This is a genomic window from Kiloniellales bacterium, from assembly GCA_030064845.1.
Taxonomy (GTDB): Bacteria; Pseudomonadota; Alphaproteobacteria; order Kiloniellales; family JAKSDN01; genus JASJEC01.
On sequence record JASJEC010000050.1, the window covers coordinates 1 to 56,202 of the forward strand.

Here is a 56,202-nt window from a genome sequence, read left to right on the forward strand (position 1 = left end):
AGCAGGTCTTCGCCGCGGCCGAGTACTCGATGACGCCGTTCAAGCTGGACGCCGAGGGGATCATCCACATCACCTCGGTGACGTCGGACGACGACGTGACCGCGACGCCGAGGGTCGACTGGCAGCAGAGCGGCGCCGGCGCCGCGTCACACGGGAGCCGGGTAGGCAGTGCCGAGGGCGCGCCGGCCAAGCTTCCCGACGGGTTCGAGCTGGATCCGGATCAGAACATCATCGTCGTCGAGGTCTACTACGACTACACGCCGGTCTTCTTCGACGGCGTCATGCAGCCCAAGACCATCGGGCAGGTCGCTCTCCATCGCCCGCGCCTGGTGCCCCTCAACGATCTGAAGCCCTAGTCGGAGATAGACAGTATTTACAAATAGCTTACTAATAATATCGAGTTAAAAACCAGCTAGGGAAAATATGCGAAAAAACATAGATAGGGTTGTAGCGTTTACCAGATAAATATAATAGTCCTTAAACCTCTCTAGGTAGAATGCCTCCTGGTAATTCCTAGTCCTGGAGAGGTAATCGATGCGCTGGTCAACAGATCTGGCGGTTTGGAGGGGGCGACTGAAGGCGATATACCGCCGTTTGACGTTCTGCGAAAGCGGGGCGTCTTTCCCGCTCTTGGCCGTCCTGACCATCCCGATCGTGGGTATCATCGGCCTTACCATCGACTCCGGGCGCGGCTACCTGGTTAAGGCCCGGATGGGCGACGCCCTCGACGCCGCCATGCTGGCGGCCGCGCACGTCAAGGACGATGAAAAGATCGACGACGAGATCCGCAAGTACTTCGACGCCAACTTTCCGCCGGGCTACATGGGCGCCACCGTGACCCTGAGCACGGCCCAGGTCGACGACGTTGCCGGCACGATCGACGTCGGCGCGTCCGCGACCATGGGCACGACCTTCATGCGCATTTTCGGCAAGGATTCCGTGGAGGTCGGCACGGGCACCCAGGTCACCCGCGAGACCGTCAGCATGGACGTGGTGCTGTCCATGGACATGTCGGGCTCGATGAGCAATTCCGACGGCTCGGGCAGCACGCGCATCATCGCCGCGCGGACCGCTGCGCTGACCCTGGTCGACGTGCTCTACGGCAACAAGACGGCCTCGGACCTCCTGACCATCGGCCTCGTGCCCTGGAACGGCGCGGTCAACGTCTGGGAGGACGGCACGACGTTCAACAGCTCGCTGACCACGACCACCAGCGTGGGGATCTTCGAGAACCCCATCGAGGAGGAAAATCAAACCGTCATCTACAATGTGAACAACACGCCGGTTCCATTTCTGAACAGCCCTTTAAGCTCCTGGAACGGTTGCGTCTATGCCCGCTACAGGAACGCCCTCAACAACCCCGACGGCATCGCCGACCACCTGCTCGGGCCGCTCACCACGGCCGACGGCACCGCCTGGCCGGCGTGGGCCGCGATCTCCGGCCAGGTCTTCGGTGAGGAGGAGGGGGGAGAGTGCGAGGGTGCCTGTGTCTATAGCAATTGCCTCGACCACGGCATCACGCGCCTGACCGACCAGCGGACCGAGATCGAGGACGCGATCAACGCCCTGACCAACCCGGAAGGCGTGACCAACATCGCCCAGGGCCTGGCCTGGGCCTGGCGCGTGGTCTCGCCCGGCGAGCCCTTCGCCGACGCCGATCCTTTCCCCACGGGCCTCCACGAGCGCGCCATCGTCCTGCTTACCGACGGCGAGCAGTACGGCGGCACCCGGGACGGCTACAACAGGTTCTTCGGCAGCGGCACCAGCGCCGGCGCCGGCGGCATGAACGACCGCCTGCTGGCGGTCGCCGAGAGCGTCAAGAACAGCGGGATCAAGATCTACGTGATCCAGTTCTACTTCGACGACGGCCCGCTGCAGACCCTGCTCAGGCAGGTCGCCTCGAAGCCCAAGGCGCCCTACTACCACTTCGCGCCCAACGGCGACGCCTTGAACGCCGCGTTCGAGGAGATCGCCGACGATCTGTCAGCCTTGAGGATCTCGCGATGATGATTGCTGCTCTCCGCCACCGGCTCGCCCGTCTCGGACGCCGCTCGGACGGCCTGGCCGCCGTCGAGTTCGCCTTCGTCGCCCCCGCCATGCTGCTGCTGGCCGTGGGCACCTTGGAGGTGGGCATGATCTTCTTCGGCAACACGCTGCTCGAGGGCGGCCTGCGCGAGGCCGCGCGCTTCGGCCTGACCGGCGCGCCGCCGCCGTCGGGCACGCGGGAGGACTACGTCGTCGACGTGGTCAACTCCAACGGCGCCGGGGTGGTCAAGATCACCGACGAGGACATCAGCACCCTGGTCTACCCGAACTTCACCTCGATCGGCGTGCCCGAGCCCTTCGACGACATTAACGGCAACGAGACCTACGACGGCGGCGAGCCCTTCACCGACATCAACTGCAACGGCCAGTGGGACGAGGACATGGGCCGGGCCGGCGTCGGTTCCGGCGGCGAGGTCGTGGTCTACACCGTGACCTACGAGATGCCCATGATGACCGGCCTGCTCGACTCGATGATGGGCGAGGGCGGCAAGGTCCCCTTGTCCGCCAGCGTGACCGTGCGCAACGAGCCCTTCGACAACGGGTTCCCGGGATGTTGAGCCCGATGCGCATATTGCGGCGCCTGTGCCGCGGCAGCGAGGGCGTCAGCATCATCGAGTTCGCCATGATGGCGCCGGTCCTGACCTTCCTGCTGCTCGCCGGCATCGAGATGGGGCGCTACGTCCTGCTGCAGCAGAAGCTGAGCCGCCTGGCGATCAGCACCAGCGACCTGATGAGCCGCGCCCAGGCGGCCACGGTCGACGACATCGAGCAGGTCTTCGCCGCGGCCGAGTACTCGATGACGCCGTTCAAGCTGGACGCCGAGGGGATCATCCACATCACCTCGGTGACGTCGGACGACAATCCGGGCGCGACGCCGAGGGTCGACTGGCAGCAGAGCGGCGGCGGCACGGCGTCGCACCCGAGCAAGGTGGGCAAGGTGGTGAATGGCAACGGACCGCCGGCCAAGCTTCCCGACGGGTTCGAACTGGAGCCGGATCAGAACATCATCGTCGTCGAGGTCTACTACGATTACACGCCGTTCTTCTTCGACGGCGTCATGCAGCCCAAGACCATCGGACAGATCGCTCTCCATCGCCCGCGCCTGGTGCCGCTCAACGAGCTGAAGACAGATCCGGCGACGTAGAACCGGGACAGGGGATCAGAGAGCCATGCGGCTTTCCAACTCGTCGCTCCGCCTCATCAACTGCCGGGCCCTGGCACGTTTCGGTCTGTGCAGGAGCGATAAGGGCGTCGCGGCGGTCGAACTGGCCTTCGTCTTGCCCGTACTGCTCATGCTGATGATCGGCATCATCGACTTCAGCTCGCTCTTCTTCCTGCGCAACAACATGGTGACCATCGCGCGTGATTCCGCCCGCGCCCTGGCCGTGGGGGCAGTGACGCCTGCCGAGGCCAAGAAGTTGGCCGAGGACAACCTGGTCAACTGGAACGCCACCTTCACGGTCACCGCCGAAGAGCCGGTCAACCCAGGCGACACCGACGTCGTCGTGTCGATCTCGGTCCCCATGGCCGACGCAGCGCCGATCGGGTTGGTGTTCGATATGGTCGGGTTTACCGGGACGATGGATGCGCGGGTGACCATGCGACAGGAATGAAGCCCGGCAACTCCGCCAGGACCCGCGGGAGATGAGGCGGCGGCACCACCTGGGCCGCCGCTTTCGCTTTGACCGCCCGCCTGCGAATTGTCGTCGCCTTCTCGGGCACCCCTGTGATAGAGAGGGAACGATCTTGAGAAGCCGAGTCGGCGGCCGCGCTTTGGCGGAGCCGCCGATCCTGAACCGGGCGGGGCAATCGAAGACCTGGGCATGTACACGGGTTTCTATGCGCTCAAGGCGCTCCCCTTCCAACTGAACCCGGACCACCGGTTCTATTTCGACCAGGGGCCGCACCGGAAGGCCTCGGCCTACCTCCGCTTCGGGTTGAGTCAGGCCGAGGGCTTCGTCGTGATCACGGGCGAGGTCGGGGCGGGCAAGACGACGCTGATCGACCGCGCCCTGGACCAGATCCGGGGCCAGGGCCGGGTAACCGCCAAGGTCGACACCACGCAGCTCGAGGCCGAGGACTTCCTGCGCATGGTGGCCTTCGCCTTCGGGCTCGAGGACGTCGGCACCGACAAGGCGACGGTCCTGCGCCGTATCGAGAGCTTCCTGCGCCAGACCCACCGCTCGGGAAAGCGCGCCCTGCTGTTCGTGGACGAGGTGCAGAACCTGCCCTACGCGTCGCTCGAAGAGCTGCGCATGCTCTCCAACTTCCACGAGAACCAGAACGCGTTGCTGCAGATCTACCTGGTCGGCCAGCCGGAGTTCAAGAAGACCCTTTCGAGCCGCGATCTCGAACAGCTCCGCCAGCGGGTCATCGCCAACTACCATCTGCGGCCGCTGAACGTCGAGGAAACCGCGGACTACATCAGGCACCGCCTGTCCCTGGTGGAGTGGAAGAACGACCCGGCCTTCACCGATCAGGCCATGGCGGCGATCTACGAGGAGACCGGCGGCGTGCCGCGCCGCGTCAACCTTCTGTGCAGCCGCCTCATGCTGTTCGGCTGCCTGGAAGGCCTGCACGAGATCGATGCCGGCGCCGTGCGGGAAGTCGTCGCCGACATGAAGGAGGAGGGCCTGCCCTCCATGCCGGCCGCCGAGAGCGGCGGCAAGTCCGCGACCGACGACCAGGCGCTGACGCTCGCCCTCGGCATGCTGCGCCTGGCGAAGCGGATGAACGCCATGGAAGACCTGGTTGAGGGGCAGGCCGACAAGCTCGACGAGATTCTGTCGATCGTTAAGGACAAGCAGATCGGCCATGTCGGGTGACGCTCGGCCGGCGGGGCAGGGGCGTCCGGTCGAGGATCTGAGGCAGCGCCCGGCGGGCACCGTCGCTTCTCCGCGGGAAGCCCTATAGATGCTGAAATCCCCGGGCAGGATCGCCGTCGTCGGACTGGGCTATGTCGGCTTGCCGCTGGCGGTCGCCTTGGCGAAACGCTTTCCGGTCGTCGGGTTCGACGTCGACGCCCGGAGGATCGCCGAACTGGCGGGCGGCCGGGACCGCACCGGCGAGGTCGCGCCGGAAACGCTCGCCGCGAGCCCTCTGCGCTTCAGCGCCGACGAATCCGACCTGGACGGGGTCGACTGCTTCATCGTCGCGGTCCCGACGCCGGTCGACCGGACCAACAAGCCCGACCTCGGCCTGGTCCGCCAGGCCAGCGCGACGGTGGGCCGTCACCTGTCGCCGGGCGGGCTCGTGGTGTTCGAGAGCACGGTCTACCCCGGCGTCACCGAGGAGATCTGCGGCCCGATCCTGGCGGAGGCCTCCGGCCTGACCTGCGGTCAAGAGTTCTTCCTCGGGTACTCGCCGGAGCGGATCAATCCGGGCGACCGGGAGCATACCATCGACCGCATCACCAAGGTGATCGCGGGCCAGAACCAGGCGGTCACGGAACTGATGGCCGAGATCTACGGGTCGGTCACATCGGGGGGCGTGTTCCGCGCCGCGGACATCAAGACCGCGGAGGCCGCCAAGGTGATCGAGAACGCCCAGCGCGATGTCAACATCGCATTCATCAATGAAATTACCATGATTTTCAATAAGATGGACATTTCCGTTCATGACGTGCTCGAGGCCGCGCGGAGCAAGTGGAACTTCCTGGGCTTCGCCCCCGGCCTGGTCGGCGGCCACTGCATCGGCGTGGACCCCTATTACCTGGCCCACCGGGCCGCGGAACTGGGCCACCGGCCGGAGGTCATTCTGGCCGGCCGGCGGATCAACGACGGGATGGGCAGCTACTTTGCCGAGAGGATCGCCGAGCAGCTCGACGGGTCGTCGCGCATCCTGGTGCTGGGCCTGACCTTCAAGGAGAACGTCCCGGACCTGCGCAACACCAAGGTGGCCGACCTGGTGGCCGCCCTGCGCGGCGCCGGCCATCTGCCGGAGGTGCACGATCCGCTGGCGGACCCCGGCGAGGCCAAGGCGCTCTACGGCATCGATCTGCACCGGGAGCTCGACGGACTCGGCGGCTACGACGCCCTGGTCGGGGCGGTGCCGCATGCGCAGTACCGCGACCTCGACGCCGAGGACTTCCGGCGGCTGATCACGCCGGGCGGCCTGCTCGCCGACCTCAAGGGCATGTGGCGGGACTGGCCGCTGCCGGGCGGCTTGAGGCGCTGGACGGTCTAGAAGGGCGGCGAAAAACTCTTGAGCCCTTGATCACGGTCATCCTTCGACAAGGGGCGCGGCCCGGCGCTTCGCGCGGATGAGGGTCTCTTCCTGATACAATCCGCCCTCACCCGCGCGAAGCGCGAGTGCTACGCACTCTTGTCGAAGGGTGATGGTGCTGGCTAGGCACTGTTTCGGCGGCCATTTTGTTCGAGTGGTACAGCGACAGGATTATCCTCTCGTCAAGAATTAGACTCTACGCTTCGAGCGTCCCGGCATCCGGCCCTCTTCAAACGACTGAAAAAATGGGCAGATGAAGAGTTCGCCTGACGGCTCCAAGCAACCAGCACCGTCCGTGTTCCGGGCCCATGCTTCCGGCCGGCACGCGCCGGTGTCTGGCCCGAACAAGGCGGCCGAGGCGCTCGACCACGGCAACGCCGACTTCATCGACCTGCCGGCGTCCGAGGCGCCGCGCGTGCTGGTCTTCGTCGAAGCCGAAGAGGAATTCGACTGGGGCGCCCCCTTGTCCCGGGACAACGTCGGCGTCTCCAACATCGCGGCCCAGGACCGGGCCCAGGAGATCTTCGCCAAGCACGGCGTGGTGCCGACCTATCTGGTCGACTATCCGGTGGCGAGCGACGAGGCTTCGGTTCGGCTCCTGGGCGGCTATCAGAGCCAGGGCCTCTGTGAGATCGGGGCCCACCTGCATCCCTGGGTCACACCGCCCCTGGAAGAGGCGGTCACGGCGCGCAACTCCTTTGCCGGGAACCTGCCGCCCGAACTGGAGCGCGAGAAGCTCTACCAGCTGACCGCCATGATCGAGCGGAGCTTCGGCCAGCGGCCTAGGGTCTACCGCGCCGGGCGCCACGGCGTCGGACCCTGGACCGGCAGTGTCCTCGAAGACTTCGGCTACGCCGTAGGGACCAGCGTCGTGCCCTACACCAGTTTCGAGGACAAGGGCGGGCCCGATTTCCGGCGCATCGAGCCCCGGCCCTATTGGTTCGGCGAGCGGCGGCCTCTGCTCGAGTTGCCGTTCACTGTCGGGTTCGCGGGCTTGCTGGCCTTCGCGGCGCAGGCCCTGTTCCCGCGGATCTCGAGCGACTGGGGCCGGGAGCTGCAGCTGCCCGAGCTCCTGGCGCGCCTCGGCCTCCTGGAGCGCATCGGCCTGACGCCCGAGGGCGCCGACCACGACGCGCACCGCCGTCTGCTCGACAGCCTTCTGGCCCGCGGGTGCCGGGTCTTCTCTCTGAGCTACCGCTCCTCCTCGCTGGCGCCGGGCCATACCCGCCACGTGCGGAGCGACGAGGACCTGGCGGCCTTCCTTGAGACGATCGACCGCACGCTGGACCACCTGCTGGGCAAACTGGGCGGGCGGGCGACCACGGCCACGGCGCTCTACGACGAGCTCAGCGGGAAGTATCTCGCCCCGGCAATAGTCCGTGGGGGCTGGAAGAACCGCCCGGCGCTGTCCGACCTGGCAGGCTGACGAGGCGCGCTGAGCCTTTCATGACAGCACTCGTCGCAGGTGCCTGCCTGGGCGGAAGATCGCGGACCGAGACAGGCCTCAGCTGGGAGTGGAACAATGCCGAGCTGGCACCATCACCCTTCGACAAGAGTGCGTAGCACTCGCGCTTCGCGCGGGTGAGGGCGGTTTGTATCAAGAAGAGACCCTCATCCGCGCGAAGCGCCGGGCTGCGCCCCTTGTCGAAGGATGACCGTGATCACAGGCTCCAGGCTTCTATAAGTAGATTCTCCGCCATTGGGCCGCCCCGGCCAGTCTACTCCTCGCTCACCCCGACGAGGTGCTGGCGGGCCTTCTCCAGATGGGCTTCGATCGTCGCCTCGGCGCCTTCGGCGTCGCGGCTGCGCAGGGCCTCGTAGAGCTGGCGGTGCTGGCGGTTGTAGGCCTCGATGCGCTTGGCGGTCAGGATCTTCTCCTTCATGCGCCCCCATTGGGCGTGGCTGCGCACGTCGTTGATCTGGCGGTACAGCGACAGCAGCAGGGGATTACGCGTGCATTCCGCGAGCAGGAGGTGGAAATGCTCGTCGGCGTTCGAGAAGGCCTCGCGATCCTCGCCCGCCCGCTCGACGCGCGCGAGCGCCTCGGCCAAGCGATCGAGATCCCGCGCCGTGGCGTTGACCGCCGCCAGGCGGGCGATTCTCGGCTCGAGCGCCAGGCGCACCTCGATCAGCTCCAGGGGGCTGGTCTGCTCCGCCATGGAGCTGCCGTCGGCGGCGGGGCGGAAGCTGACGAAGGTGCCGCTGCCGATCCGGCGGCTCAGAAGGCGCTGCTCCTCGAGGCGCCGCAGCGCCTCGCGCACGGTGCTCCGCGACGCGCCGAAATGGGTCGCGAGGTCGCGCTCGGCCGGCAGCCTGGACCCGTAGGCGTAGGTGCCGTCCATGATCGCCTGGCGCAGGCGCGCCGCGATCGCCGCGGCGCCGCCGGCCACCGTGCGCGGCAGCCTCGGCTTGCTTTCCGGGCCGCGCTGGTCGCTCGCATCGAGCTGAACCATTTTTCGACCTTTCGAAAAAATTGGTTCACAACTGGTTCCAAATATGGTGGAGTTAACCACGTTACGTCAACAGCGTCGTTTTGCTGATTTTCTGGCCTATTCGGCTCAAAGGGCCCCGGCGCACCGACAGGCGCTCGGCCAGAGGCGATAATTGGTATGGAATTGGTTACAACCGCTGGCGCGGCGTGACGGCATAGTCGCAGGTCTTTGGGGGGACCGGGCACGGAGCGGCGGAGCGAACCGGCCGCCCGCGCACAAGAACACCCGGGGACCTTGGATCGAGGACGGGGAGGGCGAACAGATGACGGATATCGAAGCCTTTGTGGAAGCGCCTGGACGGGCGGAGCTCGTCAAGCAGGTGCGGATGAAGATCGACGATCTCGGGATCGACTATCTCTACCTGCAGTTCGTCTCGGTGACGGGGCGGATCTGCGGCAAGGGCATTCCCGCGGATCACTGGGAATCCGTGGCTGAGCGGGGCTTCCAGCTGGTCTACGGCGCCACGGTCAACCTCTTCCTCAACCGGCACGGCGAGTACCTGGGCTACGGGCCGCAGGACAAGGAGCTGGTCGGTATTCCCGAGCCGGAGACCTTCTGCCAGCTGCCCTGGGACAAGCGGGTCGCGCGGGTCTTCTGCACCCTGTTCCGCAACCGCGAGGAGCGCGAGAATCCGGGCGCCTTCCTGACCGCTGACTGCCGCGGCAACCTGCGCCGGATCCACGACCAGTTCCAGCAGGAGCACAAGGGCCTGCATCTCCGGCACGGCACCGAGCCGGAGATGATGTGGCTGAAGAAGGGCGCGGACGGCAAGCCGGACGGCGGCTTCTCGAACCCCTACTGCTATCACATCGATCAGTTCGAGAGCCTGCGGCCGGTCTACATGAAGGTGATCGAGTACAGCAAGGCGATGGGCCTCGACATGATCCAGGGCGATCACGAGGACGCGCCCGGCCAGCTCGAGCTCAACTTCACCTTCGACGACGCGCTCAGGACCGCCGATCGCCTGACCACCTATCGCCAGATCTGCGCCCAGGTGGCGCGCGAGTTCGAGCTGATCGCCTGCTTCATGTCGAAGCCCTTCATGGGGGTCTCGGCATCGGGCTGCCACCACAACATCTCGTTCTGGCACGGCGGCGAGGACCAGGTGAACCCGCTGCACCAGGACCCGATGCCGGCGATGCCGGACGTCTTCACCTACAAGAAGGGTGGCGAGAACACCTTCATGCCGGACACCGACGATCCACAGATGCCCGGCAAGGTCGGCCTGCAGGTGGTCGGCGGCATCGTGAAGCACCTTGGCGCGCTGACCGCGATCGGCTCCTCGACCGTGAACTCCTACCGCCGGCTCTGGGACACGGGCTTCTGGGCGCCGGTCTTCGCCGACTGGGGCTACCAGAACCGGACCACGGGGCTCAGGATCTCGGCGCCCGGCCGTTTCGAGTACCGCTCGGTGGACTCCATGGTGAACCCGCACCTCATGGCCGCGGCGATCATCAAGGCGGCCGACGACGGCATCAGGAACGACATCGATCCCGGCCCGCCGGAAGACCGCAACATCTACCAGGCCATGGAGGCCGGCAAGCAGGTCAGGCGCCTGCCCATGACCCTGGGCGACGCGCTGGACGCCTTGGCCAAGGACGAGGTCATCCAGTCGGCCATGCCGGGCGAGATGTACCGGCTCTACAACGAGTACAAGCGCGACGAGTGGGAGCGCTTCCTCCACACCGTGACCGACTGGGACGTCGAGACCTATCTCGACTGTCTGCCCTGATCTGAAGGAGACGAGAAGACCATGTGCGGCATTGCCGGACTGATTCACAAGGGGTCGAGCGGGGATATCGGTCAGGAGATGACCTCGATGCTTCAAGCCTTGAAGCATCGGGGCCCTGACTCGACCGGCTTCGCCCTCTATGGCCCCGCCATGGGGGACAAGTACGTCGTGCGCTTCAAGGTGGCCGAGCAGGAGGACGCCAAGAAGGGCTTCGACATCCAGCACCAGATGGCCGAGCGCAAGGGCCTGGTCGACGAGCGCCTGCTCGAGATGGGCGCCAAGGTCGAGGCCCGGGACCAGGCGACCGACTACGCCTACCGCTACACCTTCACCTTCGACGGCGACCTGAGGCGCCTGGCCGACTTCATCGAGGACGTCGAGGGTGTCGAGATCCTGTCGCTCGGCCACGCGCTGGAACTGATCAAGGACCTGGGTGACGCCGGCGTGGTCGCGGGGCAGTACAGCCTCGGCGGCTTCAAGGGCACCCACGGGATCGGCCACACCCGCATGGCCACGGAGTCCGACGTGGACATCCGCTCGGCCCATCCCTACTGGGCCTACCCCTTCAACGACGTCTCCGTGGTGCACAACGGCCAGCTGACCAACTACTGGTCCTACCGCCGTGCGCTGGAGCGGCGCGGCCACCGCTTCATGTCGAACTGCGATTCCGAGCTGATCGCGGTCTACATCGCCGACCAGATCGACCGCGGCAACGACCTGGAGGGCGCCATGGTCCGCTCGGTCGACGAGCTCGACGGCGTCTTTACCTACCTGGTGGCGACCTCCGACAGCCTCGGCATGGCCAAGGACGTCATGGCCGCCAAGCCCATGGTGCTCTACGAGGGCGACGACCTGATCGCGCTGGCCTCGGAAGAGGTCGCGATCCGCAGCATTTTCCCGCACGAGATCGACACCTTCGATCCCTACGAAGGGGAGGTACGGGTATGGCAGAACTGAATCAGGAACATGAATCCCACCGCATGGGGATGCATACCGAGCAGCTTGCCGGGCGCACCCAGCAGGTCTTCTTTTCGGCCGAGGAAAGCGAGAACTTCACCTATCCCTATGCCTTCGAGGTCGACTTCAACAAGCGCGCCGAGTTCGACGCGGCCGATCTCGACGCGCCGGCCGTCAATCTAAGGATCCGCGAGCTGATGGCCGAAGGCCACGGCACGATCGTGATCAAGAATCCCGGCGCCAAGCACGGCCTTGGCGTCGGCATCCTGAACCGGCTGCAGCTCTATTTCGAGGGCAGCCTCGGCTACTTCGGGGTCGGTCTGATCGACGGCCCCAACGTCCGGATCAGCGGCCGCGTCGGCTGGTCCTGCGCCGAGAACATGATGGCCGGGACCGTGGTGATCGAGAAGAACGCCGGCTCGACCTTCGGCGCGGCGATCCGCGGCGGCGACCTGGTCTGCAAGGGCGACGTCGGCTCGCGCACCGGGATCGACCAGAAGGGCGGCACGATCATTGTCGGCGGCAAGACCGGCGCCTTCTCCGGCTTCATGATGCAGCGCGGCCGGATGGTCATTTGCGGCGATGCCGGCAAGAACCTGGGCGACTCCATGTACGACGGCACGATCTACGTCGGCGGCGAGATCGAGGATCTGGGCGTCGACGCGGTCGAGGGCGAGATGACCGATCTCGACCTACAGTGGCTGAAGCGCAAGCTGATGGCTTACGACCTCGAGCCGAAGAACGGGTTCGAGAACATGAAGAAGATCGTCGCCGGAAAACAGCTCTGGAACTACGACAATCTGGAGCCCACCGAGAAGAAGCTCGTTCTCTAGGAGTGGAGTAGAGAGATGGCAGCCATCGAACGCGACGCGCCGAAGCCGGCGAAAGCGGAAGCCCCGGCCAAGACCAAGCGCAACACCCACAACCTCGGCCGGAGCTTCATGTTCCCGCCGGAGGTGATCGACGACATCCACATCAAGTCCGAGCTCGGCCGCTACCGCATGCGCGGCTTCTCGCTGTTCAAGAAGATCCCGACCTGGGACGACCTGACCTTCCTGCCGGGCACGCTGACGCGCTTCGTGATCGAAGGCTACCGCGAGAAGTGCCTGACCAAGACGGTCATCGGCCCCAAGGCGAAGCGCCCGCTCGAGCTGGACATCCCGATCTACGTTACCGGCATGAGCTTCGGCGCTCTCTCCTACGAGGCCAAGACCGCCCTGGCGCGCGGCGCCACCATGGCGGGCACCGCGACCTGCTCGGGCGAGGGCGGCATGATCCCCGACGAGCGGCGCTATTCCTCCAAGTGGCTATACCAGTGCATCCAGTCGCGCTACGGCTTCAACCCGCACCACCTGCGCTTGGCCGACGCCTGCGAGTTCTTCATCGGCCAGGGTTGCAAGGTCGGCCTCGGCGGCCACTTGATGGGCCAGAAGGTGACCGACCAGGTCGCCGAGATGCGCTCCCTGCCGGCTGGCATCGATCAGCGCTCGCCGGCGCGCCATCCGGACTGGCTGGGACCCGATGACTTGGCCTTGAAGATCAACGAGATCCGCGAGGCGACCAACTGGGAGATCCCGATCCAGCTCAAGCTGGGCGCGGCGCGGGTCTATGACGACGTGCGCATGGCCGCCAAGACCGAGCCGGACTCGATCTACATCGATGGCATGGAAGGCGGCACGGGCGCGGGGCCGCACCTGGCGACCGAAGAGACTGGCGTGCCCGGCATCGCGGCGATCCGCCAGGCGCGCAAGGCGCTCGACGACGTCGGCAAGACGGGCGAGATCTCCCTGGTCTACGCCGGCGGCATCCGCAATGGCGGCGACGTCGCCAAGGCGCTCGCGCTGGGCGCTGACGCGGTGGCCATCGGCCACTCGGTCATGATGGCGCTCAATTGCAACAAGGACATTCCAGAAGCCGACTTCCAGGAGGAGATGGGCGTCGAGCCGGGCTACTGCTACCACTGCCACACCGGGCGCTGTCCGGTCGGCGTGGCGACGCAGGATCCCAAGCTGCGGGCCCGCCTCGATCCCGACGCGGCGGCCGAGCGGGTCTACAACTTCCTGCACTGCCTCGCCATCGAGTGCCAGATGATGGCGCGGGCCTGCGGCAAGACCAACGTCCACTCGCTCGAGCCCGAGGACCTGGCGGCGCTCACCATGGAGGCCTCGGCGCTCGCCATGGTGCCCCTGGCCGGCTCCCAGCACACGGTCGGGCGTCCCGACATGACCCGCTACTGAGGAGGGGAAGATGACCGAGAAGCAGGACGTCGATCACTTTCTCAAGTCCGACGGTCTCGACACCGAGCGCGAGAAGGTCATCGGCCAGCACATCGGCTACCGCTACGACGTCAACCTCGTGCCCGACTACGAGCGGCTCACGCCCTTCCTCAAGGGTTATATGGAGCATATGGGCTGGGACGACCTCAACTGGCTGGAGGACGTCCACATGGGCTACGAGGAGGGCCGGCCGGCGGTCTTCGACCGCAACATCAACGGGTGGGTGACCGTGCCAAGCGACATGAAGCTGCCGGACAACCAGCAGGACCGGGACATGATCGCACGAGAGCTGCTGATCAAGTTCCAGATGTCCGACCGCCACCCCATGGTGGAGCTGCACAAGGCCTACAAAAAGTTCTAGCGTACGGCGCGGCCGCCGCCCGAGAATGGCCGCCGCGCCCTTTCCGAGACCTCGAAGAACGAGACCCGGCGAAAAACCGGGCGGTTCCCGGAGGAACAGGTTTTGGTTTTCACGAACTGGGAGGTTTCCATGACTGTTGAGAGCACCCTTACCAAGACGGCCACGGCGATCGTCGCCGCCGCGGCGCTCAGCCTCGGCGCGGCGGTCTCCGCGAAGGCCGACTCGTCCGATCCGATCAAGATCCCGATCCACAACTGGTCGAGCCAGATCGTCGGCGCCAACATCGTCGGCAAGATCCTGAACGAGGCCGGCTACGAGGCCGAGTACATCCCGGCCGACAGCCAGGTGGTCTACACCTCCATGTGCGAGGGCGACATCGACCTGGTCCACGAGGTCTGGCAGGGCGCCTTCGGCGTCGCCTTCGAGAAGGTCGTCGACGAGGGCTGCGTGGTCGACGCGGCGACCCACGACGCCAAGACCCGTGAGGAATGGTGGTACCCCAGCTACGTCGAGGAAGTCTGCCCGGGGCTGCCCGACTGGGAGGCGCTGAACAAGTGCGCGGATCTCTTCAAGACGCCTGAGACCGGCGACAAGGGCCGCTTCCTGGCGGGCCCGGTCGACTGGCTGAAGCATGACCACGAGCGGGTCGAAGGCCTGGGCATGAACTTCCAGGTGGTCAATGCCGGATCGGCCGCCGCGCTCTGGGCCGAGCTCGAGTCCGCGTCGAAGCGCAAGGAGCCGATCGTGCTGTTCAACTGGACGCCGAACTTCATCGAGGCGATCTACGAGGGCAAGTTCGTCGAGTTCCCGGCCTACGACCCGGCCTGCAAGGACGATCCCGCCTGGGGCATGAACGCCGAGAAGACCTACGACTGCGGCAACCCCAAGGACGGCTATCTCAAGATCGGCGTCTGGCAGGGCATGCCGGAGAAGTGGCCGGGCGCCTACAAGATCATGCAGCGGATGAACTTCTCCAACCTCGACATCGCCGTGATGTCGAAGCTGGCGGACATCGACGGCATGGAGCCCGAGGAAGCGGCCGACAAGTGGCTCGCGGACAACGAGGCGAAGTGGCGCGGCTGGATCGAAGGCATCGGCAGCTGACCGTGCCCTGACGCATTGGACGTAGGCACCGCCCTCCCGGCGCGCTAAGCTGGGAGGGCGGTATGCTTTTTGCCGTCCGGCCAGGAACCCGTCGAAAGGTTCTCGGCCGGCGCGACGACAAGAACAAGCGATAACCAACGGGGAACCTGGCGAGATGAGCGAGGCCGAAGCGCTCCTGTCCTGCCGCCATGTCTGGAAGCTTTACGGCGACAGCCCGAAGGATTTCCTGGCGCAGCACGGCGGCAGCCCGGACCTCGAGACCATAAGGCAGGCCGGGTTCATTCCCGCGGTCCGGGACACCAGCATCGACGTCTTTCCCGGCGAGATCGTCATCATCATGGGGCTCTCGGGCTCGGGCAAATCGACCCTGGTGCGTTGCCTGTCGCGGCTGATCGAGCCGACCGCCGGCGCTGTGGTGTTCGAGGGCCAAGACCTGCTGCAGGCCACGCCGGAAGAGCTGATCGAGATCCGACGCCACAAGATGGGCATGGTGTTCCAGCATTTCGCCCTGCTGCCCCACCGCACCGTCCTGCAGAACGTGGCCTTCCCCTTGGAGGTTCAGGGCGTGGACCGGGCCAAGCGCGAGGCGCGGGCGCGCGAGATGATCGAGCTGGTCGGTCTGGAAGGTCGCGAGAAGTACTATCCGCGCGAGCTCTCCGGCGGCCAGCAGCAGCGCGTCGGCATCGCCCGCTCGCTGGCGGTGGCCCCCGACCTCTGGTTCCTCGATGAGCCCTTCTCTGCGCTCGACCCGCTGATCCGGCGCGAGATGCAGGACGAGTTCCTGCGGCTCCAGGCCATGCTCAGGAAGACCATCGTCTTCATCACCCACGATTTCGACGAGGCGATCCGCCTGGCCGATCGCATCGCGATCATGAAGGACGGCGCGATCGACCAGTTCGGCACGGCCGAGGAGATCGTCACCAACCCGGCGACCGATTACGTCCGCGAGTTCACCAAGGAGGTCTCGCGCGACAAGCTGCTCACCGTACGCAGCGTCATGCAGCCGGCCGGGTCGGCCAACGGCGCGGATCTCAGCGTCGAGGCGGGGGACAAGCTCGCCACCGCGGCGGAGAAGATCCTGCGCCACGACAGCCCGGTCGCGGTCCTTGAGGAGGGCCGCCCGGTCGGCGTCATCACGCGGGAAGACGTAATCCGGGCCCTGCACGGCCAGGCCAGCTGACATGGCCTCGACGCCGGCCGACTCTGCGCTCGCGGCGGAAGAGCCCGAGGGCCTGCGCACCGCCCTCTGGACCAGGCTGGCTATCATCTTCGGGCCCTTCGTCGTCCTCATAGCCCTCGGCCCGGTCCTGCCCGAGTGGGCGCTGATCTGGCCGGAAGCCTGGGCCTTGCCCTTCGTGGACTGGATCAACGCCGTCGTCGCCTTCCTTAAGAGCGAGAAGATCTTCATCTGGTTCACCTTCCGCGACCTGACCCGGGCCGTCGCCGAGGTCGTCGAGTGGCCGCTCGACTTCCTCAACGCGCTCCTGATCAGGGGCTTCCGCTCCTTGGGACTGCCGCCGCTGCCCTGGGTCATGATCGTCGGGCTGGCCGCGGTGCTCGGCTGGTGGATCAAGGGCTGGCGCTACGCGCTGCTGGCCGGCGGCTGCATCTTCTACGTCGCCGTGTTCGGCAAGTGGAAGCTCTCGATCACCACGCTGTCTGTGGTCCTGGTGGCCGCGCCGCTCGCCGCCGCCCTCGGCCTCCTGCTCGGTGTCGCGGCGGTCAAGTGGCGCAGGTTCGAGCGCGTCCTGGTGCCGATCCTCAACGTCATGCAGTCGCTGCCGCACTTCTCCTACCTGATCCCGATCGCGGTCTTCATCGGCGTCTCTCACAAGGCCGGCGCGATCGCGACCCTGCTGTTCGCCATGCCACCCATGGCGCGCCTGACCATCCTCGGCCTGCGCGGCGTTTCGCCGGAGGTGATCGAGGCCGGGATCATGGCCGGCTGCAAGCCCATGCAGATGCTCTGGAAGGTGCGCATCCCGGCGGCCCGGGACGCCCTCATGGTCGGCGTCAACCAGGTCATCATGCAGTGCCTGGCGATGGTCGTGATCGCCTCCTTCGTCGGCGCCAAGGGCCTGGGGCAGGACCTGCTGTTCCGGCTCCAGAGCCTAAGGATCGGCCAGGCCCTGGAGAACGGCGTGGCCATCGTCTTCATCGCGGTGATGCTCGATCGCCTGAGCTTCGCGCTGACCGAAAAGGAGCCGGAGCACCAGCCGGAGGGGCCGTTCTGGAAGGTCCATCCCTTCCTGACCGCCGCCGCCGCGGTGATCCTCGGCTCGCTCGCCGCCGCCTTCATCACGCCCTACGCCCAGGTCCTGCCCAAGTCGGCGACGATCTCGACAGCGCCGTTCTGGGACGCGATCGTCGACTTCATCACCCTCTATCTCTACGACCCGCTCACCGTCTTCCGCGACGCGCTGCTGCTGCACGTACTGATCCCCCTGCGCGGCCTGTTCCAGGCCGTGCCCTGGGTCGCCGTCGTCGCCCTGGTCGCGGTGATCGGCTGGCGGCTCGCCGGCTGGCGCCTGGCGCTGTTGGCATCGAGCTTCATTCTCTTCATCGCCCTGACGGGCTTCTGGGCGCGCGCCTCGATCACCGCCTACATGGTCTTCTCGGCCCTCGTGGTCTGCATCGCGATCGGCCTGCCGCTCGGGATCTGGGCGTCGCAGACCGAAAGGCGGACCCGGGCGATGACCTTCCTGTGCGACTTCTTCCAGACCTTCCCGTCGTTCATCTACCTCATCCCGGTGATCATGCTGTTCAAGGTGAGCGATGTCGCGGCGATCACCGCGATCGTGATCTACGCCATGATCCCGACCATTCGCTACACCATCTTCGGGCTGCGCGGCGTCCCGCAGGAGACCATCGAGGCGGCGATCACCTCGGGCTGCACGCCGCGCCAGGTGCTGTGGAAGGTGCGCATGCCGCTCGCCGTCCCCGAGATCATGCTGGGCGCGAACCAGACCATCATGTTCGCCCTCTTCATGGTGATCATCGCGGCCTTCATCGGGACCACGGATCTTGGCCAGGAGATCTTCCGGGCGCTGACCTTCAACGACGCCGGCAAGGGCCTGGTCGTGGGGCTCTGCGTGGCCTTCATCGGGCTGGCCGCCGACCGCCTGATCACGGAGTGGGCGGACCAGCGCAAGAAACAGCTCGGCCTTGCGTGATCCGCCACGCTCCTATTCCTGGGCTGCGCCCCAAAGATCGGAAGACGTCGACACCATGCTGGAAGTTCACCGGATCGATCTCAGCCACGAGGAGACGCCGGTTCCCGGCCATGCCCTCGGCGGCGGCGGGCGCGCCTGGACCGCGCGGGAGATCGATCCTGCCGCCTGCATCCACGCCCTCGACAGGACCTGCAGGGCCGAGCTGACCGCCGTGGTGCGCGCTATGCGCGCCAATCCGCTGCCGCTGCTGCTCCGTGCGCCGGCGGATTTCGAGCTGGCGGCGCTCCGAGCCTTCATGGCCGACGTCAAGGCCCGCCTCGACGGGCGGCCCGGCGTCGCCGTGGTCGACGCCCTGCCGCTCGACGAGCTTGACCTCGAGGACGCCAAGGCCCTGTTCTGGATCCTGGGCCAGTACCTGGGCCGGCCGGTCGCACAGAAGTGGGACGGCACCATGCTCTACGACGTGCGCGACACCGGGCAGGCCTACGGCTACGGCGTCAGGGGCTCCTACACCAACGTCGAGCTGGTGTTCCACACCGACAACGCCTTCGGCTGCGCGCCGCCGGACTACGTCGGCCTACTGTGCCTCAGGCCGGCGGTCTCCGGTGGGGTCAGCCGTTTCTGCAGCCTCTACGCGGTCCACGACCGTCTCCTGGCCGAGCACCCGGCGCTGCTCGGCCGGCTCTACCGCTCCATGCTCTGGGACCGCCAGGCCGAGCACGCCGAGAGCGCTCCGAAGGTCGCCTGGGCGCCCATGTTCCGCTGGGACGGCGCGGCCATAAAGGTGCGGGCCAACGTCAGCCTGGTGCGCAAGGGCTACGCGGTTGCCGGGGTCGAGATCGACGCCGGGCTCGCCGAGGCGCTGGAGGCCCTGGAGGCGATCGCCGACGACCAGAGCCTCTGGTTCGAGCTGCCGATCGAAAGGGGCCAGCTGCAGTATCTGAACAACAGCCAGGTGGCCCACTACCGCAGCCACTTCGACGACCACGAGGACCCGGCGCTCAAGCGGCACCTGATCAGGACCTGGCACAGGGACGCCGGCCGGCCCAGCTACGATGGCTGACCAGGACAACCGCTTGGCGCTCGACGGCAAGGTCGCGGTGGTTACCGGCGGCGGTCAGGGGATCGGCCGGGCTGTCGCCGAACGGTTCCAGCGCTCGGGCGCGACGGCCGTGATCTGGGACCGCGACGTCGCGTCATGCGACGGTTTCCCCACCCGGGAGGTCGATGTCGCCGACCTCGCTTCGGTCGAGGCCGCGGCCGCCGCGACCGAGGAGGCCCACGGCCGGATCGACGTTCTGGTGAACAACGCCGGGATCAGCGGACCCACGCTGCCCCTGGTCGACTACGATCCGGCCGCGTGGCGGCGCATCGTCGACATCAACCTGCACGGCGTCTTTCACTGCTGCCGGGCGGTGGTGCCCGGGATGACCCGGCGCGGCTACGGCCGCGTGGTCAACCTGGCGTCCCTGGCCGGCAAGGAGGGCACGCCCAACGCGGCGGCCTACAGCGCCTCCAAGGCGGCGGTGATCGCGCTGACCAAGTCGCTCGGCAAGGAGCTGGCGGGCAGCGGCGTGCTGGTCAACAGCGTCGCGCCGGCCGCGGTCGATACGGCGATCCTCGACCAGATGACCGAGGACCACGTGGCCACCATGATCGCCAAGAGCCCGCTGGGGCGCCTCGGGACGGTGGACGAGGTGGCCGAGCTGGTGGCCTGGCTCTCGTCGGAGGCCTGCAGCTTCAACACCGGCGCGGTCTTCGATCTCTCCGGCGGCCGGGCGACCTACTGAAAGAACCTCGCGGCGAAGAAATGGAAATGGAAGAGTTCTGGAAGGATCTGCGGGAGAAGGTCAGGCGCTTCGAGCAACAGGACGATGCCGATGTCGTTTTCGGTGCGCGGACGCGTGGGGTTGGGCACAAGTACCGGCTGCTGCCCCCCGTCACCGACCGGGAGGTCCTGACGTTCGAGGGCAACAACGGCTTCGCGCTTCCGCCCGATTATCGGTGCTACCTGCAGAGCTTCGGCGCCGGCGGGGCCGGGCCGAACTACGGGATTCTCGATTTCCGCGCCTTCGTCCTGCCCAACACCTACGAGGTGCCGTTCCCCTATGACGAAGAGGTCTGGTACGACGAAGTGACCGACGACGACCCGGTCTGGGACTGCCCGGGCCTGGCCTACATCTCCGACGCCGGCTGCGGCACCGAGTTCTTCGTCGAGCTGAACGGGCCGCAGCCGGGGCGCATCTGGTGCAGCTGGAACGAGGCCTGCAGCCCCTACTACGCGTCGATCCGGGACTATTACCGGGAGTGGCTGGAAAAGGTCGAACCGGGTTTGGAGCGCTATCAGCTCCTCAAGTCTTTCATCGATGAAACAAATCCGGTCGACGAGACGAGCTTCCGTCTCAGGCCCGCGGGCCTGAAGCTGCAGGATGTCGCCGACAAGCTTCAGTGCAGCTTCAAGCGCCACGGCCGGGAATGGAGCAGCAGCGTGGCCGAGGGCGAGACCTGGGTCCACTTCGACCGAACGCCAGGACGGGTGGTCGTCAACGAGCGCGACGAGGTGCTCAGGATCGACGTCTTCAGGTCCTGCGCGATTTCCTGACGCCGCTCAGAACCCGACCTGGTCGCCGCCCTTGAGGTCCAGGATCTCCCGCGCGTCGTCGGGCTCGGCGACCTCCAGGGAGAGCCCCTCCAGGACCTGGCGCATCTTCCTGACCTGCTGGGCGTTGGATTCGGCGAGCGTGCCGGGACCGCACCACAGCGAGTCCTCCATGCCGACGCGCACGTTGGCGCCCATGGCGGCGCCGATCGTGGCGAGCGGGATCTGGTTCCGGCCGGCGCCGAGAATCGACCAGCGATAATCCTCGCCGAACAGGCGGTCGGCCGTGCGCTTCATGTGCATCAGGTCCTCGGCGTGGCCGCCGATGCCACCCAGGATCCCGAAGACGCTCTGGACGAAAAGCGGCGTGCGGACCAGGCCGCGGTCGAGGAAGTGCGCCAGATTGTAGAGGTGCGCGATGTCGTAGCACTCGAATTCGAAGCGGGTGCCGTTGTCGGCGCAGGACGTCAGGATGAATTCGATGTCCTTGAAGGTGTTCTTGAAGACCAGATCGCGGCTGTTCTCCAGGTGCTGGCGCTCCCAGTCGTGCCGGAACTCCTTGAAGCGGCCGAGCATGGGGAAGAGCCCGAAGTTCATCGAGCCCATGTTGAGCGACGCGACCTCGGGGCTGTACTTCAGGGCCGGCTGCAGGCGCTCCTCGACGCTCATGTAGGGGCCGCCGCCGGTCGTGATGTTCACCACCGCCTTGGTGTTCTGCTTAATGCGCGGCAGGAAGCGGTGATAGATCTCCGGGTCCTGGGTCGGCCGGCCGTCCTCGGGATCGCGGGCGTGGAGATGCAGCACCGTCGCGCCCGCCTCGGCGGCGGCGATCGCGGCCTCGGCGATCTCGTCCGGGGTCACCGGCAGGTGGGGCGACATCGAGGGCGTGTGGATCGAGCCCGTTATGGCGCAGGTGATGATGACTTTTCGCTTGGTCGCCACGGTCGGCCCCCCTGATGTCGCGGCCTGCTTCGGTAGGGCAGGTCCTTACCGTGTGATCATGCGCAGACGGAGGGGAGGGCGCAAGGCGCGTTGCCGCCGCGCGGGAAACGCCCGCCGCTGCTTTGGCCCGGCCGTGGCCTGCGAAAAAAAACCGAGCGCCCGATTCGGTCAACGCCGCCGGAGGGGGGTGGTTCCGGCCGCGCTCCGCGCTGTTACGCGATGGTGTCCTCCCAGACAACTCGATCGACCGCACGCTCGGCCTGAAAATCTGACATTGAATGATGTGTCAAGTCAACGGCTTGTGTGGTTAACAAGAAGAATTTTAATTCTAAGGAGGGCGTGGGGTTCAGAGCGGCGGGTCCGCCTCGGCTTCCGACCAGTCGGGTTGGAACCCGATGACCTGGACCCCGGCGGGCAGGCTGGTGTTGTAGAGGCTGTTGTGCCAGTAGGTCGCCTCGAATAGGGGAGCGCCCGGATTGTGTTCCCGCACCCGGCAGGGCAGCAGATAGCTCTGGGCGTACTGCTCGAACCGCAGGCGGCACCGGCCGGCGCTCAAGAGACGTAATACGGTCTCCGATCCGGGGCCGAAGAGGGCGGTGAGCTCGTCCGAAAAGTCCGCGGCGCCCTGATAGTAGGCGGCCGCCAGGAACTTCTGGGCGGCCTTGTAGCGCTCCGCCGGATCGTGGGTCCGCCTGGCCATATGCCGGAACTGGTCCGTAGCCTCTTCGGGATCCGCCTTGACGATCAGCACGGTGATCGGCCCGGGCGCCCGGCCGCCGTCGTCGAGCAGAAGGTCTGGCCGCATGCCCGAGGTGGGCCGGCCGCCGGCCTGGCGCACCGCCATCTGCCTAAGGCGGCACTGCCAGCCCAGGAATCCGATGCGCAGCGCCGCCTGCGCCGCCTCGAGTTTCACCACTGCCGTCGCCATGGCCGTCCTTCTTTATTCCGCGTTGACGAGGGAGCATGCTGCGAAGGACGCCGGGACTCAACACCTGATCCCCGGTCCTGCACGACGGAGAGGAGAGCCATGAACCCCGCGCTCTGGGGGCTCCTGACCGCGCTCGGCTGGGGCAGCGCCGATTTCATCGCCCGCTTCACCGGCCGCCGCATGGGCCACGAGCGGGCCTTGCTCGGCATGCTCCTGGTCAGCGCCTTGGCGCTCTCCGCCGTGCTCTGGCTGAGCGGCCAGACGCTGGTCGTTCAACTGGCCGATGCCTGGTTGCTGGCGGCCACCGGCCTGGGAGTCCTGCTGGCTACCTTTCTGCTCTATTGGGGCCTGGCGCGGGGACCGGTCACCGTGGTGTCGCCGATCGTCGCCAGCTATCCCGCCTTCAATCTGGTCCTCGCGGTCGCGCTCGGTTCACGCCCCGCCTGGGGTCAGTGGCTCTGCATCGCGCTCGTCATGCTGGGCGTGATCGTCGTGGCTCGGGCCAGCCGAAGCTTCGAGCTCCATGGCAATTACGACGCCGCGACCTTGCGGCGGACGGTCTGGATCTCCGTCGCCTCGTCCGCGAGTTTCGGAGCGGCGATCGCCGCCGGCCAGGAAGCCGCCACGGTTTACGGCGAACTCCAGACCACGGTGGCCGCGCGGTGGATCGGGCTGGTCGCCCTGGCGCTGGTGCTCCTGCTGCGGCCCGGCGAGGGCGGCGGAATCCCGCGGTCGTGGTGGCCGGTTCTCGCGGTGCAGGGTCTGCTGGACGGGGGCGCCTACCTCGCCATCTTCGCCGCCAGCGGCGAGCCGAACGCGGAGATCGCGGCCGTCGTCGGCTCCGCCTTTAGCGCGATCACGGTGGTCCTGGCCCGCGTTTTCCTCCGCGAGGCCATGACGGCGATCCAGTGGGCCGGGACGGCCATCGTCGTCGGCGGGGTCGCGGCATTGGCGGCGCAGGGATAGATCGGGCCGCCGGGGCGTATCGTTGTCTGGGGAGTATGCCGCTCGTTAAACCGCCGGAATGGGCGTTCGGCTACTCATGGTAGAGCGAACACGAAGCTTGCTATTCGCTTGCCGGTCGGAGTTTCAGGATGAAACCCATGGCACAGAGGTCGACACGCAGTCGCGCCGGCAGGACAGCGAGAGTCTCGGCGTCGCTGCTCTCCTGCCTGTTCCTGATCGCCTGCTCATCGTCGACCCCGAAGTTCTACAAGGGCGACGATCCGCCATCCGGCAGCGCCGTCCGCATCGAGACCGATGAAGGCTACAGCATACTGGCCGTCAACGGCTTGGACTACGGATCCGGTGTTCGAGAGGGTGTCGCCTACGCGGGCCGGCACCGGATCGTGGTCTATCACAAGCAAGGTCAGGAATGCGGCAGCGGCGTCGGCTCATGCGGCGGGAACGGCGTCGTCTGCGTGCCGCTGGCGTTGGTGGCCCTTTCGGCGAACGGAATCTGTCATGTGACTTCGGACGACAATCACTGCGCGGCTCTCGAGTTCACCGCCGAGCCTGGGGAGGACTACAGGGTCACCTCGGGCAGCAACGATAGCGTTGTCCTGAAGCAGGGCTGGCGGGTGGTTTCCGAGGCCGAGCGGGTCTACGACGGCGTGTCCTGCCGCTGATCGGGGCTATTTGCAGATTTCCGGCTGCTCTTCGGTGACCATCCAGTTCGCCGCGGCGTCCCACACCGGCTCGGGCGAGACCGCGGGGCGGTCCGCGTCCCGGCCCAGCTTCTCGTGGAACAGCAGGTGTCCCGAATAGGGGCGAAAGCAGTCGACGGTGAAGTCCTCGGGCATTTCGCTCAGCGCCTGGCGCATCGATGAGACCGGCAGCAGCTTGTCCTCGCCGCCGTAGAACACGAGCACCGGCCGGTCTAGTTGCGGCGCGGCCTCGACCGCCTTGTCCATCAGGTCGACCAGACCGTAGACCGAGTCGATGCGGATCGTCTTGCGGTAGCCGGGATCGTTCAGGATGCTCTTGGTCAGGGTCTCGTCAGTGGAGAGGTCGGCGGTCTCGGCCTCGGTCGAGGGCTCGTAGGCGGGCATCAGGTGGGCCATCAGCCAGAGGCCGCCGGTCAGGACCGGGCCGAGCGCCCGGCGGCCCCTGACCGCCGGCGCTACCAGGACGGCGCGCTCGACCTGGGGCGGCAGGTCGTCGCCGCCCATGGCCGAGAGCACGATGGCGCCGCCCATACTCTCGCCCAGGAGCACGATCGGCAGGTCGGGGTGGCGCTCGGCCACCAGCTCGGAGAAATCGACCAGGTCGTTGATCAAGGCCTCTGAACCGGGCCACAGAGTCTCCTCTGCGCCTTCGCCGAAGCCGCGCTGGTCGTAGGCGTAGACCGTGAGGCCGCGCAGGGACCAGGTCTTGGCCGGCTGGCTGAAGCGCCCGGCGTGGTCGTTGACGCCGTGGAGCGCGATCACGACCGCGGTCGGCTCGCGACCCTCGGGAACCGGCCAGTGGCGGACCGGCAGGAGGCGTCCGTCGCGGGTCACGAAGGCCTGTTCGCCGGCCCAGCGCGGGCCGTCAGGCGTGCTGTCGGGCGCGTAGTCCTGGCGCATGGGCGCGCAGGCGGCGAGCTGGAGGAGGACAGCGAGGCAGAGCAACCGCGGCAGGCGCGCGGCGGCGAGCCATACAAGAACTTGCTTCCCAAACAATACCATCGCTGCTTACTGCGCCCGACCAAGAAACCCTTAAGAAAGTACTAATAAAAATAAAGGAATTCAAGCAAGTGTGGGTGATTTCTCGTAAAATGGATCGAATCCTGACAAGGGTTTAGGTTAGGTGATGCACCTGCTCTCAGGCCCGTCTGCGAACCCTTTTTGCCCGTAGGTGCTCCAGCCGCTCCGGTAAAGGTCCGTCGGGCTGTCGGCGGCGTAGGGCCTCCGGCATTTGAAGGCTCAAAACTCGATCGAAAGATTGGCTCCGCGGGCAGGACTCGAACCTGCGACCCGGTGGTTAACAGCCACCTGCTCTACCAACTGAGCTACCGCGGAACGGAGCAAGCGAGCCTCGCAAATTCAAAGCTCGGGTCCCCTGCGGGAGGGCGGCGTTATAACAAAGTGAATGGTGGCCTGCAATTCTTTACTGGCGCGGCCGGACCTGTCTGCCGGTGGCCCGGTAGCGCCGCAAAATTGTCCCACTGACGCTTAACCTTGTCTTGATTTTTCAGGCGTAAGGCTGGCGTTGCAGCCTCCCCCTTCGTAACGCTCTCGGGCGCTTCCGGCCAGTGGAGGCCACGACAGGTTTACCCAGGACTCCAAGAAGGGAGAACTCGAATGCGAACGGCTTTCTCCAAGATCGGCGTGGTCTGCCTGACGGCGGGCTTCCTGGTCGGATGCGAAACCATGGGCGAGTGGGCCGATGCGACGGGCGATACGGTCAGTGGCTGGGCAGACGCCACGGGCGACGCCGTCAGCAGCCTCTACGCGGGCTCGGACGGCTATATCGCGCGCAACATCAGCGGCGTCGATGATAAGGACGCCGCTTCGCTCGACAAGCGGGCGGCGGGCGCTCTGGAAAGCGGCAAGACCGGCCGCGCGGTCACGTGGAGCAATCCCAAGACCGGCGTGAAGGCGACCATCGTGCCGGGCAGGACCGAGGTGGAGCGCAGCAAGATCGAGAACGCGCGCAAGCGCGACGTCGCGGCCGCCAGCAGCATGATCCTGGTCGCCAAGACCTACCAGGCCAAGAAGAACGTCAATCTGCGCGCCGGCCCCTCGACCAAGACGCCGGTCGTCGGCGGCCTGGTCTCCGGCGAGCGCTTCACCGCGATCGGCAAGGTCGGCGGCGACAAGTGGATCATGGTCGGGATCAACGGCAAGGCGGTCGGCTACGTGTTCGCCAGCCTGGTCAAGCCGGCCAAGCAGGCCAAGGTCGAGCTGCGCGAGGAGCTCGATCTCGACGAGCAGCATCCCCAGGGCTTCGGCCGGGACGTGGTCATCGATCGGGTTACCGTCTCGCGAACCTGCCGGGAGTTGACCTACACGGTGGTCAACCGGGAAGGCGACAAGGACCGCGACTCCCTGCGGGCCTGCAAGGCTCGCGACGGGGCCTGGGAGGTCAACTGACCCTACGCTGCGGGGGTCCCGAAGGGGCCTCGCGGCCAGGACGCGGCAACGGGCTCGGGGCCTCTTGGCTCCGGGCCCGTTTCGTTCTTCCGGCGGCGGTGTTCGCTGGAGGTCCGGGCCGGAATCGAACCGACGTACGCGGATTTGCAGTCCGCTGCATAACCACTCTGCCACCGGACCGGGCGGAGAGCGCTACTCAATAGCCCTTGCGGCGCGGGAGTCAATCTTCTTGCCGAGAGCGGGCTTGTCGTCCGGCGCCGCACTATTGCGCGCGATAACGCGGCCGGGCTCTTTTCTCAGGACTCCTCCGGATATAGAGTGGTTTGCCAAGTATCGACGTTCGCAACCGACGCATCGTCTTACTCGGGGGACCCTTCCGTGGACTTCGCTACCCAGCGCAGCGCAATGGTCGACTGCCAGCTGCGCACCAACAAGGTGACAGATCCGCGCGTCATAGAGGCGTTCTCGGCCGTGCCGCGCGAGCTCTTCGTTCCCGAGGCGCGGCGATCCATCGCCTATGTCGACGAAGACCTGGAACTGGGCGAGGGGCGGTATCTCATGGAGCCCATGGTGCTGGCGCGCCTGATCCAGGCCGCGGAGATCCAGCCCGGCGACATCGTGCTCGACATCGGCTGTGGCACAGGCTACGCGAGCGCGGTCCTCGCCCGGCTCGCCGACACCGTCGTCGCTCTCGAGGAGAGCCCGGCCCTGGCGGAACGGGCGGGCGCGATCCTGAGCGAGTTGGGCGTCGACAACGCCGTTGTGGTCGAAGGTCCGCTCGTGGCCGGCTATCCCAAGCAGGCGCCCTACAACGCCATCCTGATGGGCGGGAGCGTGTCGCGCGTCCCCGAGGCCATCTCCGAGCAGCTCGGAGAGGGCGGCCGCCTCGTGGCGGTTGCGAAGAAGGGCCCCGGGATCGGCGTCGCCCGCCTGATGCAGCGCAGCGGCCGCAACACCTCGAGCCGGCGGCTGTTCGATGCGGCGGTTCCCTTTTTGCCCGGCTTCGCCGAAGAGCCGGGTTTCGTTTTCTAGGAGGCTCGGGAATTCGGTTTTGTTAGGAGTTTCCTTACCTCCTTGCGGACTACTGAAGCCGGCATTTGAGACGAATCGTCTAGAATTGCCGTGCGAATCCGGTGCCGGACGGAAGCTTCGATCGTCGCCGGAATTTGCTTGAGAGGGAAGAAGAGCATGCGGCTTGCGTTGAGGAAGCAGACGGCCTTTCGCCATGCGGTGATCGCCCTGGCGCTTATCTCTCTTTCCGGCGCGGCCCGGGCCCAGTCGCTCGAAGAGGCGCTGGCGACCGCCTACAGCTCCAATCCCGATCTGCGCGCCGCCAGGTCGACCCTGCGGGCAGTCAATGAGGGCGTGCCCCAGGCGCTGTCGAACTGGCGCCCCACGGTCACGGTGACCGGCTCGGCCGGCGTTCAGCGGACCCGCATCGACAACGAAGAGGTCGACGACGATACCCGGACGAACGAACCCGTCGAGGTTCAGGGTCAGGTAACTCAGTTCCTGTACCGCGGCGGCCGGACCGCCGCGGAAACCTCGCGGGCTGAAACCGACGTGCAGGCCGAGCGGGCGCGTCTGATCGACACCGAGCAGGCCGTGCTGTTGGACGCCGTCACGGCCTTTTCCGACGTCTGGCGGGACCAGTCGGTGCTGCGCCTCAACATTAGCAACGAACGTGTCCTGACCAGGCAGCTGGAAGCCTCGCAGGACCGCTTCCAGGTCGGCGAGATCACCCGGACCGACGTGGCCCAGTCCGAATCCCGTCTGTCGCGGGCGACGGCCGACCGGATCGCGGCCGAGGGCTCGCTCAGCAGCAGCCGCGCGGTGTTTCAGCAGGTCATCGGCGTCTTTCCGTCCATCCTGGAACAGCCGAACGTTCCGGCCGGCCTGCCCGACGGCCTCGAGAGGGTGATCGAGTCGGCGATCGCCGACAATCCCCAGGTCGTCGCGGCGCGTTTCGACGAACGCTCGGCCCGTCATCAGGTGCGCGTCGACCTCGGCGAACTGCTGCCGGAGCTCTCGCTGATCGGCGACGGCACGGTGAACCGCAACATGGGCGGCGGCGACGAGCGGGACGAGGTGGCGATCAGGGCGCAGCTGTCGATCCCGATCTACCAGCAGGGCTTCGTCTCCAGCCAGGTGCGGCAGAGCAAGCAGATCGCCAGCCAGCGCCGGCTGGAGATCGACAGCGCTCGGCGCAGCGTGGAACAAACGGCGATCTCGGCGTGGGAAGCGCTGCAGACCGCACGGGCCCAGATCATCTCCTTCAACTCGGAGGTCCGTTCGACCAGGATCGCCCTCGAGGGGGTACGGCAGGAAAACGCGGTCGGTGCCCGGACGATTCTCGATATTCTCGATGCCGAGCAGGAGTTCCTCGACGCCCAGGTTAGCCTGGTCGTCGCGCAGCGGGACGAGGCGGTCGCCGCCCACGCCGTTCTCTCCGCGGTCGGCCGCTTGACCGCTCAGAAACTCGCCCTGCCGGTGAGGATCTACAACCCGGCGGAAGACTACAACGCCGTCAAGGACAGCTGGTTCGGTCTCGGTGCGCCCGGCGAGTAGGGCGGGCCTAGGGCAAACCCGTTGAATCTGCTCTGAATGGGTGATGTAGATCGGCGCCGCGCCGCGCCGGGCGATCGGGATAAGCTCCGGGTTTGCGGCAGAGGGGCTTGCACGTCCGCGGGTGAACGGCGTAAAACGAAGCGTCTTTTCGCGGTCAGGCTCGGACGTTCACAGGGCGGGCGTTCGCCTGCCGCGGAAGGCACCCGAACCCCTTCTTGAGCTGGTTGGACCCCGGAGAGATGGCAAACTCCACCACTGACGGCGAGCCGACGATGGAGGAAATCCTTTCCTCCATCCGCAAGATCATATCGGAAGACGAGCCGCAGGCCGAAAAGGAGGCCGCGGAAGCGGAAGCCGCCCCGGCCGGCATGGCGCAAGCCGAGGTCGAGGAAATCGTCGATGAGGTTCTCGAGTTGACGGATCGGGTCGAAGAGGGAGCTGGCAACGGTGCCAGCGAAGAGCAGGAAATCGATGCAATCCTCACCACCGTAACCGACGCCCCGGCGGAAGAAGAGATGGAAGAACTCGAACAAAATCGATCGACGTCGGGCGGTTTGCTCTCGACCAAGACGGACAGTGCCGTGACCTCCACGCTCGCTGGTTTCTTCGACGAGATGGTCAAGGAGAAAACCCCGCCCGAGGCCAGGACGGGGCCCTCGCCGACCCTGGACGACGTCGTGCGCGAGATGCTGGCGCCCTATCTGAAGTCCTGGCTCGACGAGAACCTCGAGCCGATCGTGGAGCGCACGGTCCGCGACGAGCTCAAGCGCCTGGCGCGTCGCGCGGAAGACCTCTAGGTCCGCGGCGGGGCCGGTACCAGGTCCGCCTCCGCGGGGCGCCGCCCCAGCCCAAGCAAAGGACTGGCCAGCAATGCTGGAAAAGACTTTTCGGCCCATTGAGGTCGAAACGGAGCTCTATGACGCGTGGGAAGAGAGCGGCGCCTTCGGCGCCGATCCGGCGCTCTCCGACGCCCCCTATACGATCATGATGCCGCCGCCCAACGTCACGGGCAGCCTCCACATCGGCCACGCGCTGACCTTCACCATTCAGGACATCCTGATCCGCTACAACCGGATGAAGGGCAAGAACGTGCTCTGGCAGCCGGGAACCGACCACGCCGGCATCGCCACCCAGATGGTGGTCGAGCGTAAGCTCGCCGATGAGGGCAAGACGCGCCACGACCTGGGCAGGCCGGACTTTGTCGATCGCGTGTGGCAGTGGAAGGAGGAGTCCGGCGGCACGATCCTGCGTCAGCTGCGCCGCCTCGGCGCCTCGGCCGACTGGCCGCGTGAGCGCTTCACCATGGACGAGGGGCTGTCCCAGGCGGTCCGCAAGGTCTTCGTCGACCTCTACAAGCAAGGCTTGATCTACAAGGACAAGCGGCTGGTCAACTGGGACCCCAAGCTGCATACGGCGATCTCCGACCTCGAGGTCGAGCAGCGCGACATCAAGGGCAAGCTCTGGCACTTCAAGTACCCGATCAAGGACGCGGGCGGCCGCTTCATCGTCGTGGCGACGACCCGGCCCGAGACCATGCTGGGCGACACGGCCGTCGCGGTGAACCCCGAGGACGAGCGCTACCAGGACCTGATCGGCAAGGAGGTCGTGCTGCCCCTGGTCGGCCGGCGTATTCCCATCGTCGCCGACGAGCACGCCGACCCGGAGGCCGGCAGCGGCGCCGTCAAGATCACCCCGGCCCACGACTTCAACGACTTTGAGGTCGGCCGGCGGCACGACCTGCCGATGGTCAACATCTTCGACCGCGACGCCTGCCTGAACGACGAGGTGCCGCCGGCCTACCGCGGCCTCGACCGCTTCGAGGCGCGCGAGCGGGTGGTCGCCGACCTGGAGGCGGCGGGCCTGGTCGCCAAGATCGAGGACCACGAGCACAAGGTGCCTCACGGCGACCGCGGCGGCGTGCCGATCGAGCCCTGGCTGACCGATCAGTGGTACGTCGACGCCGCGACCCTGGCCAAGCCGGCGATCGAGGCGGTCGAGACCGGCAAGACGGTCTTCGTGCCGAAGAACTGGGAGAACACCTACTTCGAGTGGATGCGCAACATCCAGCCCTGGTGTATCTCGCGCCAGCTCTGGTGGGGCCACCAGATCCCGGCGTGGTACGCCCCCGACGGCGAGATCTTCGTCGAGCCGACCGAGGAGGAGGCCCGGGCGGCGGCCGAGAAGCACTTCGGCAGGGCGGTCGAGCTGGAGCGCGACCCCGACGTGCTCGACACCTGGTTCTCCTCGGCGCTCTGGCCCTTCTCGACCCTGGGCTGGCCCGAGGAAACGCCGGAGCTCAAGCGTTTCTATCCCGGCGACGTGCTGGTCACCGGCTTCGACATCATCTTCTTCTGGGTCGCCCGCATGATGATGATGGGCCTGCACTTCATGGGCGAGGTGCCGTTCAAGACCGTCTACATCCACGGCCTGGTGCGCGACAAGCACGGCCATAAGATGTCCAAGGCCAAGGGCAACGTCATCGACCCCCTGGAACTGATCGAGAGCTACGGCTGCGACGCGGTTCGCTTCACCCTGGCCGCCATGGCCGCGCCGGTCGGGCGCGACGTCAAGCTCGACGATAAGCGGATCGAGGGCTACCGCAACTTCGGTACCAAGCTGTGGAACGCATCGCGCTTCGCCCTGATGAACGGCGCCAAGGCCGATCCAGACTTCGATCCGGCGAATTGCCGGGAACCGGTCAATCGCTGGATCGTCGGCAAGCTGGCCGAGGCCGCGGAGCAACTCGACCATGACTTCGCCGCCTACCGTTTCAACGACGTGGCCGACCGGCTCTACCATTTCACCTGGAACCTGTTCTGCGACTGGTACGTGGAGTTCTCCAAGCCGGTCCTGAACGGCGAGGATGCGGCGGCCGCCGCCGAGACGCGGGCGACCATGGCCTGGGTCCTGGAGCAGATCTTGCGGCTTCTGCACCCGGTCATGCCCTTCATCACCGAGGCGCTCTGGTCGGAGACAGGCGAGGGCCGCAACACCATGCTGATCGCCGAGACCTGGCCCCATCTCGACGGCGCCCTTACGGACCCCGAGGCCGAGGCCGAGATGGACTGGGTGATCCGGCTGGTCGGCGAGATCCGCGCCGTCCGCGCCGAGGTCAACGTGCCGGCCGGGGCCAAGCTCGACCTCCTGGTCAAGGATGCCAGCCCGGCGACGGTCGCGCGGCTCGAGGGGCAGGCCGATCTCATCCGCCAGCTCGCGCGGGTCGAGAAGATCGAGCCCAAGGCTAAGCAGGTGCCCAAGGGGGCGACCCAGATCGTGGTCGACGAGGCGACGGTCATCCTGCCGCTCGAAGGCGTCATCGACCGGGACGCCGAGCGCGCTCGCTTGTCGAAGGAGATCGGCAAGTTGGAGGCCGAGGCGGCGAAGGACGACAAGAAGCTCGCCAACCCGCAGTTCCTGGAGAAGGCCCCGGAGGCCGTGGTCGCCGAGCTCAAGGAACGGCGCGCCGAGACCGGCGAGCGGATCGAGCGGCTGCGGGCGGCCCTGAAGCGCCTGGACTGAGGCGCTAGCCCCGCTCGAGGGGCCGAGTCAGGCAGGTCGGGCCGCCTTCGCCCTTGCGCGAAATCTCCTCGCCCTTGTAGGTCCGGACTTCGCAGCCCGCGGCTTCGAGGCGCCGCCTGGTCTCGGGGCAGCCCTCGAGCATGAGGCAGTGGCGCGGGGCCAGCGCCAGCACGTTGCAGGCCATGGTCTCGAACTCTTCGTCCGGCACCTCGACCAGGGCAATGCCACGTTCCTGCAGCCAGCTGCGAAAGCCGATCGGCATCAGCGGCGAATAGACCAGGGCGAGATCTCGGTCGAGCGGGCTCAGCATCGACATCAGGTGGAAGACGTCGCCGGGCCCCTTGTAGTGGGGCACGTCGACCGTCACCAGGGTGACGTCCGGGCCGAAGTGCTCGGCGAGCTGGCGCGCGCCCTCGGCGTTGCTGCGGTAGGTCAGGCCGAGCGCGCCGGTCCTGTCGTCGAGCCACACGAAGTCACCGCCCTCGACCCGGCCGGCGCCGTCGATTGCGCCGGAAACGGGAAGCCCGAGGTCCTCGAAGGCCGCGCCCGAGACCGCCGGCTCGGCCCGACGGGCCTCGCGCCCCATGCTGCAGAGCAGGGCGCCGCCAGGACCGCAGAGCGAGGCGTCGCGCACGTAGATGCTGTCGATTTCCAGGCCTTGGGCGGCCGGCAGATAGCAGACTTCCGCGCCGGTTTCCGCGATCAGCTCGGCGAAGCGGTCGAACTCGCGCACCGCTTCGGCAAAGTCCGGCGCCGCCCGGTAGCCGAGGCCTTGCCAGCTTCGGTCGATGAAGCCCTGGTCGCGGAAAGCCTCGCGCGGATGGCGCAGCGCGACGCGGCGGATCGGGTCGTATTCGTTGAGGGGCATTGAGGGTAGCATCCAGAAGGGCCGAGGCGCGCGAGGATGTCAGAAAAGGTCACCCGCGTCATCCGCTCCGGTTCAGGTGCCGGTCCAGCTCCATGAGGATGTCGCGGTCCACTCAGTGGATTGTTACTTTGCCGATCGTTGTGGAGCCGTCAGCCAAGCTCCGCCAGACCGCCGCCATCCGCATGACGGGGTTGTCCTCAAAGTCCTTTATTCGAGTTGAGGCGTCCCGCTAGACTGCGCGGCTCAAGACATTGCTATCGAAAGACAAGATTACCGGGGAGACGTCCTATGCCGCTCGATCAGCCGGCCTCCAAGTTCAACAAGTCCAAGCTGCCGAGCCGCCACGTCTCGGTCGGGCCCGCCAGCGCGCCGCACCGTTCCTACTACTACGCCATGGGCATGACCGACCAGGAGATCGCCCAGCCCTTCGTCGGGGTGGCGACCTGCTGGAACGAGGCGGCGCCCTGCAACATCTCCCTGGCGCGCCAGGCCCAGGCGGTCAAGAAGGGGGTCAAGGCGGCCCACGGCACGCCGCGCGAGTTCACCACCATTACCGTGACCGACGGCATCGCCATGGGCCACGACGGCATGAAGTCCTCGCTGGTCAGCCGCGACCTTATCGCCGATTCGGTCGAGCTCACCATGCGCGGCCACTGCTACGACGCCCTGGTCGGCCTGGCCGGCTGCGACAAGTCGCTGCCGGGCATGATGATGGCCATGGTCCGGCTCAACGTGCCCTCGGTCTTCATGTACGGCGGCTCGATCCTGCCGGGCCGCCTGCGCGGCAAGGACATTACGGTGCAGGACGTCTTCGAGGCGGTCGGCGCCCATTCCGCCGGCCGGATCGACGACGAGGAGCTGCACGCGATCGAGTGCGCTGCCTGTCCCTCGGCCGGCTCCTGCGGCGGCCAGTTCACCGCCAACACCATGGCCTGCGTCTCCGAGGCGCTCGGCCTCGCGCTGCCCAACTCGGCCGGCGCGCCGGCGCCCTACGAGTCCCGCGACGCCTACGCCGAGGCCTCGGGCGAGGCGGTCATGGCGGCGCTCGCCCAGGGCATCCGGCCGCGCGACATCGTGACCCGCAAGTCCCTGGAGAACGCCGCCCGCGTGGTCGCCGCCTCGGGCGGCTCGACCAACGCCGGGCTGCATCTGCCGGCGATCGCCAACGAGGCGGGCATCGACTTCGACCTTGAAGACGTCTGCAAGATCTTCCGGGAGACGCCCTATATCGCCGATCTCAAGCCCGGCGGGCGCTATGTCGCCAAGGACCTATTCGAGATCGGCGGCGTGGCCGTCATCATGCGGGCGCTCCTGGACGGCGGCTTCCTGCACGGCGACTGCATCACCGTGACCGGCCAGACCCTGGCCCAGACCCTGGAAGGGGTAACCGTGCCCGAGGACCAGGACATCGTGCGCCCGACCTCGGCGCCGCTCTCGAGCACCGGTGGCGTGGTCGGCCTCAAGGGCAACCTGGCGCCGGAGGGCGCCATCGTTAAGATCGCGGGCCTCGACACCTTGAAGTTCCGCGGCCCGGCCCGGGTCTTCGATTGCGAGGAGGACGCCTTCCAGGCGGTCCAGGAGCGGGCCTACGAAGAGGGCGACGTGATCGTCATCCGCTACGAGGGGCCCAAGGGCGGCCCCGGCATGCGCGAGATGCTGGCGACCACGGCCGCGCTCTACGGCCAGGGCACGGGCGGCAAGGTGGCGCTGATCACCGACGGCCGCTTCTCTGGGGCGACCCGAGGCTTCTGCATCGGGCATGTCGGGCCGGAGGCCGCGGTCGGCGGCCCGATCGGCCTACTCAAGGACGGCGACATGATCGCCCTCGATGCCGAGGCCGGGACCATGGAGGTCGAGGTCTCCGAGGCCGAGCTGGAGGAGCGGCGCAAGTCCTGGAAGCCGCGCAGCCACGATCACCAGTCGGGCGCGATCTGGCGCTACGCCCAGACCGTCGGCCCGGCCTATTTGGGCGCCCTCACGCATCCGGGCGCCAAGGCGGAGACCCACACCTACGCGGACATATAGTGGCGGCTCCGGCCGGGCCCGGCGCGGACTATCGGCTTGGCATCGCGAGCCTGCTGCTGTCCGGCTTCTTCGCCAGCCTGGCCGGCCTCCTGGTGCGCAGCGTCGAAACAGCCGGCGGCTGGCAGATCCTGTTCTACCGCACGCTGTTCTGTGCCCTGACGCTGGCCCTGTTCCTGGCCTGGCGCCACGGTGGCGGCGTGATCGGCGCGTTCCGGCGGATCGGGCGCAGCGGATTGATCGTGGTGGCCGGTCTGGGCTTCGCCTTCATCTTCTATATCTTCGCGCTGCTCTCGACGACGGTCGCCAACGTGGTCTTCATCGTCAGCGCCTCTCCCTTCGTCGCCGCGGCGCTCGGCTGGATCGCGCTCCGCGAGCCCGTCACCCCCGGGCTTTGGCTCGCCATGATCGCGTCTTTCCTCGGTCTGGCGATCATGTTGGGCGATGGGCTCGCTCAAGGCAGCCTGGTGGGTTTCCTGCTCGCGCTCGGGTGCTGCCTCGGCTATGCCGTGACCCTGGTCGCCCTCCGCAGCGGCCGGGCCGTCGACATGCTGCCGGCCTGCTGCTTGGCCGCCTTCGCCGCCGCCGCCGTATCGGCCGCCTTCGTGCCGAGCTTCGCCCTCTCGGCCCACGACCTGGTCATCACCCTGCTGCTCGGCGTCCTTCAGCTGGCTCTCCAATACATCCTGGTTACCTACGCCTCCCGGCGGGTCCAGGCCGCCGAGATTGCCTTCTTCTCGCGGGTCCAGGTGGTGCTGGCGCCGCTCTGGGTCTGGATCGGCGTCGGTGAAGTGCCGAGCCTGCTGACCCTGCTCGGCGGGCTGGTGGTGTTCTCGGCGGTCCTCGGCAATGCCGCCTTCAGCTGGCGTGCCGGCGGGCGCCGCTCCGCCGTCGGGTGACGGTTATTGAAAAGAAAATGGGTCAGAGTGAAAAACTCTTAATTGCTTTCTCTTATGACTGTTGTTCGGGGGAGGAGGAGCGGCAGCTAGGCAAATTTTACCGGGTATGGACGAATGCAGGTCCTCTTCGTCGACGACGATCGAAACGTGTCCGAGGCCGTAAGCCGAGCCCTCGAGCGCCGTGGGCATCAGTGCCGCTGTGTCGGCTTGGGCGAGCAGGCCGTGCCGCTGGCCGAGAGCCAGCAGTTCGATATCGTGGTTCTCGATCTCGGCCTGCCCGACATCGGGGGGCTCGAGGTCCTGGACCGGATCAGGTCTCAGGGCATAACGACGCCGGTCCTGCTCCAGTCCGGCCTGCCCGACGACCAGTTGCCCGATGCAGGGGTGGCGCTCGGCGGCGACGATTTCCTCCTTAAGCCCTTCTCCATTGACCGGCTGCTGGAGCGCATGGAGTCCACCATCAAGAAGAGGGGCAATTGCGTGCCGCAGAAGGTCGTCTCTAACGGTACGCCGGAGTGGGAAGGGGACAAGGAGGCGACCGAGCGCCGCCGTCACGACAGGAAGGATATCTTTGCCGCTGCGGTCATTACCGATTCGGGGCGTCACCTTCCCTGCGCAATCCGCAACATCTCGAAAAGCGGGGCCTTGCTGCGTCTGTCCGGTCCCGCGGTCGAATGCCCCGAGATCTTTACGCTGTTCCAGCTCGAGGGACCGAAGCGGCGTTGCCGGCTTCGCTGGCGCTCGGAGGCGCGGATTGGCGTCGAATTCATCGAAGATGAGGACGATTGACGGCCCTGTTGGGCGGCTCTGACCCTATTCGCGCTTGCGTCGTCGCGGCTGCGAGGGACACTGGCCTGACCCCGCGCCAGCAACCCGGAGCCGGCAACGCTCATGCGCTGTCCCCCGTTTATGGCAGTAAGGAAACGCCCCGGCTCCTTGCTGGCCGTGGCCGCCTTGGCCATGACCCTTGCGCAACCCACCGCCGTCTTCGCCCAGGACGCCGAACCCTACGCGGTCGACCTGGAGTTGGTGCTCGCGGTCGACGCGTCCGGCAGCGTCGATGAGCGGGAATACGCCCTGCAAATGTCCGGGATCGCAACCGCGTTCCGCGACCAGGCCGTCCAGGAGGCGATCCGTTCCGGGCCCTATGGCCGGATCGCCGTCGCGCTGCTTACCTGGGCCGAGGCGACCGAGCCGAAGGACGCGTCTGACTGGTTTGTCGTTGCCTCGCCGGAGGGCGCCGAGCGCCTGGCGCGCTTCGTCGAGAGCTTTCCGAGGCGGGTCGCGGGCGGCACGGGCATAGGCCAGGCCGTCGCCTACAGCGTCCGTCTGTTCGAACGGAACGACATCGAGAGCCTGCGCAAGGTGATCGACGTATCCGGCGACGGCAAGGAGACCGCGCCGCGGGACTATACCGTCATGCCGAAGCAGGCCCGCTTCGTGGCAACGGCGCGGGGAATCACCATCAATGGCCTCGCGATCCAGAACGAAGTGCCGGATCTGGCGAGCTACTACCGCTCCCACGTGATCGCGGGGAACGAGGCCTTCGCCCTTTCGGTCGACAGCTACGAAGACTTCACCGAGGCCATGATCCGCAAGCTGCTGCGGGAAATCCGCTACCGGCCGAAGGTAAGTGCCTTGCCTCCCCGAACCGGCGCGCGCGTCATGTCTGCGTATCGTTCGAGATCTCGGGAGCCTGATCCACGTTGCGCGATCGGGGAGCGTCAGATTAAGCTTGCATCTCAATGTAGGTTTCTTGACTTAGGCAAACCCCACAAATAAGAGAAATCACAAGGGGATAGGGGAGGCGTTTTATGTTGGACATCAAATTGGGGTCTAGACTTTCGCTTTCAGCGCTGGCTCTTGGCGCCCTGGTGTTGGCGGCCACGCCGGCCGGCGCCCAGGAAGACTGCCCGCGCGGCACGCTGGATCAACGCTACTGTGACCGGGACGGGGACTTGGTCGCTGACTTGCCGCTCGATCCCAAGGAATGGGTCGATCCGGATACCATCATCTTCTCCTATACGCCGGTGGAGGACCCCGCGGTCTACGCCAAGGTCTGGCAGGGCTTCATCGACCACATGGCGAAGGTGACCGGCAAGAAGGTGGTGTTCTTCCCGGTGCAGTCCTATGCCGCCCAATACGAGGCCATGCGATCGGGCCGGTTGCACGTTGCCGGCGTCAATACCGGCGGCAATCCGGTGGCGGTCAGCTGCGCCGGCTTCGTGCCCTTCGCCATGATGGCCTCGGCCGACGGTTCCTTCGGCTACGAGATGGAGATCATCGTGCCGGCGGATAGCGATATCGGATCGCCGTCCGACATCAAGGGCCGGACTCTGGCCTTTACTTCGCCGACCTCCAACTCCGGCTTCAAGGCGCCCTCGGCCCTGCTCAAATCCGAGTTCGGACTGGTCGCCGAGACGGATTTCCAGACAACTTTCTCGGGCAAGCACGACAACTCGATCATGGGGGTCGCCAACAGGGATTACGAGGCGGCGGCCGTCGCGAACTCCGTTCTCAAGCGCATGATCGACCGGGACGTGGTCGATCCGGCGAAGATCCGGACGGTCTATCGCTCGGCGACCTTCCCCACCACGGGCTACGGTCATGCCAACAATCTGCATCCGGAAGTGGTCGCCAAGATCAAGCAGGCCTTCTTCACCTTCGACTGGGAAGGCTCCGATTTGAAGAAGGAGTTCAAGAAGGAGGACAAGTTCGTCTCGATCCATCACAAGTCGGACTGGGACGTGATCCGCAAGATCGACGCGGCCAACGGCGTCTCTTACGACTGCAGGTAGCCATACGCGAAAACGTATCCGCGTAAGGGGAGGGGCGATGCTGCGCCTGGAGGGTCTGGTCAAGACCTATCCGACGGGCGACCAGGCGTTGAAGGGCGTCGATCTCGAGGTGCCCAAGGGCCAGGTCATGGCGCTGATCGGCCCCTCCGGCGCGGGCAAGTCGACCCTGATACGCTGCATCAACCGGCTGGTCGAACCGACCGGGGGGCGGATCTTCCTCGGCGACCAGGAGATCACGAAGCTCGGCAACCGCGCACTGCGGCGGGCGCGACGCCGCATGGGCATGATCTTTCAGGAGTACGCCCTGGTCGAGCGCCTGAGCGTGATGGAGAACGTGCTGTCCGGCCGGCTCGGGTACGTCGGCTTCTGGCGCAGCTACTTTCGGAAGTTCCCGCAGAGCGACATCAACGAGGCGTTCCGCCTGCTCGAGCGGGTCGGGCTCGATCACATGGTGGACAAGCGGGCCGACGAGCTCTCGGGCGGGCAGCGCCAGCGCGTCGGCATCGCCCGCGCCCTGATCCAGGATCCGCAGCTCCTCCTGGTCGACGAGCCGACGGCGAGCCTGGATCCCAAGACCTCCCGCCAGATCATGCGCCTGGTCTGCGAGCTCTGCGAGGAACGGAACCTGCCGGCGATCATCAACATCCACGACGTGCTGCTGGCGCAGATGTTTGCCAAGCGGATTGTCGGACTTCAGTTCGGCGCCGTGGTCTATGATGGGCCGCCAGAAGGCCTGAACGATCAAGTCCTGACCCAGATCTACGGCGAGGAAGACTGGTCGGCGACGATCCAGCGGGGCGACGAGGGGGAGACAGCGGAGATCTCCGACGCCCCCCATCCCGAACTCGACCGGGACCGGCTGGCAGGCGCGACCTGACATGGCTGATGTGGCGGCTCCGGGGACGGCCCCGCGGCGTTGGAAGCGGCCGCCGCTGATCGCCAATCGGCGCTTGCGCTGGGCGCTGGCAATCGGCGTCGCGCTCTACATCGCCGCCGCCTTCGGAACGGTCGACGTCAACTGGGTTCGGGTCTACGAGGGCCTGCCGCGCGGCCAGGCCTTCGTCGCGGCCTTCTTCCCGCCGGATTTCGCCTCCCGCTGGGAGGAGATCCAGGACGGCGTGATGGAAAGCCTCTGGATGACCGTGGCCTCGACGGTCGTCGGCATCCTGATCTCCGTGCCGATCGGACTGGGAGCGGCGCGTAACCTGGCACCGGCCCCGATCTACTACTTCTGCCGGGGAATTGTCGCCATTTCGCGCAGCTTTCAGGAGATACTGCTGGCGATCTTCTTCGTGAAGCTCTTCGGTTTCGGCCCCTTCGCCGGCTTCGTGACCTTGAGCTTTGCGACCATCGGCTTCTTTGCCAAACTGCTCGCCGAAGACATCGAGGACATGGATCCCGCCCAGGCCGAAGCGGTGCGCGCCACCGGGGCCGGTTGGTTCCAATGGCTCAACTACGCGGTCCAGCCCCAGGTCATGCCGCGTTTCATCGGGCTCTCGCTCTACCGCCTGGATATCAACTTCCGAGAATCGGCGATCGTCGGGATCGTCGGCGGCGGCGGCATCGGGGCGACCTTGAACACGGCCTTCGAGCGCTATGAGTTCGACTCGGCGGCGGCGATCCTGCTGGTGATCATCGCCATCGTCATGGTGGTGGAGTACACCTCCGGCATCGTGCGCAATTGGGTGCAGTGATGCCGGTGCGCGAAGAAGGTGCGGTCAAGATCTGGCAGCGGCGCGATTGGGGCCGTCAGATCGGAACCTGGTTCGCCTGGCTGGTCGGCCTCTCGATCTTCCTCTACTGCTTCAAGCTGATTTCCGACAAGACGATCTGGTTCTTCGTCCTGGACGCCGGCACCCAGGCCGCCGACCTCGGCGCGCGCATGGTGCCGCCGCGCTGGTCCTACATGGACAAGCTCTGGATGCCGCTTTGGGACACCATCAACATCGCCACTCTGGGCACGGTACTGGCGATCATCTTCGCCGTGCCGGTCGCCTTTCTCGCTGCGCGCAACACGACACCCTCGGCGCTCTTCGTGCGGCCGGTAGCGCTCTTCATCATCGTCTCGTCGCGTTCGATCAACTCCCTCATATGGGCGCTTCTGCTGGTCGCCATCGTTGGTCCGGGGGAGTTCGCCGGCATCTTCGCCATCGGCTTTCGTTCGATCGGCTTCATCGCGAAGCTGCTCTACGAGGCGATCGAGGAGATCGACCCCAGCCAGGTCGAGGCGGTGACCGCGACTGGCGCTTCTGGTCCGCAGATCCTGGCCTATGGGATCGCGCCGCAGATTCTTCCGGCGTTTGCGGGAATCACTGTATTCCGTTGGGATATCAATATCCGCGAGTCGACGATCCTCGGCCTTGTCGGCGCCGGCGGAATCGGAATCCAGCTCAACGCATCGGTCATGGAGCTCGCCTGGAGCAAGGTGTCCGTGATTCTGCTCGCGATCGTGGCGACCGTCCTGGTCAGCGAGTGGGTTTCTGCCAAGGTCCGGCACGCGATCATCTGACCGACTGAGGCGCCACCAGGCGGGGGGTCGTCCGCAAGGCTTTGGCCCTCGCACGCCTACCACGCGTCAACGCAGCGCCGCCGACCGCCTGGCCTGACTGAGCCCCGAGAAGACCCACTAAGCTATTTGCGCTATTTTTCGCTTTGGGGTCATCAACATCTTGTTATAATATATGGGTAAGGTTCCATATGTTGAGGTCTTGCAGTGGGGTGTCGCGTAAGGGAGACGTTAGGGAAGAGGGGCAGATCCCATGGTCACAGATCAAACCTATCACGCGCGTGTTGCAGCCTTGTCGCTCGCCCATGGGGCGGCGCTCGCCAAGCTCTTGAGGGCGCACGGGCGCGACGAACATGCGGGAAACGTTGAAGCGGCCCTGGCCGAATTCCAGGAGATCGTCACCGTCGAGGTTGGGCAGCCGATCCTCAGCGAGGCGATGACCTGGGTCAACACGAGGGTTGCCGATGGCGGCGCTCCCGCTGGCGACGTGCAGCGCCACTAGGGCAGTCAGCCCTATGGACCGCGCTTGCCGCTGCCGCGTTTCCGATCGCTTTCTCGGCTGCTGCTTCCCGCGCCCGGCTCAGGCTCCTCCCGGCGCTCGCGCCGCGTATCCTGGACCGTGAGTTCGATCCCCCCCGGCAGCTCGCCCCGGCGCCAGAGCGGAACGGACTTGTAGCGGAAGGGAACGACCAGGACGAGCCCCGCCAAGAAGCCGCCGATATGGGCCCACCACGCCACGCCCTGGCCGACCGCCGGCATGTGAGTCACGGCATAGAACTGGAAGCCGATCCACACGAGTAGAAGCAGATAAGCCGGCAGGTAGATCGGCACGATGATGATCGGGACCAGGATCCTGGCCTGAGGGTGCAGCAGCAGATAGGCGCCGAGGATGCCGGAGACCGCCCCGCTGGCACCGATGATCGGCGCCGTCGCCAAAGGGTCCGCGGCGACCTGAGCGAGAGCGGCAACGGCGCCGCAGACCAGGAAGAAGACCGCGAACCGAACGTGTCCCATGGCGTCTTCCACGTTGTCGCCGAAGACCCAGAGGTAGGCCATGTTGAACAGCAGGTGGAGCAGGCCGCCATGCAGGAACTGGTGGGTGAAGAGGGTCGCCAGGGGCGGGACCTGGGCGATCTCCGGCGGCAGTGCGGCGTGGTCCACGATCGCCGCCGGTATTGCGCCGTAGGCCAGGATCATGAGCCGGAGTTCGTCTGGCGGAGTGGATGCCTGAACCAGATAGACCGCCGCGCAGGCCAGGATCGTCGCCCAAGTGATCCATGGCTGGGAGACCAGCACCCGTGGGTTCTTATCGTGGAGCGGAATGAATGGCATTTATCAGTCTAATAACAATTCTTGTTGAACGAATGTTTTAAGTCAGGGACTCGGCGTGGTCCGGCAGATCGGGGTCGACCGTCAACCAGGGAATCCGGGCCGAGGTCCAGATATTGCCGCTCGCCTGAAAGGCCTCTGGGTGATCCAGGCTGCCGAGCGTGATGTCGATGTCGTCGGGGCTGAAGCGGGTCCAGAAGCTGATCTGGGTGCCGCAGTTGCCGCAGAGGCCCCGCCGCGCGTGGGCCGAAGAGTCGTAGTCGTGCAGGCTCCCGCGGGTGATCGCGAAGCCGCCGATCGGCAGGGTGAGCCAAGTGACCATGAGCGCGCCGCTGGCCCGGCGGCACATCCGGCAGTGACAGTGCACCACCGAGGAAATCGGCTTGGTCAGCGCGTAGCGGACGCGGCCACAGAGGCAACCGCCCTCGACGTGTTGTTCCGTCATGCTCGGACTCCCTAGAGCGGATCATGTTTTGACGGAAGAGCAGATTCATCGAATCCGGATCTGCTCTAGGGCCGCGCCTTGCGGCCCGCGGTCAGACGGCGGCCAGTTCGAGGACCACAGGGGTGTGATCCGAGGCCTTCTCCCTGGCTCGTGGTTCCTTGTCGATCTCGCAGGCCACCAGCCGGTCAGCGGCCTGGGGCGAGAGCAGGAAGTGATCGATCCGCAGCCCGTTGTCGTTCTGGAAGGCCGCGCCCGTGTAGTCCCAGAAGGAATAGACCCGCGGCTGATCATGCAGCGCCCGCCAGGCTTCAGTCAGGCCCAGGTTGACGAGGCGCCGGAAGGCCCGGCGCGACTCGGGCCGGCAGAGGGCGTCGTCCTTGAAGCCGACCGGGTCGTACACGTCGTCGTCGGTCGGGCAGACGTTGTAGTCGCCGCCGAGCACGAAGACCGATTCCCGCGACAGGAGATCGCGCGTATGGCTCTCCAGGCGGTCCATCCAGCGCAGCTTGTAGCCATACTTCGCGCGGTCTGTGGTCGGGTTGCCGTTCGGGAGATAGAGCGAGGCGACCCGGAGCCCGAAGGTCGTCGCTTCCGCATAGCGCGCCTGCTCGTCTTCGGGCTCCTCCGGCAGGCGGGTTACCGGATCCTCGAGCGGCTCGCGCGACAGGATGGCGACGCCATTGTAGCTCTTCTGGCCAACGACCAGACAGTTGTAGCCCAGGGCCTCGATTTCGAGCCGCGGAAAGTTGTCCTCCACGCACTTGATTTCCTGCAGCAGGACGACATCGGGTTCCGCCGCGCCGAGCCATTCCAGCACGTTTCCGATGCGCGCCTTGACCGAGTTGACGTTCCAGGTGGCGATCTTGACCACGGCGCTTACTCCGGACGGGCCGACGGGGCGCGTGGCCTGAACCCCGGCGGGTCGTCAGATGGCAAAGGAGGACCCGCAGCCGCAGGACGAGGTGGCCTGCGGGTTCTTGATCTGGAACGAGGCGCCGATCAATTCCTCGACATAGTCGATGGTGGACCCGTTCAAGAGATCCAGAGACGCCTCGTCCACCACCACCGTGACCCCGTCCCGTTCGAAGGTCCGGTCGTCCTCGTTCTTACGGTCGTCGAAGGAGAAGCCGTACTGGAACCCCGAGCAGCCGCCGCCGGAGACCGCGACACGCAGCATCAGGCCGTCCCGCTGCTCCTGCTCGATCAGGACGGAAACACGCCGGGCCGCGCTATCGGAGAGCGTCAAGGTGGGTGCGCTGACTTCGTTCATCGTAACCATAATCCCGGAGTGGTGGCTTCCGCGTCGTTGGCGCCATTCTAGCGCATAGGCTTTCATTTGGCATCCCGGCGGTGGTTTCCAAGTCCCCTTGGGTTAGAGCAGTTTCACCGGGTTTGAAGAACTGCTTCTGGCGATTCCATCGAACCCGGATCTGCTCTAGGGTGCCGCCATGACCGATTCGGCCGACCTCGCGCCCTACGCCTGCCACGCGGCGCAGAGCCGGGGCCGGCTGTTCCCGGAACCCGAGAGCCCCAACAGGTCCTGCTTTCAGCGCGACCGGGACCGCATCATTCACAGCGGCGCCTTCCGCCGGCTCAAATACAAGACCCAGGTCTTCGTGTATCACGAGGGCGACTACTATCGGACCCGGCTCACCCACTCGATCGAAGTCGCCCAGATCGCCCGCTCGGTCAGCCGCCACCTCGGTTTGAACGAGGACTTGGCGGAAGCCTTGGCGCTGGCCCACGACCTCGGACATACGCCTTTCGGCCACGCCGGCGAGGACGCCCTGCATGCCGCCATGAAGGATCACGGCGGTTTCGACCACAACGAGCAGACCTTCCGGATCCTGACCCAGCTGGAGAAGCGCTACGCCGAGTTCGACGGTCTGAACCTCACGTGGGAGACCCTCGAGGGCACCGTGAAGCATAATGGGCCGCTCCTGGCCCAGGAGACGGGTGAGGGGACGGGCGAGGGCGCTCCCGGTCCCGAACTGCGGCCCTCTATCGCGGCCTTCTGCGCGCGGTTCGACCTGATGCCGGCGAGCTATCCCTCGGCCGAGGCCCAGGTCGCCGCGCTGGCCGACGACATAGCTTACAACAGCCACGATCTCGACGACGGGCTGCGCGCCGGACTGTTCGATCTGGCGGATCTGGCCGAGGTGCCGCTGGCCGGTCCGCTCCTGTCCGGCGTGCTGCAACGCTATCCCGGCCTCGACAATGGCCGGGTCATCCACGAAACGACCCGCCGCGTGATCGACGCCATGGTCCGCGACCTGCTCGAGGAGACCTCGCGGCGCCTCGTCGAGGCCGACCCGCGCGATCCCGAGGACGTGAGAGGTCTCGGTCGGCCGGTCGTCAGCTTCTCGCAAGCCATGGCTGACCAGGACCGCGGCCTCAAGGCATTCCTGTTCCGGCACATGTATCGCCACTACCGGGTGAGCCGGATGGCCTCGAAGGTCGGGCCGGTCGTGACCGATCTTTTCGCGTTCTACCTGAGGCGGCCCGACTGCCTGCCGCCGGAATGGCAAGGGGAGCAGGCCGGTGTCCCGGAATCAGAGCGGGCCCGGGTCGTCGCCGACTACATCGCCGGCATGACCGACCGCTTCGCGCTGGCCGAGCACCAGAAGCTGTTCGACGTCTACGCCAAGATCTAGCCGGCTCGGCTCGGTGGCCAATTCCTTTCCAAACATGATTAAGGGACATTTAAGGATTGCTGTTGAAACTCGCGGATAAGCGGCCCGTAGGCTCCGCGTCGTTATCCGAGGGCGCGCAGCGCGGCGGAGCGACGAACGTTATCGTGGGAACACGAGCCTGATGTGGCAATTTCGGAACATGACCGAGCAACGGCTTGACCGACTCGCGGCGGATTGTTCTGATGCGTTACGGGGCTCAAGCGAACTCGCTGTCACAACGAAAAAGAAGGGCCTGACCTTGCTGGACCCTGTTCGGGCCATTGCAACGCTCCAAGCTTCCATTCAGGCCGCTCGAGAGATAGCGGAACCGCTCTGTCGCAGCGGATTGCGCCGCACAACACTGTTTTCGGGGCTGCAGAGCGCCGCTGTCCGGCCCGAGGAGCGAAAATGAAGGCATTCGAAAAATGGCCCGAGTTCATGCGGAGTGGTTCCCAGCCCTCCGCGTCGGCGTCCCGTGAGGAAGGCGAGCTCGAACTGGATACGGCGGTCGAGGTAAAGCCGCGCCGGAAGCCGCAGCAGGGTCGCCGGGTTCTGCGCGCCCAGGGCAGGGCGGCGCCGCAGGAAGGGCGCGGGCGACGCCTGGTCTCGATCTTCATGATTGGCGCGATCGTCGGTGTTGTCGGCGTCGGCGGGTTCCTCGGCTACAAATGGTTCTTCGGCGGCGGTGGTTCCGACGTTCCTGTGATCCAGGCGATGGATGACCCTGTCAAGGTCAAGCCCGAGAATCCGGGTGGCCTGGAGGTACCGTACCAGGATCGCCTGGTGCTCAATCAGCCGGCCAACGGAAGCCCGCCCGTGGTGGAACGGCTTTTGCCGCCACCGGAGACGCCGAAGCCGGTGGTCGACACCACGGCCGCGGCGCGGCCGGCGGTGACGGGCAGCGGCACGACCGGCGTGGGCTCGATCACGACCTCGCCCGGCGGGAGTTCCAGCTCACAGTTCCAGGGTCAGATTCAACCTCGGACCCAGGCCCGACCGCCGGCTCAAGCGCAACCCGCGCAGCCGCGGACCCAGGCCGGCGGCTCCGGCACGACGACCGCTGCCTCCACGCTGGCGGCCGCCCCCAGCGCCGCTGCTCCGGCCGGGGCCGCTCAGCCGCCCGCCAGCCCGGCGCGGCAGGTGCAGGCGGCCTTGCCGAGGGCCAAAGCGACGGCGCCCGCGAAGGGCAGCTACCTGTTGCAGCTGGGGTCGTTCAATTCGAAGCAGGTCGGCGAAGACGCCTGGAGCCGCTTCCAGAGTAAGTTTCCGGACCTGCTCGCCGGCATGGTGCTCTATCTCCAAGAGGCGGACGTCAACGGCCGGACCTACCACCGGGTCCAGGCTGGGCCGTTCCCGAACCGCGCCACCGCGATCGACCTCTGCGCGGAGCTGAAGTCCCGCAAGCAGGACTGCCTGGTCGTCAAGCGGTAGCGCCGTGAGCCATCGCGCCGTCATTTTCGGCTGCGAAGGTCTTGTCCTGACGCCCTGGGAAAAGGGGTTCTTCGGCGAGACCGATCCCTTCGGGTTCATCCTCTTCGCCCGCAACTGCGACTCGCCGGGGCAGGTTCAGGCTCTGGTGCAGTCGCTCCGCGAGAGCGTCGGCCGCGACGATGCTCCGGTTCTGATCGATCAGGAAGGCGGGCGGGTGCAGCGCCTCAAGCCGCCGCACTGGAGAGCGGCCCCAGCCTCGGGCCGCTTCGGACGCCTGGCCGAGGTCGATCTGGCCGCCGCCCGAGAAGCCGTTGACCTCAACGCCCAGATCATCGCCGCCGAACTCGCGGCCCTGGGCATAGATGTGGACTGCCTGCCGTGCCTCGATCTGCAGAGGCCCGAGGGCCACGCGGTCATCGGCGACCGCAGCTTCGGGCCCGAGCCCTCGCTGGTCGCGGACCTCGGGAGGGCCTGCTGCGCCGGCCTGATGACCGGCGGCGTGCTGCCCGTGATCAAGCACATGCCCGGCCACGGACGGGCGGTGGTCGACAGCCATCTGGAGCTGCCTCGGGTCGCCGCGTCCCGCGACGAATTGGAGGCGTTGGACTTCGTTCCGTTCCGCCATCTGGCCGATATGCCACTCGGCATGACGGCCCATATCGTTTTCGAGGCGATTGATCCCGATCAGCCGGCGACGACGTCGGCCGTCGTCATCGAAGAGGTCATCCGCGGCAGCATAGGCTTCCAGGGCCTGCTCCTGACCGACGATCTCTCCATGGAGGCGCTCGACGGCACGATCGGCGACCGGGCGACGCGGGCGCTCGGCGCCGGCTGCGACATCGCGCTCCACTGCAACGGAGAGCGCGACGAGATGGAAGCGGCCGCCAAGGCGGTCGGTCCCATGACCGGTTCGGCCGCACGCCGATGGCTGGACGCGCGTGGCCGCCGGACGTCGGCCGCGCCGGGCGATATCGAGACCCTGTCCGCACGGCTTGACGACCTGATGCGCGTCGCCTAGCCCGCGTTTCTCGGCGTCGAAGGCCTCGACCGTAGCCTCGGCTACGCTCTTCGCCCGTCTCCTTGCCGGGCGACCCGCCTGAACGCGACGCAGGCCATGGACACGGCGAGAAATGCGGGCTAGACCGGCGCAATGGACTTCGAGCCCTGGGGCCTTCTCTACACTGCTTCGGTCTGGGTCTTGCCCGTGCTCCTGGCGATCACCCTGCACGAGGCGGCCCACGGCTACATCGCCTGGCGCCTGGGCGACGACACGGCCTACCGTCTGGGCCGGGTCAGCTTCAACCCGCTTCGCCATGTCGACGGCTTCGGCACGGTCTTCCTGCCGGCGGTTCTGCTCTTGGTTCGGGCGCCTTTCCTGTTCGGCTGGGCAAAGCCGGTCCCCGTGGCGTTCCATCGGCTGCGCCAGCCGAAACGCGACATGGTGCTGGTGGCGGCCGCGGGTCCCGGGGCCAATCTGCTGCTGGCGACCGCGTCGGCGCTGCTGCTTCACCTAGTCCCGCTGTTTCCAGGTTCCCTGGGTGGATGGCTGGCCGCGAATCTGTTTAACTCGATCCTCATAAATCTCGTCTTGGCGGTGTTCAACATGCTGCCTCTGCCGCCGCTCGATGGTGGACGCGTCGCTGTCGGCCTGCTGCCGCCCCCGCTGGCGGTGCCCTTGGCGCGGCTCGAACGCTACGGCCTGCTGATCCTGATCGGCATCATCTTCCTCTTGCCCTACGTCGGCCGCCAACTGGGCTACGACCTCGAGGTGTTTCACTGGGTGGTATGGGTCCCGGTGGAGTATCTCCTCGGGTTCTTCCTGCAGCTGGCGGGGCTCGGTATGGAGGGCGCGCTGTGAGCGAGGGGCCGCCTCCCGTGGAGCCGTGGGAAGATCCTGTCCGCACGACCAGCGACGACTTCGTTGTCGACCTGGACGGCTACGACGGACCGATCGACGTGCTGCTGAAGCTCGCCCGCGAGCAGCGGGTCGACCTGACGCGCATCTCGATCCTGGCGCTGGCCGATCAGTACCTCGAGTTCGTCCGCCGCTCGTCCCGCCTGCGCCTGGAGCCGGCGGCGGACTACCTGGTGATGGCCGCCTGGCTGGCCTACCTCAAGTCCAAGCTGCTGCTGCCCGAGCCGGAGGACCCGGAGGAGCCGAGCGCGGCGGAGATGGCCGCGGCGCTGCGCCACCGGCTGCAGCGGCTCGAGGCCATGAAGGAGGCGGGGCGCAAGCTGCTGACGCTGCCGCGCCTGGGGCAGGAACGCTTCAGCCGCGGGGAGCCGGAAGGCCTGAAGCGGGTAACCAGATCCCGCCACGACGCCACGCTCTACGACCTGCTCAAGGCCTACGGAGAGATCAGGGGCCGCGCCCGGGTCAGCGTGCTGCAGGTGCCGGCCTCCGATTTCTTCTCGGTCGAGCAGGCGATGAACCGCCTCACCGGCTTGATCGGCGAGACGCCCGGCTGGCGCTCGCTGGCGGCTTTCCTGCCCGCCGACCTGCGCGGTGGGCTGATCTGGCGCTCGGCGATCGCGGCGACCTTCGCGGCCAGCCTGGAACTCTGCCGTGAAGGCAAGTTGAAGGTGCGCCAGGACCAGAGCTTCGGGCCGATCTTCGTCAGCCCGCAGGGGCCGGAATCATGAGCGAGCGATTCCAGCATCTGCGGCTGCTGGAAGCGATACTCTTCGCCGCCGCCGAGCCCCTCAGCCGCAGCGACCTGGCCCGGCATCTGCCGGAGGGCGTCGATCTCGATGGTCTCCTGGAGGAGCTCCGCGCGCGCTACGCGGATCGCGGGGTCCACCTGGTCCCCGTCGGGCAGCGCTGGGCCTTCCGCACGGCGCCGGACCTCTCGTCCCTGATGTTGGTCGAGCGGGAGGTAGTGAAGAAGCTGTCGCGCGCCGCCCTGGAGACCCTTGCGATCATCGCCTACCACCAGCCGGTGACACGGGCCGAGATCGAGGAGATCCGCGGCGTCGCCCTGTCGCGCGGGACGCTCGACACACTGCTCGAAACCGATTGGATCAAGCCGAAAGGGCGGCGCCGGACACCGGGACGCCCGGTGACCTGGGGCACGAGCGACGGCTTCCTGGACCACTTCGGGCTCGAGAGCCTGGAGGCATTGCCCGGCGTCAAGGATCTCAAGGCCGCCGGCCTGCTGGATTCCCGTGTCGTGCCCGCCCCCGACTTCCCCGGCGAAAGCGAAGACGCGGAGCCCGAGGGCGAGGGATCGGAAGACCCCTGGGAGATGCTGGCGGCCGAATTCGGCGACGAGGGCGAGAAGGGTTCCACCGCAGCGGGCGAGAAGGCCGCCCAGGCCGCCGCGGACACCAAGACCCCCGGTTCCTGAGCACAGGCATTGAATGTGCGAGTCATTCGCAATACCGTGCGCCATGCGCGACGGCGAGAACAACCCTAGACCATGACGGAGGACGCGCTCCGGCTCGAGGGCGTCAGCCACGCCTACGACGAGGTGTTGGCGGTCGACAACGTGAGCCTGGCCGTGGCCCGCGGCGAGGTCGTCTGCCTGCTCGGGCCGTCGGGCTGCGGTAAGACGACGGCGCTCCGGATCGCCGCGGGGCTCGAGCCCCTGCAGCGCGGCCGAGTGACCTTGGCCGGGGTCGAAGTGGCGGGTCCTGGACGAAATCTGCCGCCGGAACGGCGCAGTATCGGGCTCGTATTCCAGGACTACGCCCTGTTCCCCCATCTCTCGGTCGCCGACAACGTCGCTTTCGGCCTGCGCGGATTGGGCGCGGAGGCCCGGCGCCAACGGGTCGAGAGCTGCCTGCGTCAGGTCGGCATGGCCCACGCCGCGGCGTCCTTTCCCCACACCCTTTCCGGCGGCCAGCAGCAGCGTGTCGCCCTGGCCCGGGCCCTGGCGCCGGAGCCCAAGGTCATGCTGCTGGACGAGCCCTTCTCCGGGCTCGACTCCCGGCTGCGCAACCAGGTGCGCGACGAGACCCTGCATCTGCTCAAGGAGAGCGGCGCGGCGACCCTGATGGTCACCCACGACCCCGAGGAAGCCATGTTCATGGCCGACCGGGTCGCCGTGATGCGGGCCGGCAAGCTGATCCAGGTGGGCCGGCCGGCCGATCTCTACTTCGCTCCGGCCGACGCCTTCGTGGCCGGTTTCTTCGGAGAAATCAACGAGTTGCAGGGGGTCGTTCGAGACGGCCGGGTGACCACGCCGTTCGGCGAGGTCGCGGCCCCCGATATGGCCGAGGAAACGCCCGTGAAGGTCCTGATCCGACCCGAGGCTCTGCGTCTCCAGCCCCTCGGCCCCGAAGCCGGCGACGAGGGCGTGGGCACCGCGCGGGTCCTGGCGTCGCGCATGCTCGGCCGCAGCAGCCTCGTGCATCTCAGCGTGAACGGCACGTCCGAGGGCCTCCACCTGCACGCCCGGGTCCCCGGGCGCTTCCTGCCGACGGAGGACCAGAAACTGGTGGTCCACCTGGACCAGTCCCAGGCCTTCGTTTTTCCCCTGGCGGCATCCGAGGCCGGGGCCGCGACGCCCGCCACGGAGCCCTAAACTCCCGATCCGGCCCAGATCCGGCCCAGATCCGGAAAGATTGCGGCATCCGGGCCTTTTTGCCATAGTCCGCGCCAGACGGGCCTGGGCCCGGAGCGACAAGGGAGAACCCGGCAACATGGGTACATTTAGCGTTTGGCATTGGCTGATCGTACTCGTGGTCGTGCTCGTGCTGTTCGGCGGCGGCGGCAAGATCCCCCGGCTCATGAAGGACATGGGCAAGGGCATCAACGCCTTCAAAAAAGGTCTGAAGGAAGACAAGCAGGACGGCGAAGACGAGGAAGACCAGAAGGTGATCGCGAAGGACGAGCCGGCCGCGGCTAGGGTGGCGGAGAAGCAGAAGGAAAAGACCGGAACCGACGGTTGACGCCGCGGTGACCGCGAGATCTTCCTTCAACTGCTCGTAGCGGACCATGTTCGAAATCGGCCTAGGCTGGATGGAAATGGCCTTGATCGCCCTGCTGGCGCTCATGGTCATCGGCCCCAAGGAACTGCCGAAGGTCCTGCGCTCCATGGGCCATTGGATGCGCAAGGTCCGCGGGCTGGCGCATGAGTTCCAGTCGGGGCTCGACGACATGGTGCGGGAGGCCGACCTCGAGGAGACCAGGAACGCGATCAACAAAACAAAAAATATGAATATAAACAAAATAATAGAAGACACGGTTGATCCAGAAGGTGAAGTCGCGGAAGAAGCCAGGAACATCGCGGAGTCCTCGCGCGCGACGCCTGCGAAGCCGGACGCCGGCGACCCGAATACCGCGGATCGTGCGGAGACGGAAGGGGCTGGGGGCGGCGCGGAGGACAAGGCCGAGGACACGGACAAGGACAAGCCTGAAGCCGGGGGCCGCGAGGCCAAGGTCATCCACCATCCGGCGCAGGTCGCGCCGGCGCATTCCGTGACGCCGCCGGCGGAGCCCGAGGTCGAGACGGCGAGCGGCGGCGACGGCGAGCAGAAGCGGGCATGAGCGCGCAGGAGGCGGAAGGCGGCAAGATGCCGCTGCTCGAACATCTGATCGAGCTCAGACAACGACTGCTCTACAGCTGCATCGGCCTCCTGCTGGCTTTCCTGGTCTGCTTCTACTTCGCCCAGCCGCTCTTCGCCTTTCTCGCCGACCCCCTGCTCGAAGTCCTCGAGGACCAGGGCCAGGACCGTAAGCTGATCTACACGCACCTGCTCGAGGTCTTCATCACCGACATCAAGGTCGCTTTCTTCTTCGGCGCTTTTTTCAGCTGCCCGATCTTCCTGACCCAGTTCTGGCTGTTCGTCGCGCCGGGCCTCTACAAGGACGAAAAGACCGCGCTGGCGCCCTTCCTGATCTGCTCGCCGATCCTGTTCTTCCTCGGCGGCGCCCTGGTCTATTTCATCATCATGCCGCTGGCCTGGGAGTTCTTCGCCGCGCTCACCGCCAGCAGCAACAGTGAGAGCATGACCATCGAGCTCCTGCCCAAGGTCAACGAGTACTTCTCCCTTGTGATGACCCTGATCTTCGTCTTCGGGCTCTGCTTCCAGCTTCCCATCGTCATGACCCTGCTGGCCAAGGTCGGCCTCGCCACCTCCAAGGGCATGGCACGAAAGCGGAAGTACGCCATCGTCGGCGTGTTCATCGTGGCGGCGATCTTCACGCCGCCAGATCCGATCAGCCAGATCAGCCTGGCGGTCCCGATCGTCATCCTCTACGAGGTCTCGATCTACATGGCGAAGCTGGTCGAGAAGAAGCGCGGCGACGACGAGTTCGACGACGACGACGAGGACGACACCGCGCCGGCGGCGGCGACCTGACTCTCAGACCCCTAGAGCGGATCATGTTTAGTTGGAAACCACTACGTGGTTTCCAACTAAACATGTAAATCCGCTCTACATCTCAGGTTTAGAGCAGATTCACCGGGTTGATGGATCGCCCGAGGCGATTCCATCAAACCCGGATCTGCTCTGGGGTCGGGCGTTTCCCCGGTGGACAGCGCGGAGTCACTGCCCCTATAAGAGCGCCGTCGTATTTCGAGCCGAGCCCGAGTCGTCATGTTCGACATCAAGTGGATCCGCGAATCCCCGGAGGCCTTCGACCAGGGCCTCAAGCGGCGCGGCCTGGAGCCCCTGTCGGGGCAGGTCATCACGCTCGATGCGCGCCGGCGCGACGCCGTGACCGCGCTGCAGGACCTGCAGGCGCGGCGCAACGAGGCGTCCAAGGCGATCGGCGAAGCCAAACGGAAGGGCGAGGACGCCGCCGAGCTGATGGCCGAGGTGGCCGACATCAAGAAGACCATGGCCGAGAGCGAGGCCGAGGAGCGCCGGGCCGAGACCGAGCTGACCGAGCTGCTGGAGGGACTGCCGAACACGCCGGCCGAGGAGGTGCCCGACGGTCCCGACGAGGCGAGCAACCGCGAGGAGCGGGTGTTTGGCGCGCAGCCGGCCTTCGACTTCGAACCCAAGCAGCACTTCGAGCTGGGCGAGGCGCTCGGCCTGATGGACTTCGAGACCGCGGCCAAGCTCTCCGGGTCGCGCTTCGTGGTGCTGCGCGGCGCCTTGGCGCGCCTACACCGGGCCTTGGCGCAGTTCATGGTCGACCGCCATACCGAGCAGAACGGCTACACCGAGGTCAATCCGCCCCTGCTGGTGCGCGACCAGGTGCTCTACGGCACCGGCCAGCTGCCCAAGTTCGCGGAGGACCAGTTCCGCACTGGCGAGGGCTACTGGCTGATCCCCACGTCCGAGGTGCCGCTGACCAACCTCGCGGCCGAGGAGATCCTCGACGAGTCCGACCTGCCGATCCGGGTCACGGCCCATACGCCCTGCTTCCGCTCTGAGGCGGGATCCGCGGGCCGTGATACCCGCGGCATGCTGCGTCAGCATCAGTTCGAGAAGGTCGAGCTGGTCTCGATCGCCCACCCGGACCATTCGGATCAGGAGCTGGAGCGCATGGCCGGCTGCGCCGAGGGCGTCCTGCAGGCGCTCGGCCTGCACTACCGGGTGGTGACGCTCTCGACCGGCGACATGGGCTTCTCGGCGCGCAAGACCTACGACCTGGAGGCCTGGCTCCCGGGCCAGGGCGCCTACCGTGAGATCTCGAGCTGCTCCAACTGCGGCGACTTCCAGGCCCGCCGCATGAAGGCGCGCTACCGGCCCACCGGCGAGAAGGGGACCCGTTTCGTGCACACCTTGAATGGATCGGGCGTCGCGGTCGGCCGTGCGCTGATCGCGGTGATGGAGACCCACCAGCAGGCCGACGGCAGCCTCGGCATCCCGGAGGTCCTCCGCCCCTACATGGGTGGCCGAGACGTGATCGCCGCCGATGGTTGACCGCCCCACCGATCTCGCCAAGGCGCGGATCCTGGTCACCAACGACGACGGCATTCTCGCGCCGGGGATCGAGACGCTGACCGGGATCGCCCGGTCGCTCGCGGACGACGTCTGGGTCGTCGCGCCGGAGAGCGAGCAGAGCGCGGCGAGCCACTCCCTGACCCTGCGCCGGCCGCTGCGCGTCCGCAAGTACGAGGAGCGCCGCTACTCGGTGGACGGGACGCCGACCGACTGCGTGCTGGTGGCGCTGCACGAGCTGATGAACGATCGGCCCGCCGACCTGGTGCTCTCGGGCGTCAACCACGGCGTCAATCTGGGCGAGGACGTGACCTATTCGGGCACCATCGCCGCGGCCATGGAAGGCGCCCTGCTCGGTGCCCGGGCGATCGCCTTCAGCCAGATGCGCGAGGACGA

General features: G+C 66.6%; 55 protein-coding genes, 2 tRNA genes and 1 pseudogene (1 of these 58 only partly in view). 47 read left to right on the forward strand and 11 right to left on the reverse strand.

What is annotated here, in order from left to right:
• From QNJ67_15790 to QNJ67_15825, 8 genes are all read left to right on the forward strand, one after another.
• On the forward strand, positions 1-356 hold a 356-nt coding region (locus QNJ67_15790), incomplete at its 5' end, for a hypothetical protein (GenBank protein ID MDJ0610438.1).
• Positions 357-534: 178 nt separating this feature from the next.
• Entirely contained in the window at positions 535-2,007 is a 1,473-nt protein-coding gene (locus QNJ67_15795; GenBank protein ID MDJ0610439.1) for a pilus assembly protein TadG-related protein, read from the forward strand.
• Positions 2,004-2,603: a pilus assembly protein gene (locus tag QNJ67_15800; GenBank protein ID MDJ0610440.1), complete on the forward strand. Its 600-nt coding sequence runs from the start codon at positions 2,004-2,006 to the stop codon at positions 2,601-2,603. The genes QNJ67_15795 and QNJ67_15800 overlap by 4 nt, the downstream gene beginning before the upstream one ends.
• 5 nt (positions 2,604-2,608) lie before the next feature.
• Positions 2,609-3,190, forward strand: coding sequence for a TadE/TadG family type IV pilus assembly protein (locus QNJ67_15805; protein ID MDJ0610441.1), 582 nt, complete (start codon positions 2,609-2,611; stop codon positions 3,188-3,190).
• A 25-nt stretch (positions 3,191-3,215) separates the two neighbouring features.
• Positions 3,216-3,659, forward strand: coding sequence for a pilus assembly protein (locus QNJ67_15810; GenBank protein ID MDJ0610442.1), 444 nt, complete (start codon positions 3,216-3,218; stop codon positions 3,657-3,659).
• Between the two features lie 210 nt (positions 3,660-3,869).
• On the forward strand, positions 3,870-4,871 hold the full coding sequence (locus QNJ67_15815; protein ID MDJ0610443.1) for an XrtA-associated ATPase: 1,002 nt from the start codon (positions 3,870-3,872) through the stop codon (positions 4,869-4,871).
• Between the two features lie 88 nt (positions 4,872-4,959).
• A complete protein-coding gene (locus tag QNJ67_15820) occupies positions 4,960-6,231 on the forward strand; it encodes a nucleotide sugar dehydrogenase (GenBank protein ID MDJ0610444.1) in 1,272 nt (423 codons plus the stop codon).
• A gap of 292 nt (positions 6,232-6,523) precedes the next feature.
• The gene (locus QNJ67_15825) at positions 6,524-7,696 is read left to right on the forward strand and encodes a polysaccharide deacetylase family protein (GenBank protein MDJ0610445.1); all 1,173 of its coding nucleotides are present in this window, start codon (positions 6,524-6,526) and stop codon (positions 7,694-7,696) included.
• A 292-nt stretch (positions 7,697-7,988) separates the two neighbouring features.
• On the opposite strand, the gene QNJ67_15830 is transcribed toward QNJ67_15825, so the two are convergent.
• Positions 7,989-8,723, reverse strand: coding sequence for a FadR/GntR family transcriptional regulator (locus QNJ67_15830; GenBank protein ID MDJ0610446.1), 735 nt, complete (start codon positions 8,721-8,723; stop codon positions 7,989-7,991).
• A gap of 301 nt (positions 8,724-9,024) precedes the next feature.
• On the opposite strand from QNJ67_15830, the gene QNJ67_15835 reads away from it, so the two are divergent.
• The 11 genes from QNJ67_15835 (at position 9,025) to QNJ67_15885 (ending at position 20,967) form a co-directional block, all read left to right on the forward strand.
• Entirely contained in the window at positions 9,025-10,494 is a 1,470-nt protein-coding gene (locus QNJ67_15835; protein MDJ0610447.1) for a glutamine synthetase, read from the forward strand.
• A gap of 87 nt (positions 10,495-10,581) precedes the next feature.
• Positions 10,582-11,451, forward strand: a complete 870-nt coding sequence (locus tag QNJ67_15840; GenBank protein ID MDJ0610448.1) for a class II glutamine amidotransferase — start codon at positions 10,582-10,584, stop codon at positions 11,449-11,451.
• Complete coding sequence (locus QNJ67_15845; protein MDJ0610449.1) at positions 11,439-12,284, forward strand: GXGXG motif-containing protein; 846 nt, start codon at positions 11,439-11,441, stop codon at positions 12,282-12,284. The genes QNJ67_15840 and QNJ67_15845 overlap by 13 nt, the downstream gene beginning before the upstream one ends.
• Positions 12,285-12,299: 15 nt before the next feature.
• Positions 12,300-13,688: an FMN-binding glutamate synthase family protein gene (locus tag QNJ67_15850; GenBank protein ID MDJ0610450.1), complete on the forward strand. Its 1,389-nt coding sequence runs from the start codon at positions 12,300-12,302 to the stop codon at positions 13,686-13,688.
• A 10-nt stretch (positions 13,689-13,698) separates the two neighbouring features.
• On the forward strand, positions 13,699-14,088 hold the full coding sequence (locus tag QNJ67_15855; protein MDJ0610451.1) for a hypothetical protein: 390 nt from the start codon (positions 13,699-13,701) through the stop codon (positions 14,086-14,088).
• Between the two features lie 129 nt (positions 14,089-14,217).
• The gene (locus tag QNJ67_15860) at positions 14,218-15,192 is read left to right on the forward strand and encodes an ABC transporter substrate-binding protein (GenBank protein MDJ0610452.1); all 975 of its coding nucleotides are present in this window, start codon (positions 14,218-14,220) and stop codon (positions 15,190-15,192) included.
• Positions 15,193-15,346: 154 nt separating this feature from the next.
• The gene (locus QNJ67_15865) at positions 15,347-16,372 is read left to right on the forward strand and encodes a betaine/proline/choline family ABC transporter ATP-binding protein (GenBank protein ID MDJ0610453.1); all 1,026 of its coding nucleotides are present in this window, start codon (positions 15,347-15,349) and stop codon (positions 16,370-16,372) included.
• A gap of 1 nt (position 16,373) precedes the next feature.
• Entirely contained in the window at positions 16,374-18,365 is a 1,992-nt protein-coding gene (locus tag QNJ67_15870; protein ID MDJ0610454.1) for an ABC transporter permease subunit, read from the forward strand.
• A 55-nt stretch (positions 18,366-18,420) separates the two neighbouring features.
• Entirely contained in the window at positions 18,421-19,428 is a 1,008-nt protein-coding gene (locus QNJ67_15875; protein MDJ0610455.1) for a TauD/TfdA family dioxygenase, read from the forward strand.
• Positions 19,421-20,155: an SDR family NAD(P)-dependent oxidoreductase gene (locus QNJ67_15880; GenBank protein MDJ0610456.1), complete on the forward strand. Its 735-nt coding sequence runs from the start codon at positions 19,421-19,423 to the stop codon at positions 20,153-20,155. The genes QNJ67_15875 and QNJ67_15880 overlap by 8 nt, the downstream gene beginning before the upstream one ends.
• A gap of 26 nt (positions 20,156-20,181) precedes the next feature.
• Positions 20,182-20,967, forward strand: coding sequence for an SMI1/KNR4 family protein (locus QNJ67_15885; protein MDJ0610457.1), 786 nt, complete (start codon positions 20,182-20,184; stop codon positions 20,965-20,967).
• 6 nt (positions 20,968-20,973) lie between these two features.
• Here the strand turns inward: QNJ67_15885 and QNJ67_15890 are convergent, their stop codons facing one another.
• Entirely contained in the window at positions 20,974-21,906 is a 933-nt protein-coding gene (locus tag QNJ67_15890) for a 3-keto-5-aminohexanoate cleavage protein (protein MDJ0610458.1), read from the reverse strand.
• A 346-nt stretch (positions 21,907-22,252) separates the two neighbouring features.
• A complete protein-coding gene (locus QNJ67_15895; protein MDJ0610459.1) occupies positions 22,253-22,834 on the reverse strand; it encodes a hypothetical protein in 582 nt (193 codons plus the stop codon).
• A 99-nt stretch (positions 22,835-22,933) separates the two neighbouring features.
• Between QNJ67_15895 and QNJ67_15900 the strand changes: the two genes are divergently transcribed.
• Positions 22,934-23,800 carry a DMT family transporter gene (locus tag QNJ67_15900; protein MDJ0610460.1) on the forward strand — a complete coding sequence of 289 codons (867 nt, stop codon included), beginning with the start codon at positions 22,934-22,936 and terminating at the stop codon, positions 23,798-23,800.
• Between the two features lie 137 nt (positions 23,801-23,937).
• A complete protein-coding gene (locus QNJ67_15905; protein ID MDJ0610461.1) occupies positions 23,938-24,462 on the forward strand; it encodes a hypothetical protein in 525 nt (174 codons plus the stop codon).
• 6 nt (positions 24,463-24,468) lie between these two features.
• Here the strand turns inward: QNJ67_15905 and QNJ67_15910 are convergent, their stop codons facing one another.
• Together QNJ67_15910 and QNJ67_15915 are read right to left on the reverse strand one after the other, a co-directional pair.
• The gene (locus QNJ67_15910) at positions 24,469-25,497 is read right to left on the reverse strand and encodes an alpha/beta fold hydrolase (GenBank protein ID MDJ0610462.1); all 1,029 of its coding nucleotides are present in this window, start codon (positions 25,495-25,497) and stop codon (positions 24,469-24,471) included.
• Positions 25,498-25,760: 263 nt separating this feature from the next.
• Positions 25,761-25,836 (reverse strand) — tRNA-Asn (locus tag QNJ67_15915).
• A gap of 282 nt (positions 25,837-26,118) precedes the next feature.
• Here QNJ67_15915 and QNJ67_15920 point away from each other — a divergent pair.
• Positions 26,119-26,910 (forward strand): SH3 domain-containing protein, encoded by a 792-nt coding sequence (locus tag QNJ67_15920; GenBank protein MDJ0610463.1) that lies wholly within the window; start codon positions 26,119-26,121, stop codon positions 26,908-26,910.
• Between the two features lie 106 nt (positions 26,911-27,016).
• On the opposite strand, the gene QNJ67_15925 is transcribed toward QNJ67_15920, so the two are convergent.
• Positions 27,017-27,090: transfer RNA gene (locus QNJ67_15925), tRNA-Cys, on the reverse strand.
• Between the two features lie 198 nt (positions 27,091-27,288).
• Here QNJ67_15925 and QNJ67_15930 point away from each other — a divergent pair.
• From QNJ67_15930 to QNJ67_15945, 4 genes are all read left to right on the forward strand, one after another.
• On the forward strand, positions 27,289-27,942 hold the full coding sequence (locus QNJ67_15930) for a protein-L-isoaspartate O-methyltransferase (protein ID MDJ0610464.1): 654 nt from the start codon (positions 27,289-27,291) through the stop codon (positions 27,940-27,942).
• A 156-nt stretch (positions 27,943-28,098) separates the two neighbouring features.
• Positions 28,099-29,478 (forward strand): TolC family outer membrane protein, encoded by a 1,380-nt coding sequence (locus QNJ67_15935; protein ID MDJ0610465.1) that lies wholly within the window; start codon positions 28,099-28,101, stop codon positions 29,476-29,478.
• 215 nt (positions 29,479-29,693) lie between these two features.
• Positions 29,694-30,275, forward strand: coding sequence for a DUF2497 domain-containing protein (locus QNJ67_15940; GenBank protein ID MDJ0610466.1), 582 nt, complete (start codon positions 29,694-29,696; stop codon positions 30,273-30,275).
• A 73-nt stretch (positions 30,276-30,348) separates the two neighbouring features.
• Positions 30,349-32,997, forward strand: a complete 2,649-nt coding sequence (locus QNJ67_15945) for a valine--tRNA ligase (protein MDJ0610467.1) — start codon at positions 30,349-30,351, stop codon at positions 32,995-32,997.
• 4 nt (positions 32,998-33,001) lie between these two features.
• On the opposite strand, the gene QNJ67_15950 is transcribed toward QNJ67_15945, so the two are convergent.
• Positions 33,002-33,865 (reverse strand): arginine deiminase family protein, encoded by an 864-nt coding sequence (locus QNJ67_15950; protein MDJ0610468.1) that lies wholly within the window; start codon positions 33,863-33,865, stop codon positions 33,002-33,004.
• Positions 33,866-34,153: 288 nt separating this feature from the next.
• Here QNJ67_15950 and ilvD point away from each other — a divergent pair, with 288 nt between their 5' ends.
• From ilvD to QNJ67_15995, 9 genes are all read left to right on the forward strand, one after another.
• The gene (gene ilvD / locus QNJ67_15955) at positions 34,154-35,890 is read left to right on the forward strand and encodes a dihydroxy-acid dehydratase (protein ID MDJ0610469.1); all 1,737 of its coding nucleotides are present in this window, start codon (positions 34,154-34,156) and stop codon (positions 35,888-35,890) included.
• Positions 35,890-36,786, forward strand: coding sequence for a DMT family transporter (locus tag QNJ67_15960; protein MDJ0610470.1), 897 nt, complete (start codon positions 35,890-35,892; stop codon positions 36,784-36,786). The genes ilvD and QNJ67_15960 overlap by 1 nt, the downstream gene beginning before the upstream one ends.
• Positions 36,787-36,900: 114 nt before the next feature.
• A complete protein-coding gene (locus tag QNJ67_15965; GenBank protein MDJ0610471.1) occupies positions 36,901-37,575 on the forward strand; it encodes a response regulator in 675 nt (224 codons plus the stop codon).
• A 156-nt stretch (positions 37,576-37,731) separates the two neighbouring features.
• Positions 37,732-38,568 carry a DUF1194 domain-containing protein gene (locus QNJ67_15970; protein ID MDJ0610472.1) on the forward strand — a complete coding sequence of 279 codons (837 nt, stop codon included), beginning with the start codon at positions 37,732-37,734 and terminating at the stop codon, positions 38,566-38,568.
• Positions 38,569-38,600: 32 nt separating this feature from the next.
• Positions 38,601-39,584, forward strand: coding sequence for a phosphate/phosphite/phosphonate ABC transporter substrate-binding protein (gene phnD, locus QNJ67_15975; GenBank protein MDJ0610473.1), 984 nt, complete (start codon positions 38,601-38,603; stop codon positions 39,582-39,584).
• 37 nt (positions 39,585-39,621) lie between these two features.
• Positions 39,622-40,461 (forward strand): phosphonate ABC transporter ATP-binding protein, encoded by an 840-nt coding sequence (gene phnC, locus QNJ67_15980; GenBank protein ID MDJ0610474.1) that lies wholly within the window; start codon positions 39,622-39,624, stop codon positions 40,459-40,461.
• Between the two features lies 1 nt (position 40,462).
• Positions 40,463-41,278, forward strand: a complete 816-nt coding sequence (gene phnE / locus QNJ67_15985) for a phosphonate ABC transporter, permease protein PhnE (protein ID MDJ0610475.1) — start codon at positions 40,463-40,465, stop codon at positions 41,276-41,278.
• Entirely contained in the window at positions 41,278-42,093 is an 816-nt protein-coding gene (phnE, locus tag QNJ67_15990) for a phosphonate ABC transporter, permease protein PhnE (protein MDJ0610476.1), read from the forward strand. Before phnE (QNJ67_15985) ends, phnE (QNJ67_15990) begins: the two co-directional genes overlap by 1 nt.
• Before the next feature lie 250 nt (positions 42,094-42,343).
• A complete protein-coding gene (locus QNJ67_15995) occupies positions 42,344-42,592 on the forward strand; it encodes a hypothetical protein (GenBank protein MDJ0610477.1) in 249 nt (82 codons plus the stop codon).
• 11 nt (positions 42,593-42,603) lie between these two features.
• On the opposite strand, the gene QNJ67_16000 is transcribed toward QNJ67_15995, so the two are convergent.
• The 4 genes from QNJ67_16000 to erpA all read right to left on the reverse strand — a co-directional run bounded on the left by QNJ67_16000 (position 42,604) and on the right by erpA (position 45,134).
• Positions 42,604-43,422, reverse strand: a complete 819-nt coding sequence (locus tag QNJ67_16000) for a rhomboid family intramembrane serine protease (GenBank protein MDJ0610478.1) — start codon at positions 43,420-43,422, stop codon at positions 42,604-42,606.
• Between the two features lie 37 nt (positions 43,423-43,459).
• On the reverse strand, positions 43,460-43,864 hold the full coding sequence (locus QNJ67_16005) for a GFA family protein (protein ID MDJ0610479.1): 405 nt from the start codon (positions 43,862-43,864) through the stop codon (positions 43,460-43,462).
• 91 nt (positions 43,865-43,955) lie between these two features.
• Positions 43,956-44,735, reverse strand: a complete 780-nt coding sequence (gene xth / locus QNJ67_16010) for an exodeoxyribonuclease III (GenBank protein MDJ0610480.1) — start codon at positions 44,733-44,735, stop codon at positions 43,956-43,958.
• Positions 44,736-44,789: 54 nt separating this feature from the next.
• A complete protein-coding gene (erpA, locus tag QNJ67_16015) occupies positions 44,790-45,134 on the reverse strand; it encodes an iron-sulfur cluster insertion protein ErpA (GenBank protein ID MDJ0610481.1) in 345 nt (114 codons plus the stop codon).
• Between the two features lie 178 nt (positions 45,135-45,312).
• Here erpA and QNJ67_16020 point away from each other — a divergent pair, with 178 nt between their 5' ends.
• The 12 genes and pseudogenes from QNJ67_16020 to surE form a co-directional block, all read left to right on the forward strand.
• Entirely contained in the window at positions 45,313-46,518 is a 1,206-nt protein-coding gene (locus QNJ67_16020; GenBank protein ID MDJ0610482.1) for a deoxyguanosinetriphosphate triphosphohydrolase, read from the forward strand.
• Positions 46,519-46,944: 426 nt separating this feature from the next.
• Positions 46,945-47,967 carry an SPOR domain-containing protein gene (locus tag QNJ67_16025; protein ID MDJ0610483.1) on the forward strand — a complete coding sequence of 341 codons (1,023 nt, stop codon included), beginning with the start codon at positions 46,945-46,947 and terminating at the stop codon, positions 47,965-47,967.
• A gap of 4 nt (positions 47,968-47,971) precedes the next feature.
• Positions 47,972-48,985 (forward strand): beta-N-acetylhexosaminidase, encoded by a 1,014-nt coding sequence (gene nagZ, locus QNJ67_16030; GenBank protein MDJ0610484.1) that lies wholly within the window; start codon positions 47,972-47,974, stop codon positions 48,983-48,985.
• A gap of 132 nt (positions 48,986-49,117) precedes the next feature.
• Positions 49,118-49,825, forward strand: coding sequence for a site-2 protease family protein (locus QNJ67_16035; GenBank protein MDJ0610485.1), 708 nt, complete (start codon positions 49,118-49,120; stop codon positions 49,823-49,825).
• A 17-nt stretch (positions 49,826-49,842) separates the two neighbouring features.
• Positions 49,843-50,610, forward strand: coding sequence for a ScpA family protein (locus tag QNJ67_16040; protein ID MDJ0610486.1), 768 nt, complete (start codon positions 49,843-49,845; stop codon positions 50,608-50,610).
• A complete protein-coding gene (gene scpB / locus QNJ67_16045; protein MDJ0610487.1) occupies positions 50,607-51,314 on the forward strand; it encodes an SMC-Scp complex subunit ScpB in 708 nt (235 codons plus the stop codon). Before QNJ67_16040 ends, scpB begins: the two co-directional genes overlap by 4 nt.
• Before the next feature lie 72 nt (positions 51,315-51,386).
• Positions 51,387-52,493: an ABC transporter ATP-binding protein gene (locus QNJ67_16050; protein MDJ0610488.1), complete on the forward strand. Its 1,107-nt coding sequence runs from the start codon at positions 51,387-51,389 to the stop codon at positions 52,491-52,493.
• 118 nt (positions 52,494-52,611) lie between these two features.
• A pseudogene (tatA, locus tag QNJ67_16055) lies at positions 52,612-52,770 on the forward strand (twin-arginine translocase TatA/TatE family subunit).
• 160 nt (positions 52,771-52,930) lie between these two features.
• A complete protein-coding gene (gene tatB / locus QNJ67_16060) occupies positions 52,931-53,458 on the forward strand; it encodes a Sec-independent protein translocase protein TatB (GenBank protein MDJ0610489.1) in 528 nt (175 codons plus the stop codon).
• Positions 53,455-54,273, forward strand: coding sequence for a twin-arginine translocase subunit TatC (gene tatC / locus QNJ67_16065; GenBank protein ID MDJ0610490.1), 819 nt, complete (start codon positions 53,455-53,457; stop codon positions 54,271-54,273). The genes tatB and tatC overlap by 4 nt, the downstream gene beginning before the upstream one ends.
• Positions 54,274-54,510: 237 nt before the next feature.
• Positions 54,511-55,788, forward strand: a complete 1,278-nt coding sequence (gene serS / locus QNJ67_16070; protein ID MDJ0610491.1) for a serine--tRNA ligase — start codon at positions 54,511-54,513, stop codon at positions 55,786-55,788.
• A protein-coding gene (surE, locus tag QNJ67_16075; protein ID MDJ0610492.1) for a 5'/3'-nucleotidase SurE crosses the window boundary here: on the forward strand, positions 55,781-56,202 show its 5' portion. The gene runs 361 nt beyond the window's last position; the window shows 422 of its 783 coding nt (coding positions 1-422); its start codon is at positions 55,781-55,783; the stop codon falls past the right edge of the window. Before serS ends, surE begins: the two co-directional genes overlap by 8 nt.

Excerpts from the sequence above, each read along its gene's own strand:
- QNJ67_15950 (MDJ0610468.1), bottom strand. The coding sequence starts at position 33,865 with ATGCCCCTCAACGAATACGACCCGATCCGCCGCGTCGCGCTGCGCCAT.
- QNJ67_16020 (MDJ0610482.1), top strand. The coding sequence starts at position 45,313 with ATGACCGATTCGGCCGACCTCGCGCCCTACGCCTGCCACGCGGCGCAG.
- QNJ67_15850 (MDJ0610450.1), top strand. The coding sequence starts at position 12,300 with ATGGCAGCCATCGAACGCGACGCGCCGAAGCCGGCGAAAGCGGAAGCC.
- phnE (MDJ0610475.1), top strand. The coding sequence starts at position 40,463 with ATGGCTGATGTGGCGGCTCCGGGGACGGCCCCGCGGCGTTGGAAGCGG.
- QNJ67_15795 (MDJ0610439.1), top strand. The coding sequence starts at position 535 with ATGCGCTGGTCAACAGATCTGGCGGTTTGGAGGGGGCGACTGAAGGCG.
- serS (MDJ0610491.1), top strand. The coding sequence starts at position 54,511 with ATGTTCGACATCAAGTGGATCCGCGAATCCCCGGAGGCCTTCGACCAG.
- QNJ67_15820 (MDJ0610444.1), top strand. The coding sequence starts at position 4,960 with ATGCTGAAATCCCCGGGCAGGATCGCCGTCGTCGGACTGGGCTATGTC.
- QNJ67_15870 (MDJ0610454.1), top strand. The coding sequence starts at position 16,374 with ATGGCCTCGACGCCGGCCGACTCTGCGCTCGCGGCGGAAGAGCCCGAG.
- QNJ67_15835 (MDJ0610447.1), top strand. The coding sequence starts at position 9,025 with ATGACGGATATCGAAGCCTTTGTGGAAGCGCCTGGACGGGCGGAGCTC.
- QNJ67_16000 (MDJ0610478.1), bottom strand. The coding sequence starts at position 43,422 with ATGCCATTCATTCCGCTCCACGATAAGAACCCACGGGTGCTGGTCTCC.
- QNJ67_15830 (MDJ0610446.1), bottom strand. The coding sequence starts at position 8,723 with ATGGTTCAGCTCGATGCGAGCGACCAGCGCGGCCCGGAAAGCAAGCCG.
- phnE (MDJ0610476.1), top strand. The coding sequence starts at position 41,278 with ATGCCGGTGCGCGAAGAAGGTGCGGTCAAGATCTGGCAGCGGCGCGAT.
- QNJ67_15860 (MDJ0610452.1), top strand. The coding sequence starts at position 14,218 with ATGACTGTTGAGAGCACCCTTACCAAGACGGCCACGGCGATCGTCGCC.
- QNJ67_15810 (MDJ0610442.1), top strand. The coding sequence starts at position 3,216 with ATGCGGCTTTCCAACTCGTCGCTCCGCCTCATCAACTGCCGGGCCCTG.
- phnC (MDJ0610474.1), top strand. The coding sequence starts at position 39,622 with ATGCTGCGCCTGGAGGGTCTGGTCAAGACCTATCCGACGGGCGACCAG.
- QNJ67_16050 (MDJ0610488.1), top strand. The coding sequence starts at position 51,387 with ATGACGGAGGACGCGCTCCGGCTCGAGGGCGTCAGCCACGCCTACGAC.
- tatC (MDJ0610490.1), top strand. The coding sequence starts at position 53,455 with ATGAGCGCGCAGGAGGCGGAAGGCGGCAAGATGCCGCTGCTCGAACAT.
- QNJ67_16025 (MDJ0610483.1), top strand. The coding sequence starts at position 46,945 with ATGAAGGCATTCGAAAAATGGCCCGAGTTCATGCGGAGTGGTTCCCAG.
- QNJ67_15900 (MDJ0610460.1), top strand. The coding sequence starts at position 22,934 with ATGAACCCCGCGCTCTGGGGGCTCCTGACCGCGCTCGGCTGGGGCAGC.
- QNJ67_15895 (MDJ0610459.1), bottom strand. The coding sequence starts at position 22,834 with ATGGCGACGGCAGTGGTGAAACTCGAGGCGGCGCAGGCGGCGCTGCGC.
- QNJ67_15805 (MDJ0610441.1), top strand. The coding sequence starts at position 2,609 with ATGCGCATATTGCGGCGCCTGTGCCGCGGCAGCGAGGGCGTCAGCATC.
- QNJ67_15935 (MDJ0610465.1), top strand. The coding sequence starts at position 28,099 with ATGCGGCTTGCGTTGAGGAAGCAGACGGCCTTTCGCCATGCGGTGATC.
- tatB (MDJ0610489.1), top strand. The coding sequence starts at position 52,931 with ATGGAAATGGCCTTGATCGCCCTGCTGGCGCTCATGGTCATCGGCCCC.
- phnD (MDJ0610473.1), top strand. The coding sequence starts at position 38,601 with ATGTTGGACATCAAATTGGGGTCTAGACTTTCGCTTTCAGCGCTGGCT.
- ilvD (MDJ0610469.1), top strand. The coding sequence starts at position 34,154 with ATGCCGCTCGATCAGCCGGCCTCCAAGTTCAACAAGTCCAAGCTGCCG.
- QNJ67_15995 (MDJ0610477.1), top strand. The coding sequence starts at position 42,344 with ATGGTCACAGATCAAACCTATCACGCGCGTGTTGCAGCCTTGTCGCTC.
- scpB (MDJ0610487.1), top strand. The coding sequence starts at position 50,607 with ATGAGCGAGCGATTCCAGCATCTGCGGCTGCTGGAAGCGATACTCTTC.
- QNJ67_15945 (MDJ0610467.1), top strand. The coding sequence starts at position 30,349 with ATGCTGGAAAAGACTTTTCGGCCCATTGAGGTCGAAACGGAGCTCTAT.
- QNJ67_15800 (MDJ0610440.1), top strand. The coding sequence starts at position 2,004 with ATGATGATTGCTGCTCTCCGCCACCGGCTCGCCCGTCTCGGACGCCGC.
- QNJ67_15965 (MDJ0610471.1), top strand. The coding sequence starts at position 36,901 with ATGCAGGTCCTCTTCGTCGACGACGATCGAAACGTGTCCGAGGCCGTA.
- QNJ67_15865 (MDJ0610453.1), top strand. The coding sequence starts at position 15,347 with ATGAGCGAGGCCGAAGCGCTCCTGTCCTGCCGCCATGTCTGGAAGCTT.
- QNJ67_15825 (MDJ0610445.1), top strand. The coding sequence starts at position 6,524 with ATGAAGAGTTCGCCTGACGGCTCCAAGCAACCAGCACCGTCCGTGTTC.
- QNJ67_15855 (MDJ0610451.1), top strand. The coding sequence starts at position 13,699 with ATGACCGAGAAGCAGGACGTCGATCACTTTCTCAAGTCCGACGGTCTC.
- QNJ67_16035 (MDJ0610485.1), top strand. The coding sequence starts at position 49,118 with ATGGACTTCGAGCCCTGGGGCCTTCTCTACACTGCTTCGGTCTGGGTC.
- QNJ67_15840 (MDJ0610448.1), top strand. The coding sequence starts at position 10,582 with ATGCTTCAAGCCTTGAAGCATCGGGGCCCTGACTCGACCGGCTTCGCC.
- QNJ67_15875 (MDJ0610455.1), top strand. The coding sequence starts at position 18,421 with ATGCTGGAAGTTCACCGGATCGATCTCAGCCACGAGGAGACGCCGGTT.
- QNJ67_16005 (MDJ0610479.1), bottom strand. The coding sequence starts at position 43,864 with ATGACGGAACAACACGTCGAGGGCGGTTGCCTCTGTGGCCGCGTCCGC.
- QNJ67_15920 (MDJ0610463.1), top strand. The coding sequence starts at position 26,119 with ATGCGAACGGCTTTCTCCAAGATCGGCGTGGTCTGCCTGACGGCGGGC.
- erpA (MDJ0610481.1), bottom strand. The coding sequence starts at position 45,134 with ATGAACGAAGTCAGCGCACCCACCTTGACGCTCTCCGATAGCGCGGCC.
- QNJ67_15885 (MDJ0610457.1), top strand. The coding sequence starts at position 20,182 with ATGGAAGAGTTCTGGAAGGATCTGCGGGAGAAGGTCAGGCGCTTCGAG.
- QNJ67_15880 (MDJ0610456.1), top strand. The coding sequence starts at position 19,421 with ATGGCTGACCAGGACAACCGCTTGGCGCTCGACGGCAAGGTCGCGGTG.
- QNJ67_15845 (MDJ0610449.1), top strand. The coding sequence starts at position 11,439 with ATGGCAGAACTGAATCAGGAACATGAATCCCACCGCATGGGGATGCAT.
- QNJ67_15905 (MDJ0610461.1), top strand. The coding sequence starts at position 23,938 with ATGGCACAGAGGTCGACACGCAGTCGCGCCGGCAGGACAGCGAGAGTC.
- QNJ67_15815 (MDJ0610443.1), top strand. The coding sequence starts at position 3,870 with ATGTACACGGGTTTCTATGCGCTCAAGGCGCTCCCCTTCCAACTGAAC.